This window comes from Pseudomonas edaphica, from assembly GCF_965277385.1.
Lineage (GTDB): Bacteria > Pseudomonadota > Gammaproteobacteria > Pseudomonadales > Pseudomonadaceae > Aquipseudomonas > Aquipseudomonas edaphica.
In genome coordinates this window covers 1255523-1311813 of record NZ_OZ255725.1, presented here as the reverse complement: position 1 = coordinate 1311813, position 56291 = coordinate 1255523, and the positions used below count along the sequence as shown (strand labels likewise).

50 protein-coding genes and 1 pseudogene (2 of these 51 running past the window's edge) are annotated in these 56291 nt (G+C 60.1%); 31 read left to right on the top strand and 20 right to left on the bottom strand.

The window, feature by feature from the left end; translation table 11 throughout:
* The 6 genes from ACQY47_RS05680 to gcl form a co-directional block, all read right to left on the bottom strand.
* Nucleotides 1-786, bottom strand: the 5' portion of a protein-coding gene (locus ACQY47_RS05680) for an urea transporter (RefSeq protein ID WP_428556402.1). Its footprint begins 87 nt before the window's first position; the window shows 786 of its 873 coding nt (coding positions 1-786); it begins with the start codon at nucleotides 784-786; its stop codon lies beyond the left edge, outside the window.
* 138 nt (nucleotides 787-924) lie between these two features.
* Nucleotides 925-2340, bottom strand: coding sequence for a pyruvate kinase (pyk, locus tag ACQY47_RS05675; RefSeq protein WP_236446631.1), 1416 nt, complete (start codon nucleotides 2338-2340; stop codon nucleotides 925-927).
* A complete protein-coding gene (locus ACQY47_RS05670; protein WP_017136237.1) occupies nucleotides 2330-3610 on the bottom strand; it encodes a glycerate kinase type-2 family protein in 1281 nt (426 codons plus the stop codon). The genes pyk and ACQY47_RS05670 overlap by 11 nt, the downstream gene beginning before the upstream one ends.
* Before the next feature lie 168 nt (nucleotides 3611-3778).
* On the bottom strand, nucleotides 3779-4669 hold the full coding sequence (locus ACQY47_RS05665) for a 2-hydroxy-3-oxopropionate reductase (protein ID WP_428556398.1): 891 nt from the start codon (nucleotides 4667-4669) through the stop codon (nucleotides 3779-3781).
* Between the two features lie 180 nt (nucleotides 4670-4849).
* Entirely contained in the window at nucleotides 4850-5632 is a 783-nt protein-coding gene (gene hyi / locus ACQY47_RS05660) for a hydroxypyruvate isomerase (protein WP_017136239.1), read from the bottom strand.
* A gap of 10 nt (nucleotides 5633-5642) precedes the next feature.
* Complete coding sequence (gene gcl, locus ACQY47_RS05655) at nucleotides 5643-7418, bottom strand: glyoxylate carboligase (protein WP_099549032.1); 1776 nt, start codon at nucleotides 7416-7418, stop codon at nucleotides 5643-5645.
* Between the two features lie 256 nt (nucleotides 7419-7674).
* Between gcl and ACQY47_RS05650 the strand changes: the two genes are divergently transcribed.
* Entirely contained in the window at nucleotides 7675-8115 is a 441-nt protein-coding gene (locus ACQY47_RS05650) for a GlcG/HbpS family heme-binding protein (protein WP_428556393.1), read from the top strand.
* Between the two features lie 127 nt (nucleotides 8116-8242).
* On the opposite strand, the gene ACQY47_RS05645 is transcribed toward ACQY47_RS05650, so the two are convergent.
* Nucleotides 8243-8701, bottom strand: a complete 459-nt coding sequence (locus tag ACQY47_RS05645) for an REP-associated tyrosine transposase (protein ID WP_099549031.1) — start codon at nucleotides 8699-8701, stop codon at nucleotides 8243-8245.
* Between the two features lie 210 nt (nucleotides 8702-8911).
* A complete protein-coding gene (locus tag ACQY47_RS05640; protein ID WP_428556390.1) occupies nucleotides 8912-9517 on the bottom strand; it encodes a TetR/AcrR family transcriptional regulator in 606 nt (201 codons plus the stop codon).
* A gap of 133 nt (nucleotides 9518-9650) precedes the next feature.
* Between ACQY47_RS05640 and ACQY47_RS05635 the strand changes: the two genes are divergently transcribed.
* Both ACQY47_RS05635 and ACQY47_RS05630 read left to right on the top strand, forming a co-directional pair.
* Nucleotides 9651-10556, top strand: a complete 906-nt coding sequence (locus ACQY47_RS05635) for a DUF808 domain-containing protein (RefSeq protein ID WP_428556387.1) — start codon at nucleotides 9651-9653, stop codon at nucleotides 10554-10556.
* Between the two features lie 65 nt (nucleotides 10557-10621).
* Nucleotides 10622-12613: an FUSC family protein gene (locus tag ACQY47_RS05630; RefSeq protein ID WP_428556384.1), complete on the top strand. Its 1992-nt coding sequence runs from the start codon at nucleotides 10622-10624 to the stop codon at nucleotides 12611-12613.
* 35 nt (nucleotides 12614-12648) lie between these two features.
* On the opposite strand, the gene ACQY47_RS05625 is transcribed toward ACQY47_RS05630, so the two are convergent.
* Both ACQY47_RS05625 and ACQY47_RS05620 read right to left on the bottom strand, forming a co-directional pair.
* On the bottom strand, nucleotides 12649-13437 hold the full coding sequence (locus tag ACQY47_RS05625; protein WP_017136246.1) for an MlaA family lipoprotein: 789 nt from the start codon (nucleotides 13435-13437) through the stop codon (nucleotides 12649-12651).
* Nucleotides 13430-14728, bottom strand: coding sequence for a serine protein kinase PrkA (locus ACQY47_RS05620; protein ID WP_017136247.1), 1299 nt, complete (start codon nucleotides 14726-14728; stop codon nucleotides 13430-13432). Before ACQY47_RS05620 ends, ACQY47_RS05625 begins: the two co-directional genes overlap by 8 nt.
* Nucleotides 14729-14963: 235 nt before the next feature.
* Here ACQY47_RS05620 and ACQY47_RS05615 point away from each other — a divergent pair, with 235 nt between their 5' ends.
* On the top strand, nucleotides 14964-15332 hold the full coding sequence (locus ACQY47_RS05615; RefSeq protein ID WP_099549028.1) for a hypothetical protein: 369 nt from the start codon (nucleotides 14964-14966) through the stop codon (nucleotides 15330-15332).
* A gap of 113 nt (nucleotides 15333-15445) precedes the next feature.
* Here the strand turns inward: ACQY47_RS05615 and ACQY47_RS05610 are convergent, their stop codons facing one another.
* Nucleotides 15446-16999 carry a glycosyl hydrolase family 17 protein gene (locus tag ACQY47_RS05610; protein WP_186617343.1) on the bottom strand — a complete coding sequence of 518 codons (1554 nt, stop codon included), beginning with the start codon at nucleotides 16997-16999 and terminating at the stop codon, nucleotides 15446-15448.
* Between the two features lie 332 nt (nucleotides 17000-17331).
* Here ACQY47_RS05610 and ACQY47_RS05605 point away from each other — a divergent pair, with 332 nt between their 5' ends.
* The 3 genes from ACQY47_RS05605 (at nucleotide 17332) to ACQY47_RS05595 (ending at nucleotide 20381) form a co-directional block, all read left to right on the top strand.
* Nucleotides 17332-18183, top strand: a complete 852-nt coding sequence (locus tag ACQY47_RS05605) for a glycine betaine ABC transporter substrate-binding protein (protein WP_017136250.1) — start codon at nucleotides 17332-17334, stop codon at nucleotides 18181-18183.
* A 231-nt stretch (nucleotides 18184-18414) separates the two neighbouring features.
* Nucleotides 18415-18726, top strand: coding sequence for a DUF485 domain-containing protein (locus ACQY47_RS05600; RefSeq protein WP_017134441.1), 312 nt, complete (start codon nucleotides 18415-18417; stop codon nucleotides 18724-18726).
* Complete coding sequence (locus ACQY47_RS05595) at nucleotides 18723-20381, top strand: cation acetate symporter (RefSeq protein ID WP_017134442.1); 1659 nt, start codon at nucleotides 18723-18725, stop codon at nucleotides 20379-20381. Before ACQY47_RS05600 ends, ACQY47_RS05595 begins: the two co-directional genes overlap by 4 nt.
* A 271-nt stretch (nucleotides 20382-20652) precedes the next feature.
* Here ACQY47_RS05595 and gltA read toward each other — a convergent pair whose 3' ends face one another.
* Nucleotides 20653-21942: a citrate synthase gene (gene gltA / locus ACQY47_RS05590; RefSeq protein ID WP_017134443.1), complete on the bottom strand. Its 1290-nt coding sequence runs from the start codon at nucleotides 21940-21942 to the stop codon at nucleotides 20653-20655.
* A 364-nt stretch (nucleotides 21943-22306) separates the two neighbouring features.
* Between gltA and sdhC the strand changes: the two genes are divergently transcribed.
* The 11 genes from sdhC (at nucleotide 22307) to ACQY47_RS05535 (ending at nucleotide 36403) form a co-directional block, all read left to right on the top strand.
* On the top strand, nucleotides 22307-22681 hold the full coding sequence (sdhC, locus tag ACQY47_RS05585; protein WP_016979564.1) for a succinate dehydrogenase, cytochrome b556 subunit: 375 nt from the start codon (nucleotides 22307-22309) through the stop codon (nucleotides 22679-22681).
* Nucleotides 22675-23043, top strand: coding sequence for a succinate dehydrogenase, hydrophobic membrane anchor protein (gene sdhD / locus ACQY47_RS05580; RefSeq protein WP_003172805.1), 369 nt, complete (start codon nucleotides 22675-22677; stop codon nucleotides 23041-23043). Before sdhC ends, sdhD begins: the two co-directional genes overlap by 7 nt.
* A gap of 3 nt (nucleotides 23044-23046) precedes the next feature.
* Nucleotides 23047-24819 carry a succinate dehydrogenase flavoprotein subunit gene (sdhA, locus tag ACQY47_RS05575; RefSeq protein ID WP_017134444.1) on the top strand — a complete coding sequence of 591 codons (1773 nt, stop codon included), beginning with the start codon at nucleotides 23047-23049 and terminating at the stop codon, nucleotides 24817-24819.
* An 11-nt stretch (nucleotides 24820-24830) separates the two neighbouring features.
* A complete protein-coding gene (locus tag ACQY47_RS05570; protein WP_003172807.1) occupies nucleotides 24831-25535 on the top strand; it encodes a succinate dehydrogenase iron-sulfur subunit in 705 nt (234 codons plus the stop codon).
* A gap of 261 nt (nucleotides 25536-25796) precedes the next feature.
* Complete coding sequence (locus tag ACQY47_RS05565) at nucleotides 25797-28628, top strand: 2-oxoglutarate dehydrogenase E1 component (RefSeq protein WP_017134445.1); 2832 nt, start codon at nucleotides 25797-25799, stop codon at nucleotides 28626-28628.
* 44 nt (nucleotides 28629-28672) lie between these two features.
* The gene (gene odhB, locus ACQY47_RS05560) at nucleotides 28673-29896 is read left to right on the top strand and encodes a 2-oxoglutarate dehydrogenase complex dihydrolipoyllysine-residue succinyltransferase (protein WP_017134446.1); all 1224 of its coding nucleotides are present in this window, start codon (nucleotides 28673-28675) and stop codon (nucleotides 29894-29896) included.
* Between the two features lie 99 nt (nucleotides 29897-29995).
* Nucleotides 29996-31432: a dihydrolipoyl dehydrogenase gene (gene lpdA / locus ACQY47_RS05555; protein ID WP_017134447.1), complete on the top strand. Its 1437-nt coding sequence runs from the start codon at nucleotides 29996-29998 to the stop codon at nucleotides 31430-31432.
* Between the two features lie 204 nt (nucleotides 31433-31636).
* On the top strand, nucleotides 31637-32803 hold the full coding sequence (gene sucC / locus ACQY47_RS05550; RefSeq protein ID WP_003210567.1) for an ADP-forming succinate--CoA ligase subunit beta: 1167 nt from the start codon (nucleotides 31637-31639) through the stop codon (nucleotides 32801-32803).
* Nucleotides 32803-33684 (top strand): succinate--CoA ligase subunit alpha, encoded by an 882-nt coding sequence (sucD, locus tag ACQY47_RS05545; protein ID WP_003210566.1) that lies wholly within the window; start codon nucleotides 32803-32805, stop codon nucleotides 33682-33684. The genes sucC and sucD overlap by 1 nt, the downstream gene beginning before the upstream one ends.
* A gap of 431 nt (nucleotides 33685-34115) precedes the next feature.
* Nucleotides 34116-35429: a branched-chain amino acid transport system II carrier protein gene (gene brnQ, locus ACQY47_RS05540; protein ID WP_056859730.1), complete on the top strand. Its 1314-nt coding sequence runs from the start codon at nucleotides 34116-34118 to the stop codon at nucleotides 35427-35429.
* 233 nt (nucleotides 35430-35662) lie between these two features.
* The gene (locus ACQY47_RS05535; protein WP_017134479.1) at nucleotides 35663-36403 is read left to right on the top strand and encodes a DUF599 domain-containing protein; all 741 of its coding nucleotides are present in this window, start codon (nucleotides 35663-35665) and stop codon (nucleotides 36401-36403) included.
* Between the two features lie 96 nt (nucleotides 36404-36499).
* Here the strand turns inward: ACQY47_RS05535 and ACQY47_RS05530 are convergent, their stop codons facing one another.
* Nucleotides 36500-36757 carry a hypothetical protein gene (locus ACQY47_RS05530; protein WP_017134478.1) on the bottom strand — a complete coding sequence of 86 codons (258 nt, stop codon included), beginning with the start codon at nucleotides 36755-36757 and terminating at the stop codon, nucleotides 36500-36502.
* 158 nt (nucleotides 36758-36915) lie between these two features.
* Here ACQY47_RS05530 and ACQY47_RS05525 point away from each other — a divergent pair, with 158 nt between their 5' ends.
* The 4 genes from ACQY47_RS05525 to ACQY47_RS05510 all read left to right on the top strand — a co-directional run bounded on the left by ACQY47_RS05525 (nucleotide 36916) and on the right by ACQY47_RS05510 (nucleotide 40630).
* Complete coding sequence (locus ACQY47_RS05525) at nucleotides 36916-37392, top strand: PaaI family thioesterase (RefSeq protein WP_017134477.1); 477 nt, start codon at nucleotides 36916-36918, stop codon at nucleotides 37390-37392.
* Nucleotides 37389-37841: a PaaI family thioesterase gene (locus ACQY47_RS05520; RefSeq protein ID WP_017134476.1), complete on the top strand. Its 453-nt coding sequence runs from the start codon at nucleotides 37389-37391 to the stop codon at nucleotides 37839-37841. The genes ACQY47_RS05525 and ACQY47_RS05520 overlap by 4 nt, the downstream gene beginning before the upstream one ends.
* A gap of 89 nt (nucleotides 37842-37930) precedes the next feature.
* The gene (gene htpG / locus ACQY47_RS05515) at nucleotides 37931-39835 is read left to right on the top strand and encodes a molecular chaperone HtpG (protein ID WP_099549107.1); all 1905 of its coding nucleotides are present in this window, start codon (nucleotides 37931-37933) and stop codon (nucleotides 39833-39835) included.
* 66 nt (nucleotides 39836-39901) lie between these two features.
* Entirely contained in the window at nucleotides 39902-40630 is a 729-nt protein-coding gene (locus ACQY47_RS05510) for a dienelactone hydrolase family protein (RefSeq protein WP_017134474.1), read from the top strand.
* A 99-nt stretch (nucleotides 40631-40729) separates the two neighbouring features.
* On the opposite strand, the gene ACQY47_RS05505 is transcribed toward ACQY47_RS05510, so the two are convergent.
* Nucleotides 40730-41596: a pirin family protein gene (locus tag ACQY47_RS05505; protein WP_099549022.1), complete on the bottom strand. Its 867-nt coding sequence runs from the start codon at nucleotides 41594-41596 to the stop codon at nucleotides 40730-40732.
* Nucleotides 41597-41660: 64 nt separating this feature from the next.
* On the bottom strand, nucleotides 41661-42077 hold the full coding sequence (locus ACQY47_RS05500) for an OsmC family protein (RefSeq protein ID WP_017134472.1): 417 nt from the start codon (nucleotides 42075-42077) through the stop codon (nucleotides 41661-41663).
* Nucleotides 42078-42282: 205 nt separating this feature from the next.
* Between ACQY47_RS05500 and ACQY47_RS05495 the strand changes: the two are divergent.
* Both ACQY47_RS05495 and ACQY47_RS05490 read left to right on the top strand, forming a co-directional pair.
* A pseudogene (locus tag ACQY47_RS05495) lies at nucleotides 42283-43053 on the top strand (MCP four helix bundle domain-containing protein); the annotation flags it as partial.
* Nucleotides 43045-43908 (top strand): methyl-accepting chemotaxis protein, encoded by an 864-nt coding sequence (locus ACQY47_RS05490; RefSeq protein ID WP_371318486.1) that lies wholly within the window; start codon nucleotides 43045-43047, stop codon nucleotides 43906-43908. The pseudogene ACQY47_RS05495 and the gene ACQY47_RS05490, both read left to right, overlap by 9 nt.
* A gap of 176 nt (nucleotides 43909-44084) precedes the next feature.
* Here the strand turns inward: ACQY47_RS05490 and fabB are convergent, their stop codons facing one another.
* The 5 genes from fabB to ACQY47_RS05465 form a co-directional block, all read right to left on the bottom strand.
* The gene (gene fabB, locus ACQY47_RS05485; protein ID WP_017134470.1) at nucleotides 44085-45305 is read right to left on the bottom strand and encodes a beta-ketoacyl-ACP synthase I; all 1221 of its coding nucleotides are present in this window, start codon (nucleotides 45303-45305) and stop codon (nucleotides 44085-44087) included.
* Between the two features lie 11 nt (nucleotides 45306-45316).
* Nucleotides 45317-45832, bottom strand: a complete 516-nt coding sequence (gene fabA, locus ACQY47_RS05480) for a 3-hydroxyacyl-[acyl-carrier-protein] dehydratase FabA (protein WP_003210552.1) — start codon at nucleotides 45830-45832, stop codon at nucleotides 45317-45319.
* Between the two features lie 249 nt (nucleotides 45833-46081).
* Nucleotides 46082-47983 (bottom strand): ATP-binding protein, encoded by a 1902-nt coding sequence (locus tag ACQY47_RS05475; protein ID WP_017134469.1) that lies wholly within the window; start codon nucleotides 47981-47983, stop codon nucleotides 46082-46084.
* Entirely contained in the window at nucleotides 47980-48909 is a 930-nt protein-coding gene (locus tag ACQY47_RS05470; RefSeq protein ID WP_428556360.1) for an ABC transporter substrate-binding protein, read from the bottom strand. The genes ACQY47_RS05475 and ACQY47_RS05470 overlap by 4 nt, the downstream gene beginning before the upstream one ends.
* A gap of 1 nt (nucleotide 48910) precedes the next feature.
* A complete protein-coding gene (locus ACQY47_RS05465; RefSeq protein ID WP_428556357.1) occupies nucleotides 48911-51031 on the bottom strand; it encodes a TonB-dependent receptor plug domain-containing protein in 2121 nt (706 codons plus the stop codon).
* 193 nt (nucleotides 51032-51224) lie between these two features.
* Between ACQY47_RS05465 and ACQY47_RS05460 the strand changes: the two genes are divergently transcribed.
* From ACQY47_RS05460 to ACQY47_RS05430, 7 genes are all read left to right on the top strand, one after another.
* Nucleotides 51225-52250, top strand: a complete 1026-nt coding sequence (locus ACQY47_RS05460) for an NAD(P)H-dependent glycerol-3-phosphate dehydrogenase (protein ID WP_099549019.1) — start codon at nucleotides 51225-51227, stop codon at nucleotides 52248-52250.
* 11 nt (nucleotides 52251-52261) lie between these two features.
* Entirely contained in the window at nucleotides 52262-52609 is a 348-nt protein-coding gene (locus ACQY47_RS05455) for a DUF4389 domain-containing protein (protein ID WP_017134465.1), read from the top strand.
* On the top strand, nucleotides 52606-53055 hold the full coding sequence (gene sixA, locus ACQY47_RS05450) for a phosphohistidine phosphatase SixA (RefSeq protein WP_428556353.1): 450 nt from the start codon (nucleotides 52606-52608) through the stop codon (nucleotides 53053-53055). The genes ACQY47_RS05455 and sixA overlap by 4 nt, the downstream gene beginning before the upstream one ends.
* 86 nt (nucleotides 53056-53141) lie before the next feature.
* A complete protein-coding gene (locus ACQY47_RS05445; protein ID WP_428556350.1) occupies nucleotides 53142-54791 on the top strand; it encodes an AMP-binding protein in 1650 nt (549 codons plus the stop codon).
* A gap of 30 nt (nucleotides 54792-54821) precedes the next feature.
* A complete protein-coding gene (locus tag ACQY47_RS05440) occupies nucleotides 54822-55265 on the top strand; it encodes a hotdog fold thioesterase (RefSeq protein ID WP_138449178.1) in 444 nt (147 codons plus the stop codon).
* Nucleotides 55266-55362: 97 nt separating this feature from the next.
* Complete coding sequence (locus tag ACQY47_RS05435; protein ID WP_099549015.1) at nucleotides 55363-56166, top strand: alpha/beta fold hydrolase; 804 nt, start codon at nucleotides 55363-55365, stop codon at nucleotides 56164-56166.
* A protein-coding gene (locus ACQY47_RS05430) for an alpha/beta hydrolase (protein WP_177033492.1) crosses the window boundary here: on the top strand, nucleotides 56163-56291 show its start. It continues 726 nt past the right edge of the window; the window shows 129 of its 855 coding nt (coding positions 1-129); its start codon is at nucleotides 56163-56165; its stop codon lies beyond the right edge, outside the window. The genes ACQY47_RS05435 and ACQY47_RS05430 overlap by 4 nt, the downstream gene beginning before the upstream one ends.

Here is a 56291-nt window from a genome sequence, read left to right as displayed (position 1 = left end):
AGTCAACGCGGGCAGGTGCAGGGTGGCAAAACCGGGTGTGAGGATAATCGCCAGCAGGATGCCCAGCAGTGGCAGCCACGGCTGGCGTCGTGACTGGCTCAAGGCCAGTGCCGCCAGCGCCGGGTTGTAGCTGTGCAGGCCGAGGAGGGCGCTGGCGGGCTCGTCGAGCAGTAGAGCGACCAGCACGCCAGCAGTAGCACCGACCAAGGCCCACAGGGCGGCGCGACGGTTGGCCAACAACAGGCCGACGGCAATCAAGACTCCCGCCAGTGGTTGGTCCAGCAGCATGACTTGCGCAAGGCCAATAAAGGGCGCGCTGACAATCGCAAAGAAGTTGGGCTCGACCAAGGCAAACGTAGGCTGAGGCGCGCTGCCGATCAACAGCCAACCCAGGCCGACAAAGGGCGCGGTGTACGCGGACAAGTCATCCGGGTGATGGGTATGTTTCAACCATAGCCGCGTTAGCATCGCACTCAGGCCGCCGCACGCCAGGATCAACGGCGGCAACAACGCAGACCAGGCGAAGTGCTGGCTGATCAACACACCCAGCAGCACGCCGTTGTAGCTATACAGGCCGGCCTGGCGCTCTGCCTTGGGATAACCCCGGCGCTGGGCCGTGAGCAAACCGGCGAGGCCGCCCAGCAACGCTCCGCCGAGCAAGGCCGGGGCGCCGATCAGGATGGCCAACAGGCACAGCAGGCCGCACAACGGCTGGCGCTGCAGGAATATCTGGCTGAAGCCGTTGAGCAGCGCTTCGGCCCAGTCGGGGCAGGTTGGGTTGTGCATGGTGGTTAGTCAGTGAGACCGAGTTGCCCTTATCGCAGGCAAGCCAGCTCCCACAGTTGGCTGTGTTCACACATAAAGAGGTGTGAACCCAATCAACTGTGGGAGCCGGGCTTGCCCGCGATGAGGCCCTTACAGACGCTAAATCAACGTCTCGATACGCAACGAATTGGTCGACCCCGGCTGCCCAAACGGCACGCCCGCGGTAATCACCAGGGTGTCCCCGCGCTGCGCCATGCCCTGCGCCTGGGCAATCTCCAGCGCCGTCGAGCACACCTCGTCCACCTGGCGCAGCCGGTCATTGACCACCGAATGCACGCCCCAGGCCACACTCAGCCGCCGCGCCGTGGACAGGTTCGGCGTGAGGTTGAGGATTGGCGCCACCGGCCGTTCCCGCGCCGCGCGCAGGCTGGAACTGCCGGACTCGCTGTAGTTCACCAGCACCGCCACTGGCAGGATGCTGCTGATGCGCCGGATCGCGCAGCTGATGGCGTCCGACACCGTGGCATCCGCCTTGGGCCGGCTCACATCCAGTTGCGTCTGGTAATCCGGGCCGTTTTCCACTTGGCGGATGATCTTGCTCATCATCTGTACGGCTTCGAGCGGGTATTCGCCCGAGGCGGTTTCGGCCGAGAGCATCACCGCGTCCGCGCCTTCGGCCACGGCGTTGGCCACGTCGGTCACTTCGGCGCGGGTCGGTGCCGGTGAGAAGCGCATGGATTCGAGCATCTGCGTGGCCACCACCACCGGCTTACCCAATTGGCGGCAGGTGCTGATGATGTCTTTCTGGATCTGCGGCACGCTCTCGGCGGGCACTTCCACACCCAGGTCGCCTCTTGCCACCATGATCGCGTCGCTCAGTTCGGCGATCTCCTGCAAGCGCAGCACGGCTGAGGGTTTTTCGATCTTGGCCATCAGGAAGGCTTTGTCGCCGATCAGTTCGCGGGCTTCGCGGATATCTTCCGGACGTTGCACAAACGACAGCGCCACCCAATCCACGCCCAGCTCCAGGCCGAAGCTCAGGTCGCGGCGGTCCTTGGCGGTCAGCGGGCTGAGTTCCAGCAGCGCTTGCGGCACATTCACGCCTTTACGGTCGGACAGCTCGCCGCCATTGAGCACGGTGGTGTCGATGGCGTCGGCATGTTTGGTGATCACGCGCAGGCGCAATTTGCCGTCGTCCAGCAGCAGGTCCATGCCCGGCTCCAGCGCCGCGATAATCTCGGGATGGGGCAGGTTGACCCGGCGCTGATCGCCCGGGGTCGGGTCCAGGTCCAGGCGCAGCGCCTGGCCGCGCACCAGTTGCACTTTGCCCTCGGCAAAGCGCCCGACCCGCAGCTTCGGCCCTTGCAGGTCCATGAGGATGCCCAGCGGGTAATTGAGCTGGCGCTCCACCTGGCGAATCCACTGGTAGCGCTGGGCGTGGTCGGCATGCTCGCCGTGGCTGAAGTTCAGCCGGAAGATATTCACCCCGGCTTCCACCAGCTCGCGGATGTCATCGATGCCGTCAGTGGCCGGGCCGAGGGTGGCGAGGATTTTGACTTTCTTGTCAGGCGTCATGTTTGGCAGTCTCAAGAATCAGGATGGCGCGCAAGTCATTGACATTGGTGCGGGTCGGCTCGGTGACGATCAAACCGTCGAGCGCGGCGAAGTAGCCATAGCCATTGTTGTTGTCCAGCTCGTCGCTGGCGCTAAGGCCCAGGGCTTCGGCGCGGCGGTAGCTGCACGGGGTCATGATTGCGCCGGCGTTGTCTTCGGAGCCGTCGATGCCGTCGGTGTCACCGGCCAGTGCGTAGACGCCGGGCAGGCCTTTGAGGCTGTCGGTCAGGCTCAGCAGGAATTCGGCATTGCGCCCGCCACGGCCATTGCCGCGCACGGTAACGGTGGTTTCACCGCCCGAGAGAATCACGCACGGCGCCGCCAAGGGCTGGCCATGCTGCACGATCTGCCGGGCGATACCGGCGTGTACCTTGGCCACGTCGCGTGCTTCACCTTCGAGGTCACCGAGGATCAACGGGCTGAACCCGGCCTGGCGAACTTTCACCGCTACCGCTTCCAGCGATTGCTGCGGGCGGGCGATCAATTGGAAGTGGCTGCGCGCGAGTACCGGGTCGCCGGGTTTGACGGTTTCCGAGGCGGGGTTCTGCAACCAGCTGCGCACCGATGCCGACGCCTCAATGTTGTAGCGCTTGAGAATCGCCAGAGCCTGCTGCGAGGTGCTCGGGTCGCCGACGGTGGGGCCGGAGGCGATCACTGTGGCCTGGTCGCCCGGCACATCCGAGATGGCGTAGGTGTACACCGTCGCCGGCCATGCGGCCTTGGCCAACCGGCCGCCCTTGATGGCCGAGAGGTGCTTGCGCACGCAATTCATCTCGCCAATGGTCGCGCCGGATTTGAGCAGGGCTTTGTTGATGGTTTGTTTGTCGGCCAGGGTGATGCCTTCGGCGGGCAGGGCCAGCAAGGCCGAACCACCGCCGGAGAGCAGGAAGATCACGCGGTCGTCTTCGGTGAGGTTGCTGATCAGTTCCAGCACACGCTTGGCGACGGCCAGGCCGGCCGCATCGGGCACCGGGTGTGCGGCCTCGACCACTTCGATTTTCTTGCACGGTGCGCCGTGGCCGTAACGGGTGACCACCAGGCCCGAGACTTCGCCCTGCCAGCAGTTTTCGACCACCAGCGCCATGGCGGCCGCGGCTTTGCCGGCGCCGATCACGATTACACGGCCGCTGCGGTCGGCGGGCAGATAAGGTTCAAGGACTTGTCGGGGGTGGGCGGCGTCGATGGCTGTGGCAAACAGCTCGCGAAGCAGGTGTTGCGGATCGACCGACATAAGCGGGCTCCCGGGGGATTCTTGTTATTAGAGTTAAGACTTGAAACGGGATCAAAATGTGGGAGCTGGCTTGCCTGCGATAGCGGTGTACCAGGCAATGAATGTCTAACTGAAAGACCGCTATCGCAGGCAAGCCAGCTCCCACATTGGCTTGCATTTCAAATTGGATTACTTATCGCGAATCGAAAAATTCGCCATATGCTCCAACCCTTTGATCAGCGCCGAGTGGTCCCAATTGCCGCCACCAATCGCCGTGCAGGTGCTGAACACCTGCTGCGTGCCAGCCGTGTTCGGCAGGTTGATCCCCAGCTCCTTGGCCCCGGCCAGCGCCAGGTTGAGGTCTTTCTGGTGCAGGTTGATGCGGAAGCCCGGATCAAAGGTGCCCTTGATCATGCGCTCGCCATGCACTTCCAGGATCTTCGACGAAGCAAACCCGCCCATCAGCGCTTCGCGCACCTTGGCCGGGTCGGCGCCGTTCTTCGCTGCGAACAGCAGTGCTTCGGCCACTGCCTGGATGTTCAGCGCGACGATGATCTGATTCGCCACCTTGGCGGTCTGGCCATCACCGTTGCCGCCGACCAGGGTGATGTTCTTGCCCATGGCCTGGAACAGCGGCAGGGCGCGTTCGAACGTCTGCGGCTCGCCACCGATCATGATGCTCAAGGTGCCAGCCTTGGCGCCGACTTCACCGCCGGAGACCGGCGCGTCGAGGTATTGCGCGCCGGTTGCATTGATCTTGGCGGCAAAGGCTTTGGTGGCGGTGGGGGAGATCGAACTCATGTCGATCACTACTTTGTTGGGTGACAGGCCGGCGGCAACACCGTCGGCGCGGAACAGCACATCGTCCACCTGTGGGGTGTCGGGCACCATCACGATTATGAACTCGGCTTCCTGGGCGACTTGCTGCGGGTTGGCCAAGGCCACCGCGCCGGCCGCGATCAGGGCTTCGGGCGCCTTGCCGTGATGCTCGGACAGGAACAGTTGGTGGCCGGCCTTTTGCAGGTTGGCGGCCATGGGTTGGCCCATGATGCCGGTGCCGATAAATCCGATTTTAGCCATGATCAACATCCTCTTTTTATTCTAGGTGCAGGGCGGACACGGTCCACCAAACACTGAAGATCCAAATGTGGGAGCTGGCTTGCCTGCGATGGCATCACCCGGTTTTGCCCGATACACCGCAGTGTCTGCATCGCAGGCAAGCCAGCTCCCACATTCTGTTGTGTTGTTGTGTTGTGTCAGTTAGATGGCGTTATGGGTCTTGAGCCAACCCAGTCCCGCTTCGGTGGTGGTCAGCGGCTTGTACTCACAGCCGACCCAACCGGTGTAACCAATCCGATCCAGATGCTCGAACAGGAAGCGATAGTTGATCTCCCCGGTCCCCGGCTCGTTACGCCCAGGGTTGTCGGCCAACTGGATGTGGTTGATCTCACCCAGGTGCGCCGCCATGGTCCGGGCCAGGTCGCCTTCCATGATTTGCATGTGGTAGATGTCGTATTGCAGGAACAGGTTGGCGCTGCCCACCTGCTCGCGAATCGACAGGGCCTGCGCCGTGTTGTTCAGGTAGAAACCCGGGATGTCGCGGGTGTTGATCATCTCCATCACCAGCTTGATGCCCGCCGCTTGCAGCTTGTCGGCGGCGTACTTGAGGTTGGCGACAAAGGTCTTTTCCACGGTTTCATCATCCACACCGGCGGGGCGAATCCCGGCCAGGCAGTTGATCTGGGTGTTGCCCAGCACCTGGGCGTAGGCGATGGCCAGCTTGACCCCGGCACGGAACTCCTCGACCCGGTCCGGGTGGCACGCCAAACCGCGCTCGCCCTTGGCCCAGTCACCGGCCGGCAGGTTGAACAGCACTTGGGTCAGGCCGTTGGCATCCAGCTGCGCCTTGATCTCGGCGGAGCTGAACTCGTACGGGAACAGGTATTCCACACCCTGGAAGCCGGCGTCGGCGGCCGCTTTGAAACGGGCGAGAAAGTCCTGCTCGGTAAACAGCATGGACAGGTTGGCGGCAAAACGCGGCATAGGGTTCTCCTTAATCGAGCAGGGAAATGGCAGTCGGCGCGTCGTTGCCGACCAGGGCCAGATCTTCGAATTCGTTGACGGCGTTGATCTCGGTGCCCATGGATATATTGGTCACGCGTTCCAGAATAATCTCAACAATCACCGGAACCTTGAATTCTTCGATCATTTCCTGCGCCTTGCGCAACGCCGGCTGGATCTGGCCCGGCTCGAATACGCGCAGCGCCTTGCAACCCAGGCCTTCGGCGACAGCGACGTGGTCGACGCCATACCCGTTGAGTTCCGGGGCGTTGAGGTTGTCGAAGGACAGCTGCACGCAGTAGTCCATTTCAAACCCGCGCTGGGCCTGGCGAATCAGGCCCAGGTAGGAGTTGTTCACCACCACGTGGATGTACGGCAGCTTGAACTGCGCGCCCACCGCCAGCTCTTCGATCATGAACTGGAAGTCATAGTCGCCCGACAACGCCACCACTTTGCGGCTCGGGTCGGCCTTGACCACGCCGAGTGCCGCCGGAATGGTCCAGCCCAAGGGGCCGGCCTGGCCGCAGTTGATCCAGTGACGTGGCTTGTACACGTGCAGGAATTGCGCGCCGGCAATCTGCGACAGGCCGATGGTGCTGACGTAACAGGTGTCTTTGCCGAACACCTGGTTCATCTCTTCGTACACGCGTTGCGGCTTGACCGGCACGTTGTCGAAGTGGGTCTTGCGGTGCAGGGTGGCCTTGCGCTGCTGGCAGTCATGCAGCCAGGCGCTGCGATCCTTGAGCTTGCCGGCGGCTTTCCACTCGCGGGCCACTTCAATGAACATCGTCAGCGCAGAACCGGCGTCGGACACTATGCCCAGGTCCGGCGTGAACACGCGGCCAATCTGCGTCGGTTCGATGTCGACGTGAATGAACGTGCGGCCTTCGGTGTATACCTCCACCGAACCGGTGTGGCGGTTGGCCCAGCGGTTGCCGATGCCCAGCACCACGTCCGACTTGAGCATCGTTGCGTTGCCATAACGGTGCGAGGTTTGCAGGCCGACCATGCCCACCATCAGCGGGTGATCGTCCGGGATCGTGCCCCAGCCCATCAGGGTCGGGATCACCGGGATGCCGGTGAGTTCAGCAAATTCAACCAGCAACTCGCTGGCGTCGGCATTGATTACGCCGCCACCGCTGACCAGCAAGGGGCGTTCGGCCGCATCCAGCAGCGCCAGGGCTTTTTCCACCTGGATGCGCGTAGCCAAGGGCTTGGCCAGCGGCAGTGGCTGGTAGGCGTCGATATCGAATTCGATCTCGGCCATCTGCACGTCGAACGGCAGGTCGATCAGCACCGGGCCAGGGCGGCCGGAGCGCATTTCATAAAAGGCTTTCTGGAACGCGTAGGGCACTTGGCCGGGCTCCAGAACAGTGGTCGCCCACTTGGTCACCGGCTTGACGATGCTGGTGATATCCACGGCCTGGAAGTCTTCCTTGTGCATCCGTGCACGTGGGGCCTGGCCGGTGATGCACAGAATCGGGATCGAGTCGGCCGAGGCGCTGTACAGGCCGGTGACCATGTCGGTGCCCGCCGGGCCGGAAGTACCGATGCACACGCCGATATTGCCGGCCTTGGTGCGGGTGTAGCCCTCGGCCATGTGCGAGGCGCCTTCAACGTGGCGAGCAAGGACGTGATCGATGCCACCGACCTTCTGCAAGGCCGAATACAGCGGGTTGATCGCGGCGCCCGGGATACCGAAGGCGGTGTCCACGCCTTCACGGCGCATTACCAGGACGGCGGCTTCGATTGCTCTCATTTTGCTCATGGTTTTGGTGCCTCTTGCGTTTTGTAATTGTATACAAGTGGTGTCTGGACAAAGTGTATTCACGGCGAGCGGCGAAGGTCAATGCATTTTGCAAAGTGGCCATGGCGTTCGTCGGAAGCACTTTTTTCGACGTGTGGAGCCTTTGTGTGAAAATATTGTATACAAAAATAAATGTCATTGTGTTCTATTTGTTTGATCGAGCATCTGATCAAACAGACCTCCACCGCATTCCCAATAACAAAAGAAGGACGGCACCATGAGCGCTTTAACCTTGAAACTTGCCACCCAACTGGCCAGTCAGGCCCTCACCGCAGGCCGCACGATCTCGGCTGCGCCGCTGACCATCGCGGTGCTCGACAGCGGCGGCCACTTGATCACCCTGCAACGCGAAGACGGCGCCAGCCTGCTGCGCCCACAAATCGCCATCGGCAAGGCCTGGGGCGCGATTGCACTGGGCAAGGGCTCGCGCCTGCTGGCGCTGGACGCACAGCAGCGCCCGGCGTTTATCGCCGCGTTGAACAGCCTGGGGCAGGGCAGCGTGGTGCCGGCACCGGGTGGTGTGTTGATACGGAATCAGGACGGGCTGGTGCTGGGGGCGATCGGGGTCAGCGGAGATACCTCGGATATTGATGAGCAATGCGCGATTACGGCGATCGAGGGGGTGGGGTTGTTGGCGGATGCGGGGGTTTCTGCTTGATTCTGTGGTGACTGTAAGGGCCTCTTCGCGAGCAAGCCCGCTCCCACACTTGGCTGCATTCCAAAGGTGGAACTCGGTCAAGTGTGGGAGCGGGCTTGCTCGCGAAGGCGGCGACCCGGTCTTGGCTTTAAACCCAAATCGCATCCCACAACGGATAGTCGCCAATCCGCTCTACCAACCCTGCTCGCAGTGGATTGGCCACCACATACCTGGCCATTTTTACCAAATCATCCTCCCTGCGCAGTGCCCGATCATGAAAACCGGTTTGCCAAAGCCGGCCCTTGCGCCCGGTTGCACCATTCACCGATCGCGTACTTTTGGATTTCACCTGACACATCAAATCCCCCAACGAGCCTTTTTGCAGTTCGATCAGCCAGTGGAAATGGTCTGGCATCACCACCCAAGCCAATGAATTAGCCAGGCCTTGGTATTGGGCCAGTCTGAACTGCCAGACCACCAGGCGGCCGAGGTGAAAGTCGCCGAATAGTGGGACTCGCTCCTGGGTGTTGGTGGTGATCAGGTAGACGCGGTTCGGTTCGCTGAACCGCCCGATGCGCAGGCGGTGTGAAGTCGCTAGATCAGGCATTCCATGGCCTCTCTTCAGATGGGTTCTGAGAGGCTAGATCTCGGTGGCTGATGCTGATCGGCAGGCTTTTGGCAGGATGTGTCTGGATGGGCGCTTTCGCGAGCAAGCCCGCTCCCACATGGGGTCTGCGGTGTTAATACAATTTATGTCTCGCGCGGATCAAAATGTGGGAGCGGGCTTGCTCGCGAATAGCACCGGCACCTCGGCCCATCAACCCAACTCACACCCCTTCAACACCAACCGAATAATCGTTTGCGCCGCCGCCTCATAATCCGCCTCATCCAGCTTGGCTTTGCCGGTCACCGCCGATATCTGCCAGTCAAAATCGGCATACGTCTGCGTCGCCGCCCAGATGCTGAACATCAGGTGGTTGGGGTCTATGGCGGCGATCAGGCCGCGATCTACCCAGCTTTGGATGCAGTTGATGTTGTGTTTGGCCTGGGCGTTGAGCTGCTCGATCTGCTCGGGGCTCAGGTGCGGGGCGCCGTGCATGATTTCGCTGGCAAACACCTTGGACGCAAACGGCAAATCGCGGGAGATGCGGATTTTCGAGCGGATGTAGTTGCTCAGCACCACCGCCGGCTCGCCCTCGGGGTTGAACGGTGTGGAGGCGGCCAGGATCGGCTCGATAATGCTTTCGAGCACCTCGCGGTAGAGGTTGTCCTTGGACCTGAAGTAGTAATAGACGTTGGGCTTGGGCAGCCCGGCCTTGGCGGCGATGTCGCTGGTTTTGGTCGCGGCGAAGCCCTTGTCGGCAAACTCCTCGCTGGCCGCCCGCAGGATCTTTTCTTTATTGCGCTCGCGAATGGTGCTCATAAACCAGGAGTTTCCTTGCCAGATCGGCGGTTGTGCATGGTAGCACCGGCTATCCGCGAGCCTCAAGAATGCGCCCGTAAAGCTTTGCGCCGCGCTATGCTCGGCGTTTCTCATTCTTATGGAAGCCCGATTGATGGCAGGAAGCAGCTTGTTGGTATTGATCGACGATATCGCCGCCGTACTCGATGACGTTGCGCTGATGACCAAAATGGCCGCCAAGAAGACCGCCGGCGTGCTGGGCGATGACTTGGCACTCAACGCCCAGCAGGTTTCCGGCGTGCGCGCCGAGCGGGAAATCCCTGTGGTGTGGGCGGTGGCCAAGGGGTCGTTTGTCAACAAACTGATCCTGGTGCCGGCGGCATTGCTGATCAGCGCCTTTGCGCCGTGGGCGGTCACGCCACTGTTGATGCTCGGCGGCGCCTATTTGTGTTTTGAAGGCTTTGAGAAGCTTGCGCACACCTTCTTGCATAAACGCACCGAAGAACAGGCTCACCTGGTTGAAGCCGTGGCTGATCCGGCGACTGACTTGGTGGCATTTGAGAAGGACAAGATCAAAGGTGCAATTCGCACCGATTTCATCCTCTCGGCGGAAATCATCGCCATCACCCTGGGTACCGTTGCGGATGCGCCTTTGATGCAGCAAGTGATAGTGCTGTCGGGCATCGCCATTGTCATGACCATTGGCGTGTACGGGCTGGTGGCCGGTATCGTCAAGCTCGATGACCTGGGTCTGTGGCTGACGCAAAAGCCCGGCCAGGCGGCTCGCAGTATCGGTGGGGCGATCTTGCGCGCCGCGCCTTACATGATGAAAAGCCTGTCGGTGATCGGCACAGCGGCGATGTTCATGGTCGGCGGCGGCATACTCACCCATGGCGTGCCGGTGGTGCATCACTGGATCGAGACGCTCAGCCAGAGTGTCGGCGCGGTGGCGTGGTTGATGCCTACGTTGCTCAACGCAGTGGCCGGGATTATTGCCGGGGCGCTGGTGCTGGCCGTGGTTTCACTGGTAGGCAAAGTGTGGCGCGTGCTGAAACGCTAGATTGGCATTTGGCGGGTATATAGATACTATGCTAATCATTAGCTAGCTATCTATGTGTTCGCTGAATGAAGCTTTCCACGTTTCAACTGCCTGACTTCTGGCAAGCCACCCTGGCGCCCTCGCGGGACGATCTGCTGTTTGCGTTGCGCAACATGATCGCCGGCGGGGTCGCGTTGTATCTGGCCTTTTGCTTGGACTTGCAGCAGCCGCAATGGGCGCTGACCACGGTATTTATCGTCGGCCAGTCCACCAGCGGCATGGTCTTGGCCAAGGGTGCCTATCGGTTACTGGGCACGTTTGTGGGCGCGGCGGCTTCGGTGGTGATGATTGCTGTCTTCGGCCAAGCGCCTTTGTTGTTTCTACTGTGCATGGCGTTGTGGTTGGCGTTTTGCACCACAGGCGCGTCGTTGCTGCGCAATCACGCCTCTTATGGGTTTGTGCTGGCGGGCTACACCACGGCGATTATCGCGCTGCCTGCGACTGCGGCGCCGCTTGGGGTTTTCGATGAGGCGGTAGCCCGTTGCCAGGAAATCAGCCTGGGGATTCTCTGCGCGTCTATCGCCAGCACGATTTTATGGCCGCGCCGGGTTGAGCAGACGCTGGCGGTTCAAGGCCGTGCGGCCTGGCAGGCGGGCCTGCGCGCCGCGGCGTCGGAGCTGCTGGGCACCGATCAGCGCAAGGGGTTGCTCGAAGCACTGGGCCGTTTGGTTGCAGTTGATGCCCAGCGTGACCATGCCTGGTTCGAAGGCCCCAAGGGCCGGCGCAGATCCCAGGCGCTGCGGGTGCTGAGCCGGGACTTGCTGGGACTCTTGCGCGCGGCCCGCGGCGTGGCACGGCAGCGACTGATGCTGGAAGATGCGACCCGCGTGGCGCCTTGGGTGGACGAGGTGGCCGCGACGCTACAGCAAGAGCGGCCCGATGCGCTGCCTGCACTCTCGCAGCGCCTGAGGTTGGCGCTGGGTGATCCACGTTTGAGCGCGGAGGCGCGCTTTTGCCTGGTGCAATTGGCCGAGGTGCTGCGCTTGATTGACGTGGGCACAGTGACCCTGGCGGCCGTCGAAGCCGGCACGGTGCCACCCGGTGCGCCAGGCGCCCTGTCCTGGCATCGGGATATCGAGCAAGGCGTGCTCGGTGGGCTGCGCAGTGCCTTGGCGTTTCTGGCCGTTGCGGCATTCTGGATTTTTACCGACTGGCCGTCGGGCCTGGGTGCAGTGTCGATCAGCGGCGTGGTCTTGAGCCTGTTTGCCGCGCGGGAAAACCCTTCTGCGTCGGGCCTCAATTTTCTCAAGGGCATTGCACTGTCGATCCCGATAGCCGGCTTTGTGCGCTTTGCCTTGTTGCCCGGGTTTGATGCTTTCGCGCTGTTATGCGTGGCATTAGGCGTGCCGTTGTTTTTTGCCTCGTTGTGCATGAGCCGGGTAAAGCTGGCCGCCACAGCCTCGGCGTTTTGCATCTTTTTCGTCAACAACGTCGGGCCGAGTAACCTGATGAGCTACGACATTGCCGCCTTCCTCAACAAGGCCATCGCGACCTTGGTGGGCGTCGGGATTGCGGTGCTGGTGTTTCGCCTGATCCAGCTCAACCCTGGCAAGCGACACTACCGGCGTATGTTCAAGGCTTCGTTGTTCGATTTGGCGCAGTTGACTTCGCGCCCTCTGGAGCAAGCCGAGAGCTGGTTTGGCGGGCGCATGGCCGATCGCTTGATTCGCCTGTCACGCTACAGCCAAACCTTGCCCGCCGAGCGTCGTACCCATTGGGATAATGGCCTGCTCGGGTTGGACCTGGGTGATGAGTTGCTGGAGTTGCGTGCAAGCCTTGCGGGCAGCCAGGGCGCGTTGGCTGGCGTGCGTGATGATTACCTGCGGCAGTTGGCGGTGATACTCAGGCACGCGGGGCCAGGCTTGGCAACGGCGGGGATGTTGGATGGGCCAAGTGCTGCACTGCTTCAAGCACTTGAGCAGCCGTCGGGGTTGACGGAGCAGGATCGGGAGATGGCCAGGGCGGCGGTGCTGCAGTTGCGGTTTACCTGGCGCAAGTGGTGTCAGCGAGGCATATAGCAGCAGGAGCTGGCGAACCAGCTCCTGCAGGGAGGTTACTCGGCGATCTGCAACTTGCGCGACTCGGTGTAGATATACCGCACCTTTTCATACTCAAACGGCGAGTTCATCTGACCGTAGCGGAAGCTGGTCTGGTAGCGCTTGTCGACGGCGCGCAAAGCCCAGATTTCCGGGTGGTTTTCGCTGACCTTGGAGACGTTGAGGAAGTTGATCTCGGTCTCGGCGCCGTAGTCGACGATCAGGCCGGTAGTGTCACGCAGGTTCGAGGGGCCGAAGATCGGCAGCACCAGGTAGGCGCCGCCAGGGACGCCGTAGAAGCCCAGGGTCTGGCCGAAGTCTTCGCTCTGGCGTGGCAGGCCCATGGCGGTAGCCGGGTCCCACAGGCCGGCGATGCCGATGGTGGTGTTGAGCAGCAGGCGCCCGGTGGTTTCCAGGGAGCGGTGGCCCTTGAGTTGCAACAGGCTGTTCACCAGGTTGGGCACATCGCCCAGGTTGTTGAAGAAGTTGCTCACACCGGTACGCAGGAAGCTGGGAGTGACGTAGGTGTAGCCGTTGACCACCGGCAGGAACACCCATTGGTCGAAGCGGTAGTTGAAGTGGTACACGCGGCGGTTCCACGACTCCAGCGGGTCATAGACGTTAAGTGCCGTCAGTGATGAACGCTCGAATTCACGCTGGTCCAGGCCCGGGTTGAACTTGAGTTTGGTCAGCGGTTCCTTGAAGCCGTCGGCGCCGACTTTGACCGGCTCGTGGGCCTTGCTGTTGTCGGCATTGGCCACGCCTGCGCACATCAAGGCGGCAAGCAGCAGAAGATATTTAGCCACGGAAGAACTCCAGCATGGCGTCGGCGTTGACGCGGTAATTGAGGTTGCCGCAGTGGCCGCCCAACGGGTAGACGGTCAAGCGATCGCCGAAGGTTTTACGCAGGAAACCCAGGTCGCCAGGGCCGAGGATCAAGTCGTCGGCGTTGTGCATCACGGCAATTTTCGGGCTGTCGTGCAGGTAGTCCTTGAGGGCATACAGGCTGACCTGATCGATCAGTTGCAGCAGGCTGCCGCCGTCGGAGCGCGCGCGCCACATCGGGATCACTTGTTCGGTGAGGTAGCAGTCGAAGTCGCATTGCAGCGCACGCTTGAGGAACGGCGTGAGGCTGGTGCCTTCGGTGATCGGGTATTTCGGCGGGATGATCAGGCCGCGACGGTTGATCAGGTCCGAGGTGAAGGCAATGTCGGCCGCCGAGAAGCGGAACGAGGTGCCGATCAGCATCGCCATCTGTTCGTTGGTCAAGTGCTGCTTGGACTGCTGGAAGTCGTAGAGCAGGGCATCGTTGAGGTCGATGTAGCCTTTTTGCTGGAAGTAACGGGTCAGCTTGCTCAGCACCAGCTCATAAAACGTGGTGGTGTTGTTGATGCCCTTGACCTCGGTCTGTACCAGCTTGTCGAGGTTGGTGATCGAGGTGTAGAGGTTGACCGGCGGGTTGAGCAGCAGCACTTTCTTGAAGTTGAAGCTGCGGCGGGTCTCGTCGAGCTTGCTCACAAATGCCGCGTCCAAAGCGCCCAGGCTGTAGCCGGAGAGGTAGTAGTCGGTCACCGGCAGCGTGGAGTTCTGCGCGCGCACCGCCTGCATCACGCGGTACATGTCTTCGGCGTCTTCCTGGGTAATGCCGGGAGTGGCGAAGCGCGAAGCCGCGGCGATGAAGTCGAAGCTGGTGGGCGAGGACAACTGGACCACGTGGTAGCCAGCTTTGTAATAGAGCTTTTTGAGGTATTCGTTGATGCTGCTGTCATACCGCGCACCGGTGCCGGAAATCAGGAAAATCAGCGGTGCGGCGTGGTCTTGCTTGGCGATGCGGTAGGTGAGTTTCTTCACCGCCCAGAAGTTGTCCGGCAGGCTGAACTGGCGCTCAGGGCGCATGGTCAGGCTGTAGTCGGACTGGTTGATCTCGTCGTCGCTCGGCAATTGCGGGCGCAGATTCGGCGGAGTGGTGGCGATAGTCGCTTCGAACGGGTTGGTCAAAGGGTAGCCATAGCTGGCTGGGTCGATATCGACGGCCAGTGCTGACGCACTCAAAAATAGGCTGCCCAGCAAGGCAGCGCAGCGCAAGGAACGGAGCATGACTTAATCCCTAAGAGGAAACGTGCTGAATGAAGTTCGCAGGCTATGACCACCGCGTTGCCACCGAAGTGCCAGCCCTCGGCACTAAAAGTCGGAAAAAACCACGGAATCGGGGTAATAGTAGCCAGAAGATACACGTTGCCATGCATTGATGAACACTAATTGTGTGTATGCGCCTTGCTAACGGCTGCCGGCGCATTAAGCTGAGCGCCGTTTTTGCCTATCGGAGTACCCCATGTCCCGTCGTTTGCCACTGATCCTGCTGCTTATTGCCCTGCCGTTATGGTTGGCCGCCAGTTATGGCGCCCGTTACGGGTTTATGGAAGACGGCCAGTGGGTGGGGGTCTGCGTTGACGAGGCCAGCCGCTGGGAATGCCAGTTGCGCTCGAACCTGGGGCTGATGATTCACTTCAAGGTATTGGGCTGGGCCGCATTGGTCACGTCGGTGCTGGCGTTTTTTGTGCCGGGGCGAGCGGGCTGGGGTTTGGCGGTGTTGGGGATGGTGTTCGGGTTGCCGGCACTGGCGTTGTATAACACCACGTTTGCGGTGTTTGCGGTGGTGATTGCGGGGTTGCGGTTGGTTAGGAAGCCTCGGGGCGTCTGATAGAGCCTCATCGCAGCGGTGCGACGATTCGACAAGCCAGTTCCCACATTAGATTGGGTGCATCCCATGGAATGCGGTCGAATGTGGGAGCTGGCTTGCCTGCGATAGCATTTTTAAGCTTTGCGCACCCGCAAGCAACGCCACAACGCTACAACCATCAACCCGCTGACCACCGCCCAACCCCACGCCTGCTGGTTCAGCAAGCCTTCGCGATACAGCTGCGGCGCAATGCCGGCGCCAATAATGAAGGCCAGCAGCGCAATCTCCCGACGCGGGCCGGTGACCGGGCGAACCAGGTAAACCAGTGCCGGCAATACCAGTGCCGCACTTGGGAAGCTGCGATAGCGCGGGTCAAACACCAGCGCCAGCATCATCACTGCACCGGCGAACCCGGCAATTGCCACCAGCCAACCTGCGCGTTGCTCCAGCCAAGTGAAGGCGCGTTCCCGCCAAGCTTCCCGAGCGCTTAAAGCCAGCGCGGCATGGGCCAGTACCAACAGGTTCAACACCACCAGTAAGCCCGCCCACACCCATTCATCGTTGAAACGTGCTGTGACACGGGTCAGCTCGGCCCAGGTGCCAATGGAGCAGGCGGCCACTACGCCGAGTAATGGCAGCATGAATGCGGCACGCGCGCTGCGCACCCGGCCGCCCAGTGCCAGAGTGCCCAGCAGAATCAGGCCGCCGATGCCCAGCCACAGCGGCCAATACGGCACGTTACTCACCGGCCCGGCAAGGATGCCCTTGTCCTGGCGGTCGGCGTCAAACAAGCCCCAGTAACCACCGACTGCACCTTCGCTGGCGCGTTTCCACGGCTGGTCAAACGCTTCGATCAGGTTGTAGCGCCAGCCATTGGCCTCGGCCATGGCCACAAAACCACGCATGAACTTGGCCTCGTTGACCCGGCTCGGCACCGCGGTTTCGCGCTGGCGGCCTTCGCTGGGCCAGCCGGTCTCGCCGATCAGCACATCTTTAGGGGCGAATTTGTTGCCAAAGGTCTGGCGCACATCCCCCACATGCTTGAGGGCCTGGTCGATGCCCGACGGGTCATCTTCCCAGTAGGGCAGCAGGTGAATGGTCAGGAAATCCACCGCCGGGGCGATTTCCGGGTGTTGCAGCCAGAACTCCCACACATCGGCATAAGTGACCGGCTGCTTGATCTGGCTTTTGACCTGATGGATCAGCGTCACCAACTGCTTGGCGGTGACTTCCTTGCGCAGCAGGGCCTCGTTACCGACGATCACCGAAGTGACCACATCGGGGTTGGCATTGGCAGCAGCAATCAGTTCTTTGATTTCTTTTTCGGTGGCCACCGGGTCACTGCTGACCCAAGCGCCGGCCATCACCTTCAAACCATGCTTGCGCGCCATGCCAGGCAGTGCTTCCAGGCCGGTCATGGAATAAGTGCGGATGCATTCAAAACGGGTGGCCAGCAGCGCCAGGTCGGCGTCCATGCGCTCAGGGCGCAGTTTGAACGGCTGGTCGAACGGCGACTGGTCCTTGTCGAACGGCGTGTAGGACGCGCATTGCATCTTGTGGCTGGCACTGGCCACATCCGGCAACACCACCGGTCGGCCAAGGCCGTACCAATAGCCGACGAGGGCAAGCACGCCGAGGATCAAGGCGCAGAAATAGGGCAGGGCAGGGAAGCGGGCAGTCGCGGGCATGGTCAGCTTATCTGGGGGAGCAAAGGCGCGCATCTTACCCGGATTTGGCCCGTCCCAGTGGGGCTGCATAATTTAGACATGCAAAGTTCGGGCGGGAAATTGACGCCAAGTCCTAGGAACTGTCCTGCTGGCGATGTGATGTCGTTTCTTGCTTACCCGAGGTCGCTGACAGAGCAGGTCCAAGGCCCCGGCAGGTTGATGATCGAAGTGTCAGCACTCCACTGGCGGCGCACCACCGTGATCGACGCGCGTGAAGGGGGCGCGATGCACCCTATAACAACAGGTTGACGTCGCTCGGCATCCGCCGAGCGCAGCACTTTCGGGGAAGTATTATGAAGATGCGACGACTCTTGGGCGCAGCTGCCACTCTGGTAGTTGCGATGGGCTCCACACTGGCCAGCGCCGACAGCAAAACCCTGAGCATCGGCTATGTAGATGGTTGGTCCGACAGCGTTGCCACGACCCATGTGGCAGCCGAGGTGATCAGGGAAAAACTCGGTTACGACGTGAAACTGCAAGCGGTCGCCACCGGGATCATGTGGCAGGGCGTAGCTACCGGCAAACTCGACGCCATGCTCTCCGCCTGGCTGCCCGTGACTCACGGTGAATACTGGACCAAGAACAAGGACAAGGTGGTCGACTACGGCCCCAACTTCAAGGATGCGAAGATCGGCCTGATCGTGCCGGAGTACGTTAAAGCCAAGTCCATCGAAGACCTCAAGACCGACACCACCTTCAAGAACAAGATCGTCGGCATCGACGCCGGTTCAGGCGTGATGCTCAAGACCGACGAAGCCATCAAGGCCTATGGCCTGGACTACAAACTGCAAGCCAGTTCGGGCGCTGCGATGATCGCCGAGCTGACCCGTGCCGAAGACAAGCAGGAATCCATTGCGGTGACCGGCTGGGTGCCACACTGGATGTTCGCCAAGTGGAAACTGCGCTTTCTGGACGACCCAAAAGGGATTTATGGTGCTGCTGAGACCGTCAACAGCATCGGCAGCAAGGGCCTGGAGAAGAAAGCGCCGGAAGTCGCCGCTTTCCTGAAGAAATTCCAGTGGGCCTCCAAGGACGAAATCGGCGAAGTGATGCTGGCAATTCAAGAGGGCGCCAAGCCTGATGCTGCGGCCAAGGATTGGGTCGCCAAGCACCCTGAACGTGTCGCCGAGTGGACCGCAAAATAAAGCACTAACCCTTGTGGGAGCGGGCTTGCCCGCGATGGCAGCGTATAAGTCACAGATGTTTTGACTGATACACCGCCATCGCGGGCAAGCCCGCTCCCACATTAGCCTCGCACGCCCGTAAACCCTCGCTACACTCCCTCTACTACTAAGGTCGTCTGGAACCTGTTCCGCAGCCGCATACAGTGGATATGTTCCAAAATAATAAAAAGCTGTGCTGCGAGGATAAAAACAATGAACGACAGCATTTACCTCTCGATTCAAAACAGCCCGCGTTTCAAGGAGCTGGTCAGAAAAAGGGAAAGGTTCGCCTGGATTCTCTCGGCGATCATGCTAGGGCTTTACTCCGCTTTCATCCTGTTGATTGCCTACGGGCCACAAATACTGGGGGCCAAACTCAGCCCCGGCTCATCCATCACCTGGGGCATCCCCATCGGGGTCGGCCTGATTGTCTCGGCCTTTGTCCTCACCGGCATCTATGTACGACGCGCCAACGGCGAATTCGACGACCTGAACAATGCGATTCTCAAGGAGGCTGCGCAATGATCCGTCGTCTATTGGCTGTACTTGGCGCTTCGGTCTTTGCGCCCGCCGTTTGGGCGGCGGATGCATTGACCGGTGAAGTGCACAAACAACCGCTGAACGTTGCAGCGATCCTGATGTTCGTGGTCTTCGTCGGCGCGACGTTGTGCATCACCTACTGGGCGTCCAAACGCAACAAGTCGGCGGCCGACTACTATGCGGCTGGCGGCAAGATCACCGGTTTCCAGAACGGCCTGGCGATTGCCGGCGACTACATGTCGGCGGCGTCCTTCCTGGGGATTTCCGCGCTGGTGTTCACCTCCGGCTACGATGGCCTGATCTACTCGATCGGCTTCCTGGTGGGCTGGCCGATCATTCTGTTCCTGATCGCCGAGCGCCTGCGTAACCTGGGCAAGTACACCTTTGCCGACGTGGCGTCCTATCGCCTGGGGCAAACCCAGATCCGCAGTCTGTCGGCCTGTGGCTCGCTGGTGGTGGTGGCGTTCTACCTGATCGCGCAAATGGTAGGGGCGGGCAAGCTGATTCAGCTGCTGTTCGGTTTGGACTACCACGTAGCGGTGATCCTGGTGGGTATCCTGATGTGCATGTATGTGCTGTTTGGCGGCATGCTGGCAACCACTTGGGTGCAAATCATCAAGGCGGTGCTGTTGCTGTCCGGTGCTTCGTTCATGGCGTTGATGGTGATGAAGCACGTCAACTTCGACTTCAACATGCTGTTTTCCGAGGCGATCAAGGTTCACCCTAAAGGTGAGGCGATCATGAGTCCCGGCGGCTTGGTGAAAGATCCGATTTCGGCATTCTCGCTGGGCCTGGCGCTGATGTTCGGTACGGCCGGCCTGCCGCACATCCTGATGCGCTTCTTCACCGTCAGTGACGCCAAGGAAGCGCGTAAGAGCGTGCTGTATGCCACCGGTTTCATCGGCTACTTCTATATCCTGACGTTTATCATCGGCTTTGGCGCGATCCTGCTGGTGAGCACCAACCCGGCGTTCAAGGATGCTGCAGGTGCCTTGCTCGGCGGTAACAACATGGCGGCGGTGCACCTGGCCAACGCGGTGGGTGGCAGCATTTTCCTCGGCTTCATCTCGGCCGTGGCGTTTGCCACCATCCTGGCAGTGGTTGCCGGTTTGACCCTGGCCGGTGCTTCGGCGGTGTCCCATGACCTGTACGCCAGTGTGATCAAGAAGGGCAAGGCCAACGAGAAAGATGAGATTCGCGTGTCGAAGATCACCACCGTGGCGTTGGGCGTGTTGGCGATCGGCCTGGGTATCCTGTTCGAAAGCCAGAACATCGCGTTCATGGTCGGCCTGGCGTTCTCGATTGCTGCCAGCTGTAACTTCCCGGTGCTGCTGCTTTCCATGTACTGGAAAAACCTCACCACCCGTGGCGCCATGATTGGCGGCTGGCTGGGCTTGATCAGTGCCGTTGGCCTGATGATCCTTGGCCCGACCATCTGGGTGTCGATCCTGCACCATGAAAAAGCGATCTTCCCTTACGAATACCCGGCGCTGTTCTCGATGATCATTGCGTTCGTCGGCATCTGGTTCTTCTCCATCACTGACAAGTCGGCGGCGGCAGAAAAAGAGCGTGCGCTGTACTTCCCGCAGTTTGTGCGTTCGCAGACTGGCCTGGGGGCGAGTGGGGCGGTAAACCACTAAGATTTGTAACGGCTACAAAAAAATGCCCCGGTCGTGAGATCGGGGCATTTTTTTGCTTTTATTGGTAACGGATTTCACAAAACAGTTTCTCAACGCTTGCATCAATAAAGTGCCTGTATGTCGATCGTTCCCATGCTCTGCGTGGGAATACAGCCATGGATGCTCTGCGTCCCGGTTGGCGCTGGCCTCAGGTCTTGCGCTCAATTCCTGCACAAATAAAAACGGCCTCCTTGTGAAAGGAGGCCGTTTTTAAGACCAAATAGTTAGATGCTTACTTGCGATCTTCCAGTTTGGTGATATCACGCGACTCGTAGCCGGTGTACAGCTGGCGCGGACGGCCAATCTTGTACGGGCTGGAGAGCATTTCTTTCCAGTGCGAGATCCAGCCGACAGTGCGTGCCAAGGCGAAGATCACGGTGAACATGCTGGTTGGAATGCCGATCGCCTTGAGGATGATCCCCGAGTAGAAGTCGACGTTCGGGTACAGCGAGCGTTCGATGAAGTAAGGGTCGGTCAGGGCGATCTCTTCCAGGCGCATGGCCAGTTCGAGTTGCGGATCGTTCTTGATGCCCAGCTCCTTCAACACTTCGTCGCAGGTCTGTTTCATCACGGTGGCACGCGGGTCACGGTTCTTGTAGACGCGGTGACCGAAGCCCATCAGTTTGAACGGATCTTCCTTGTCCTTGGCCTTGGCGATGAACTTGTCGATGTTGGACACATCGCCGATTTCATCGAGCATGGTCAGCACGGCTTCGTTCGCACCGCCGTGGGCAGGGCCCCACAATGCGGCAATGCCGGCGGCGATACAGGCGAACGGGTTGGCACCCGAAGAACCCGCCAGACGTACGGTGGAGGTGGAGGCGTTTTGCTCGTGGTCGGCGTGGAGGATGAAAATCTTGTCCATCGCCTTGGCCAGCACCGGGCTGATCGGTTTGATCTCGCACGGGGTGTTGAACATCATGTGCAGGAAGTTTTCCGCGTACGTCAGGTCGTTGCGCGGGTACATCATGGGTTGACCCATGGAGTACTTGTAAACCATTGCGGCCAGGGTTGGCATCTTGGCAACCAGGCGGATCGCGGAAATTTCGCGATGCTGCGGGTTATTGATGTCCAGGGAGTCGTGATAGAAGGCCGACAGGGCGCCGACTACACCGCACATGACGGCCATCGGGTGGGCGTCGCGACGGAAGCCGTTGAAGAAGGTCTTCAACTGCTCGTGAACCATGGTGTGGTTCTTCACGGTGCTGACGAACTGGGCTTTCTGCTCAGCTGTTGGCAATTCGCCATTTAGCAGCAGGTAGCAGGTTTCCAGGTAGTCCGACTGTTCAGCAAGCTGTTCGATCGGGTAGCCGCGGTGCAGCAAAATACCATTGTCACCATCGATGTAGGTGATCTTCGACTCGCAAGAGGCGGTCGACATGAAGCCTGGGTCGAATGTGAAACGGCCCGTGGCCGTCAGGCCCCGTACGTCGATAACATCGGGACCAACGGTGCCGGTTAAAATGGGCAGCTCGACGGGGGCTGCGCCCTCGATGATCAACTGCGCTTTTTTGTCAGCCATGTGGCCTCCTATTTATGCTTCAAATCATCAGACAGACCCCCCACGCAGGGCCCGCACCACTATATTGATATAAATCCAGATGTCAATTTGCCTAAAGTCTTGCTCCAGAAGGCTTTAACCATACTTTTTCGTCGAAATTGACTGCCATTTACGCCTTTTATACCGCCAGCGCAATCCGCTATTAGGGTGAGGAGTGCGCGTTGTCATTAGTAACCTAACTGTCTATACTCGGCCACCGACCGCCAAGGGCTTTTGGGCTTGCTTTCATTGGGGGTCGCACTCCCTGGGTGGTGCTTACCTGACCAGTGCACTCCCCAACAACTTTGCCCTGATTGTTAGGGGCTCTTCAGTGTGAAAAAAAGCCGTGAATAGCCAACGACCTGTAAACCTAGACCTAAGGACCATCAAACTCCCCATCACCGGCGTTACGTCGTTCCTGCACCGTGTTTCCGGCATCATCCTGTTCCTGGGCTTGGGCATCATGCTTTATGCATTGAGCAAATCCCTGGGTTCCGAGGAAGGATACGCCGAGGTGAAGGCATGCTTGACCAGCCCGCTGGCCAAGTTCGTAGCATGGGGCCTCCTGTCCGCTCTGCTGTATCACCTGGTAGCCGGTGTGCGCCACTTGATCATGGATGCGGGTATCGGTGAGACGCTGGAAGGCGGCCGCCTGGGCTCGAAAATCATCATCGCCATTTCCGTGGTGCTGATCGTTCTGGCAGGAGTTTGGATATGGTAACCAGCGTTACGAACCTTTCGCGTTCGGGCCTCTATGACTGGATGGCACAGCGTGTGTCTGCGGTCGTTCTCGCGGCTTATTTCATTTTCCTGATCGGATACCTCGTCGCAAACCCGGGCATCGGCTATGAGCAATGGCATGGCCTGTTTTCCCACAATGCGATGCGAATCTTCAGTCTGCTGGCCCTTGTAGCCCTGGGCGCTCACGCCTGGGTCGGCATGTGGACCATCGCGACCGACTACCTGACGCCGATGGCGCTGGGCAAGTCCGCGACTGCAGTACGTTTTCTCTTCCAGGCAGTCTGCGGCGTTGCGATGTTCGCGTACTTCGTCTGGGGTGTGCAGATTCTTTGGGGTATCTGATTCATGGCTAACATTCCAACTATTTCCTTCGACGCCATCATTATTGGTGGCGGCGGTGCCGGCATGCGCGCAGCGCTGCAGCTGGCCCAGGGCGGTCACAAGACTGCCGTGATCACCAAGGTGTTCCCGACCCGTTCCCACACCGTATCGGCCCAGGGTGGCATCACCTGCGCCATCGCTTCCGCCGACCCGAACGATGACTGGCGCTGGCACATGTACGATACCGTCAAGGGTTCCGACTACATCGGTGACCAGGACGCTATCGAATACATGTGTCAGGAAGGCCCGGCCGCCGTGTTCGAGCTGGACCACATGGGTCTGCCGTTCTCGCGTACCGAGCAAGGTCGTATCTACCAGCGTCCATTCGGCGGCCAGTCGAAGGATTACGGTAAAGGCGGGCAGGCTGCCCGTACGTGCGCCGCTTCCGACCGTACCGGTCACGCGCTGTTGCACACCTTGTATCAGGGCAACCTGAAAGCCGGTACCACGTTCCTGAACGAGTACTACGCGGTTGACCTGGTGAAGAACGCCGACGGCGCCTTCGTCGGTGTGATCGCCATCTGCATCGAAACCGGTGAAACCACCTACATCCGCGCCAAGGCTACTGTGCTGGCAACCGGCGGCGCAGGTCGTATCTACGCGTCGACCACCAATGCCCTGATCAACACCGGTGACGGCGTCGGCATGGCTCTGCGTGCTGGCGTGCCGGTACAAGACATTGAAATGTGGCAGTTCCACCCGACCGGCATCGCCGGCGCCGGCGTACTGGTTACAGAAGGTTGCCGTGGTGAAGGTGGTTACCTGATCAACAAGCACGGCGAGCGTTTCATGGAGCGTTATGCTCCGAACGCCAAAGACCTTGCGGGTCGTGACGTTGTGGCCCGTTCGATGGTTAAGGAAATCATCGCCGGTAACGGCTGTGGCCCGAACGGCGACCACGTACTGCTGAAACTCGATCACCTCGGTGAAGAAGTCCTGCACAGCCGCCTGCCAGGTATCTGCGAATTGTCCAAGACTTTTGCGCACGTTGACCCGGTAGTTGCTCCGGTGCCGGTTGTTCCGACTTGCCACTATATGATGGGCGGCGTGCCGACCAACATTCATGGCCAGGCGATCACCCAGAACGCCGAAGGCGTGGACGAGATCATCCACGGTCTGTTCGCCGTAGGCGAAGTGGCTTGCGTATCGGTACACGGTGCCAACCGTCTGGGCGGCAACTCGCTGCTCGACCTGGTGGTATTCGGTCGTGCTGCCGGCCTGCACCTGGAAAAAGCCCTGACCGACGGCATCGAATACGATGACGCCACCGACGCCAACATCGAGGCCGCCCTGGCGCGCCTGAACGCTCTGAACGAGCGTACCGATGGCGAAGACGTGGCTACCCTGCGTCGCGAGCTGCAAAGCTGCATGCAGAACTACTTCGGTGTATTCCGTACCGGCGAATACATGCAGAAGGGTATTGCCCAGCTGGCCGACCTGCGCACGCGCATCGCCAACGTCAAGATCAACGATAAGAGCCAGGCGTTCAACACGGCTCGTATCGAAGCCCTTGAGCTGCAAAACCTGCTGGAAGTGGCCGAAGCCACTGCGATCGCCGCCGAGGTTCGTAAAGAATCCCGTGGTGCCCACGCCCGTGAAGACTTTGAAGATCGCGACGACGAAAACTGGTTGTGCCACACCCTGTACTTCCCGGGTGACAAGCGCGTGACCAAGCGTGCCGTGAACTTCTCGCCGAAGACGGTGCCGACGTTTGAACCGAAGATTCGGACTTACTAAGGGTGGCTGCCATGTTGAAAGTCAGTGTTTACCGCTACAACCCTGATCAGGACGCCGCGCCGTTCATGCAGGAATTTCAGGTCGATACCGGTGGTAAAGACCTGATGGTGCTGGATGTACTGGCACTGATCAAAGAGCAGGACGAAGGTTTCTCCTATCGTCGCTCTTGCCGTGAGGGCGTTTGTGGCTCCGACGGCATGAACATCAACGGCAAAAACGGCCTGGCGTGCATCACGCCGCTGTCGGCTGTTGTTAAAGGTAACAAGCTGATCGTTCGTCCTCTGCCAGGTTTGCCGGTTATCCGTGACCTGGTGGTCGATATGAGCATCTTCTACAAGCAATACGAGAAAGTTAAGCCGTTCCTGCAGAACGACACGCCGGCTCCGGCCATCGAACGTCTGCAGTCCCCTGAAGAGCGTGAAAAGCTCGACGGTCTGTACGAGTGCATCCTGTGCGCTTGCTGCTCGACCTCGTGCCCGTCCTTCTGGTGGAACCCGGACAAGTTCCTGGGTCCAGCTGCCCTGCTGCAAGCGTACCGCTTCCTGGCAGACAGCCGTGACACCAAGACGTCCGAGCGTCTGGCTTCACTGGATGACCCGTTCAGCGTATTCCGCTGCCGCGGGATCATGAACTGCGTCAACGTATGTCCCAAAGGCCTGAACCCGACTAAGGCCATTGGTCACATCCGTAACATGCTGCTGCAAAGCGGCGTGTAAGCGACGTTGTAGCAAAGCAGGACCGTTGTGCCCGTAAATGCTACGGCGCAGGCTTCAACCGGCGCCGTAGTTTTAACTTGAGCAGCGACTTACAAAGCCGCAGCTCTTATTTTGAAGAAATGAGACAAGCAGGGGCATTCGGGTTGGTACCCGAACTATCAGCGTGATCCTAAGTGGCTTGTTTTGGTCGCTGCACTTGGCCTTTTGCAAGCAAACTCGGTGTTTTCGCCGGTGGTGTCCCCAAATCGAGGGTGACCAAGCATGCAAGAAAGCGTGATGCAGCGCATGTGGAACAGCGGCTATCTTTCAGGTGGTAACGCTGCCTATGTGGAAGAGCTTTATGAGCTCTACCTGCACGACCCTAACGCTGTGCCAGAAGAATGGCGCACCAAATTTCAGACGTTGTCTTCAGACGGCAACGCTGCCACCGATGTATCGCACGCAACAATTCGCGATCAATTTGTGCTGCTGGCAAAGAACCAGCGCCGCGCCCAACCGGTTTCCGCCGGTAGCGTGAGCAGCGAGCATGAGAAGAAGCAAGTTGAAGTATTGCGACTGATCCAGGCTTACCGGATGCGTGGCCACCAGGCGGCCCAGCTTGACCCGCTGGGGCTCTGGAAGCGTCCTGCACCTGCTGACCTGTCGATCAATCATTACGGCTTGACCAATGCCGATCTTGATACGACCTTCCGTGCCGGCGACCTGTTCATCGGCAAAGAGGAAGCGAGCCTACGCGAAATTCACGAAGCGTTGCAGCAGACATATTGCCGCACCATCGGCGCTGAGTTTACGCACATCACCGATTCCGAGCAGCGCCACTGGTTCCAGCATCGCCTGGAGGGTGTGCGTGGCCGTCCGGTTTTGTCCGCCGACGTGCGCAGCCACTTGCTGGAGCGCGTGACCGCGGCCGAAGGTCTCGAGAAATACCTGGGTACCAAATACCCGGGCACCAAGCGTTTCGGCCTGGAAGGCGGCGAAAGCCTGATTCCAATGCTCGACGAGCTGATCCAGCGTTCCGGTTCCTACGGCACCAAGGAAATCGTGATCGGCATGGCTCACCGTGGTCGCCTGAACGTGTTGGTCAACACCTTCGGCAAGAACCCGCGTGAACTGTTCGACGAGTTCGAAGGCAAGAAGAAGGTCGAACTGGGTTCCGGTGACGTCAAGTATCACCAGGGCTTCTCGTCCAACGTAATGACTACCGGCGGTGAAGTTCACCTGGCCATGGCCTTTAACCCGTCCCACCTGGAAATCGTTTCTCCGGTGGTCGAGGGTTCGGTGCGTGCTCGCCAGGATCGTCGTAACGATTCCACCGGTGAGAAGGTCCTGCCGATTTCCATCCACGGTGACGCGGCATTCGCCGGTCAAGGCGTGGTCCTGGAAACGTTCCAGATGTCGCAGACTCGCGGCTTCAAGACCGGCGGTACGGTTCACATCGTCATCAACAACCAAGTCGGTTTCACCATCAGCAACCCGCTGGACGCGCGCTCTACCGAGTACGCGACCGACGTTGCCAAGATGATCCAGGCGCCGATCCTCCATGTGAATGGTGATGATCCGGAAGCCGTGTTGTTCGTGACCCAGCTCGCCATCGACTACCGCATGCAGTTCAAGCGTGACGTGGTCATCGACCTGGTTTGCTACCGCCGTCGCGGTCACAACGAAGCGGATGAGCCGAGCGGCACCCAGCCGTTGATGTACCAGCAGATCACCAAGCAGCGCACCACCCGTGAACTGTACGCCGACAGCCTGATTACGGCCGGCGTGGTTGACGATGCGCGTGTTCAGGCGAAAGTCGACGAATACCGCAACGCGCTGGACAACGGCCTGCATGTAGTGAAAAGCCTGGTTAAAGAACCGAACAAAGAGCTGTTCGTGGACTGGCGCCCGTACCTGGGCCACGCCTGGACGGCGCGTCACGACACCTCGTTCGACCTCAAGACCCTGCAGGAACTGTCCGCCAAGCTGCTGGAAATTCCAGATGGCTTCGTGGTGCAGCGCCAGGTTGCGAAGATCTACGAAGACCGTCAGAAGATGCAAGCCGGCGGCCTGCCGATCAACTGGGGTTACGCCGAAACCATGGCGTACGCTACCCTGGCGTTCGAAGGTCACCCGATCCGCATGACCGGCCAGGACATCGGCCGTGGTACGTTCTCGCACCGTCACGCGGTACTGCACAACCAGAAAGACGCGACCACCTACGTACCGCTGCAACACCTGTACGAAGGCCAGCCACGTTTCGACCTGTACGACTCGTTCCTGTCCGAAGAGGCCGTACTGGCGTTCGAATACGGCTACTCCACCACCACGCCAAATGCGCTGGTGATCTGGGAAGCCCAGTTCGGCGACTTCGCCAACGGTGCCCAGGTGGTTATCGACCAGTTCATCACCAGCGGTGAGCACAAGTGGGGCCGTCTGTGCGGTCTGACCATGTTGCTGCCACACGGTTATGAAGGTCAGGGTCCGGAGCACTCCTCGGCCCGTCTGGAGCGTTACCTGCAGCTGTGCGCCGAGCACAACATCCAGGTGTGCGTGCCGACTACCCCGGCCCAGATCTACCACTTGCTGCGTCGTCAGGTGATCCGCCCGCTGCGCAAGCCGCTGGTAGTGCTGACCCCGAAATCGCTGTTGCGTCACAAATTGGCCATCTCGACCCTGGAAGATCTGGCCGACGGTTCGTTCCAGACCGTGATTCCAGAAATCGACACCCTGGACGCTGCCAAGGTCACTCGCCTGGTCCTGTGCAGCGGCAAGGTTTACTACGACTTGCTGGAAAAACGCCGTGCCGAAGGCCGCGAAGACATCGCCATCGTGCGTATCGAGCAGCTTTACCCGTTCCCGGAAGACGACCTGATGGAGGCCATCGCGCCTTACACCAACCTCACCCACGCGGTGTGGTGCCAGGAAGAACCGATGAACCAGGGCGCGTGGTACAGCAGCCAGCATCATTTGCGTCGCAGTATCGGTAACCACAAAACAGGCCTGGGCCTGGAGTACGCCGGTCGTGATGCTTCTGCTGCACCTGCGTGTGGTTATGCGTCGATGCACGCCGAGCAGCAGGAAAAACTGCTGCAAGATGCTTTCACTGTTTAACGCCTTCGCGCTGACTGAAACCGAATTTTAAGGACCCACAGATAATGGCTATCGAAATCAAAGCCCCGTCATTCCCGGAATCGGTTGCCGATGGCACCGTTGCCACCTGGCACAAGAAACCAGGCGACGCTGTAAAGCGTGACGACCTGATCGTCGACATCGAGACCGACAAAGTCGTTCTGGAAGTGTTGGCCGAAGCTGACGGCGTGCTGGGCGCGATCGTGGCTGAAGAGGGCGCTACCGTCCTGTCGAACCAGATCCTGGGCTCGATCGAAGCGGGCGGCGCTGCTGCTCCTGCTCCGGCCGCCGCTGCTGCTCCAGCTGCCGCACCTGCCGCTGCCGCTCCGGCTGCAGGTGGTGAAGACCCGATCGCTGCACCGGCTGCGCGTCAGCTGGCTGAAGAAAACGGCATCAACCTGGCGTCCCTCAAGGGCACCGGCAAAGACGGCCGCGTAACCAAGGAAGACGTGGTTGCTGCTGTCGAAGCCAAGAAAAACGCTCCGGCTGCTGCACCGGCCAAGGCTGCAGCACCTGCTGCCGCTGCGCCTGTGTTCGCTGCTGGCGACCGTACCGAGAAGCGCGTACCGATGACCCGCGTGCGTGCCACCGTGGCCAAGCGTCTGGTTGAAGCGCAGTCGAACATGGCGATGCTGACCACCTTCAACGAAGTCGACATGACTGAAGTCATGGCCCTGCGTTCGAAGTACAAGGATCTGTTCGAGAAGTCCCACAATGGCGTGCGCCTGGGCTTCATGTCGTTCTTCGTGAAAGCGGCCACCGAAGCGCTGAAACGCTTCCCGGCAGTCAACGCTTCCATCGACGGCAGCGACATCGTTTACCACGGCTATGCAGACGTCGGCGTTGCCGTGTCCAGCGACCGTGGCCTGGTAGTACCGGTTCTGCGTAACGCCGAGCTGATGAGCCTGGCTGAAATCGAAGGCGGCATCGCCGGCTTCGGCAAGAAAGCCCGTGACGGCAAGCTGACCATCGACGAGATGACCGGCGGTACCTTCACCATCACCAACGGTGGTACCTTCGGTTCGATGATGTCGACCCCGATCGTCAACCCGCCGCAAGCTGCGATCCTGGGCATGCACAACATCATCCAGCGTCCGATGGCCATCAACGGCCAAGTCGTGATCCGCCCGATGATGTACCTGGCGCTGTCGTACGATCACCGCCTGATCGATGGTAAAGAAGCCGTGACTTTCCTGGTAACCATCAAGAACCTGCTGGAAGACCCGGCTCGTCTGCTGCTGGACATCTAAAGACGCAGCTGCAAGTTGCGAGCTACAAGCTGTAGGAAAAAGCAGCTTGGCTTGCAGCTTGTCGCTTGAAGCTTGTCGCTGAATAGAGGATCTATTTTCATGACACAGAAATTTGACGTTGTAGTGATTGGTGCCGGTCCTGGCGGCTACGTTGCCGCGATCAAGGCCGCACAACTGGGCCTCTCGACTGCTTGCATCGAAAAATACACCGACAAGGAAGGCAAACTGGCGCTGGGCGGTACTTGCCTGAACGTTGGTTGCATTCCTTCCAAGGCGCTGCTGGACAGCTCCTGGAAATTCCACGAAGCCCAAGACGGTTTCGCGATCCACGGCATCAACCATGCTGGCGTGACCATGGACGTGCCAGCAATGGTCGGCCGTAAAGCCAACATCGTTAAAGGCCTGACTTCCGGCGTTGCCACCCTGTTCAAGGCCAACGGCGTCACTTCCCTGCAAGGCCACGGCAAGCTGCTGGCCGGCAAGAAAGTTGAAATCACCAAGCCGGACGGCTCGGTTGAAGTCATCGAAGCCGAAAACGTGATCCTGGCACCAGGTTCGCGTCCAATCGACATTCCGCCTGCTCCTGTTGACCAGAACGTGATCGTTGATTCGACCGGCGCCCTGGAATTCCAAGCGGTTCCCAAGCGTCTGGGCGTGATCGGCGCTGGCGTAATCGGCCTGGAACTGGGTTCGGTATGGTCGCGCCTGGGTTCTGAAGTGACTGTGCTGGAAGCCCTGGACACGTTCCTGCTGGCTGCCGACACTGCAGTGTCCAAAGAAGCGCTGAAAACCCTGACCAAGCAAGGTCTGGATATCAAGCTGGGCGCCCGTGTTACCGGTTCCAAGGTCAACGGCGAAGAAGTCGTTGTGACCTACACCGATAAAGAAGGCGAGCAGACCATCACCTTCGACAAGCTGATCGTAGCCGTGGGTCGCCGTCCAGTGACCACCGACCTGCTGGCTTCCGACAGCGGCGTGAACATCGACGAGCGTGGTTTCATCCACGTTGACGATCATTGCGCTACTACCGTGCCAGGCGTGTATGCCATCGGCGACGTGGTTCGCGGCATGATGCTGGCGCACAAGGCTTCCGAAGAAGGCATCATGGTTGTCGAGCGCATCAAGGGTCATAAAACCCAGATGAACTACGACCTGATCCCATCGGTTATCTACACCCACCCGGAAATTGCATGGGTCGGCAAGAACGAACAGCAGTTGAAAGCTGAAGGCGTTGAAGTTAACGTCGGCACCTTCCCGTTTGCCGCTTCTGGCCGTGCCATGGCAGCTAACGACACCGGTGGTTTTGTCAAAGTCATCGCTGATGCCAAGACTGACCGCGTATTGGGCGTCCACGTGATTGGCCCGAGCGCTGCAGAACTGGTTCAGCAGGGCGCGATCGGTATGGAATTCGGCACCAGTGCCGAAGACCTGGGCATGATGGTCTTCTCCCATCCGACCCTGTCCGAAGCGTTGCACGAAGCAGCGTTGGCAGTGAATGGCGGCGCCATCCACATCGCCAACCGCAAGAAGCGCTAAGCGAGATAATAAGAAACCACGGCGGAGTTGCCCGTCGTGAGCCTTGCGCGCAAGACTCACCGCGGAATATCCGCTGGACGCAGCCTTGCACAGTTTTACGGGTCTTAAGCCTCGCAAATTGTGCAAGCAGCAGTCACAGGTGGTGCGGCACTCATAATGAGCGCAGCGCCGAATGCGCAGTACCTAACGAAGACGGTAAAAAGCATGAATCTTCACGAGTATCAGGGTAAGCAGCTGTTCGCTGAATACGGCCTGCCAGTATCCAAGGGTTACGCAGTAGACACCCCGGAAGCAGCAGCAGAAGCTTGCGACAAAATCGGTGGTACCGAATGGGTTGTCAAAGCCCAGGTCCACGCCGGTGGTCGCGGTAAAGCGGGCGGCGTCAAGCTGGTTCGCAGCAAAGAAGACGCCAAGGCCTTCGCACAGCAGTGGCTGGGCAAGCGTCTGGTGACTTACCAGACTGATGCCAATGGCCAACCAGTCACCAAGATCCTGGTTGAATCGTGCACTGATATCGCTAAAGAGCTGTACCTGGGCGCTGTCGTTGACCGTTCGAGCCGTCGCATCGTGTTCATGGCTTCCACCGAAGGTGGCGTGGACATTGAGAAGATCGCCGAAGAAACCCCAGAAAAAATTCTGAAAGCCACTATCGATCCACTGGTTGGCGCTCAGCCATTCCAGGGTCGCGAGCTGGCTTTCCAGCTGGGCCTGGAAGGCAAGCAAGTTGCCCAGTTCGCCAAGATCTTCGTAGGTCTGGCCAAACTGTTCCAGGATCACGATCTGGCCCTGCTGGAAGTGAACCCGCTGGTGATCAAGGCTGACGGCGATCTGCACTGCCTCGACGCCAAGATCAACATCGACGCCAACGCCATGTACCGTCAGCCTAAGCTGAAGACTTTCCACGATCCGTCGCAAGACGATCCGCGCGAAGCGCACGCTGCCAAGTTCGAACTGAACTACGTAGCCCTGGAAGGTAACATCGGTTGCATGGTCAACGGTGCTGGCCTGGCCATGGGTACCATGGACATCGTCAACCTGCATGGCGGCAAACCAGCCAACTTCCTCGACGTGGGCGGTGGTGCTACCAAAGAACGCGTTACCGAAGCGTTCAAGATCATCCTGTCCGACTCCAACGTCGCAGCAGTATTGGTCAACATCTTCGGCGGCATCGTTCGTTGCGACATGATTGCCGAAGGCATCATCGGTGCAGTGAAAGAAGTTGGCGTTAAAATCCCGGTTGTTGTTCGCCTTGAAGGTAACAACGCTGAACTGGGCGCTAAAGTACTGGCAGAAAGCGGTTTGAACATCATCGCGGCTACCAGCCTGACCGACGCTGCTCAACAAGTTGTCAAAGCTGCGGAGGGCAAATAATGAGCGTCCTGATCAATAAAGACACCAAAGTTATCTGCCAGGGTATTACCGGTTCGCAAGGTAGTTTCCACACCCAGCAAGCCATCGAATACGGCACCAAGATGGTTGGCGGCGTAACTCCGGGCAAAGGCGGCACCGAGCACCTGGGCCTGCCAGTGTTCAACACCGTGAAAGATGCTGTAGCTGCCACAGGCGCCACCGCCAGTGTGATCTACGTTCCAGCTCCTTTCTGCAAGGACTCGATCCTGGAAGCAGCCTTTGGCGGCATCAAGCTGATCGTTTGCATCACCGAAGGCATTCCTACCCTGGACATGCTGGACGCTAAAGTTAAGTGCGACGAGCTGGGCGTAGTCCTGATCGGCCCTAACTGCCCAGGCGTGATCACCCCAGGCGAATGCAAGATCGGCATCATGCCTGGTCACATTCACTTGCCAGGTAAAGTCGGTATCGTTTCGCGTTCCGGCACCCTGACTTACGAAGCTGTCAAGCAGACTACTGACGCCGGTTTCGGTCAGTCGACTTGCGTCGGCATCGGCGGTGACCCGATCCCAGGTTCGAACTTCATCGACATCCTGAAGCTGTTCCAGGAAGACCCGAAGACCGAAGCGATCGTGATGATCGGTGAGATCGGCGGTTCGGCTGAAGAAGAAGCGGCTGCCTACATCAAGGCACACGTGACCAAGCCGGTTGTTTCCTACATCGCTGGTGTGACTGCCCCTGCAGGCAAGCGCATGGGCCATGCTGGCGCAATCATCTCTGGCGGCAAGGGCACAGCAGACGAGAAGTTTGCTGCCCTGGAAGACGCAGGCGTTAAAACCGTGCGTTCGCTGGCAGACATCGGCAAGGCTTTGTCCGAGCTGACCGGTTGGGCTGTCAAGTAAGCCTCGCGCTTAGCTGACGCTTCACCACACAAAGGCCACCTTCGGGTGGCCTTTGTGCATTCTGGATTTGCCTATTTTTTGGCAGATTTACTCGGTCAAATGTGGGAGCTGGCTTGCCTGCGATAGCAGTGTGTCAGCCAACACATTTGGCACAGACAGATCGCTATCGCAGGCAAGCCAGCTCCCACAGGGACGGCACTGCCAAATTAAGTATGAAAACGCGACATTTGGATGTCGCTTATCGGACAGTCCGCCCCGCAACAGTGCGTTTGTCGGCTTATTTCTGTACTCTAGCCGCCTCTTTATGCGTCCGCCTCCCAAAAGGAAGCCGCGCGCTAGACCGGTCGGTCCCCATCAGGGCCGGCAGCAGTTCCCTCATCCACAGGGAATCCCTCTCTAAATTCCGATTCAGTAGTGTGGTATTTCCTGAAATGAAAGTGTTGAAAAGCCAGGACATCCTGGCGTTAGGCTTTATGACTTTTGCCCTGTTCGTGGGCGCTGGCAACATCATCTTCCCGCCTATCGTTGGTTTGCAGTCCGGGCCTCACGTCTGGATGGCAGCGCTGGGCTTCCTGATCACCGCAGTTGGCTTGCCGGTGGTCACCGTGATCGCGCTGGCCAAGGTCGGCGGCGGCATGGACGCATTGAGCAGCCCGATCGGCAAGATCGCCGGTGGCCTGCTGGCGGCGGCGGCGTACCTGGCGGTAGGTCCGCTGTTCGCCACCCCGCGCACCGCGACCGTTTCGTTTGAAGTGGGCCTGGCGCCGCTGACCGGCGAAAGCCCGCTGGCGCTGTTCCTCTACAGCTCGGTGTACTTCCTGCTGGTGTTCTTCATTTCCCTGTACCCAGGGCGTCTGCTGGACACGGTAGGGCGTTTTCTCGCACCGTTGAAGATCATCGCACTGGCTGTGCTGGGCATCGCTGCGTTTGCCTTGCCGGCCGGAGATGTCGGTGTCGCCACCCCGGAATACGTCGCTGCACCGTTCTCCCAGGGCTTTATCAATGGCTACTTGACCATGGATACCCTCGGCGCGCTGGTGTTCGGTATCGTCATCGTCAACGCGATTCGTTCCCGTGGTGTTGAGTCGCCAAAGCTGATCACTCGCTATGCGATCATCGCCGGGCTGATTGCCGGCGTGGGCCTGGCGCTGGTGTACATCAGCCTGTTCCGCCTGGGTTCGGGCAGCCACGCGGTGGCGGCCGGTGCCAGCAATGGCGCGGCAGTGCTGCACGCCTACGTGCAACACACCTTCGGCTCCCTGGGCAGTGGCTTCCTCGCTGTGCTGATCTCCCTGGCGTGCCTGGTCACTGCCGTGGGCCTGACCTGTGCTTGCGCCGAGTACTTCAGCAAGGTCCTGCCACTGTCCTACAAGACGCTGGTGGTGATCCTGGCGCTGTTCTCGCTGTTCGTGTCCAACCTGGGCCTGACCAAGCTGATTGCCTTCTCGATCCCGGTACTCACCGCGATCTACCCGCCGTGCATCGTGCTGGTGGCCCTGAGCTTCTGCAAAGACTTCTGGCAGGAGCAGGGCCGTATTGTTGGCCCGGTGATGCTGGTGTCGTTCATCTTTGGTTGCATCGACGCGCTTAAAGGCGCTGGCTTGGCCGATTGGATGCCTGCACAATTGGCGCACCTGCCGCTGAGTGAGCAAGGCCTGGCATGGCTGGTGCCGTCGGTGATGACGCTCGGCGTGGCGGTAGTGGTTGACCGTATGCTCGGCAAGCGTAGCGAAGCCATCGCCTAAGCCGCGGTTTCACGCTGTACTGAAATGCCCCGTATCAATCGATACGGGGCATTTTTTATGCCTGCAAGACCACAACGCTCTAAAGTTGGAGTTCGGTCAATGTGGGAGCTGGCTTGCCTGCGATGGCGTCGGTTCAGTCACTGCTGTGTCGCCTGATCCACCGCCATCGCAGGCAAGCCAGCTCCCACATTTTTAACCGTGTTTGTCTTTAATCATCGTATACAAGGCCCTGCATGTCGTTCATCGAAACCAATCAAATCCACCTGCTGGCCGCCTTCTGGTTCGCCCTGTGCTGGGGTGGCTACACCCGCTATGCCAGTTGGAAAGCCCGAGACACCGCCTGCCTGGCCAGCGTGCTGCACCTGTATCGCGAAGACTGGATGCGCCGTATGCTGCTGCGCGATAACCGGATTGCCGACGCCAGTGTGATCGGCAACCTGGAGCGCAATGCCTCGTTCTTCGCCTCCAGCACGTTGATTATTCTCGCCGGTATTCTCACCGTGCTGGGCGCGTCCGAGCGTGCGGTATCGTTGCTGGCGGACATCCCCATGGTGCAGCAGGCGTCACAGGGCATGTCGGAAATCAAGCTGCTGTGCCTGGCGCTGGTGTTCGTCTACGCGTTCTTCACCTTCAGTTGGTGCATGCGCCAATACAACTTTGCCGCCGTGCTGGTGGGCTCGGCGCCGATGATCGGTGAGCGGCAGGTGTCGGAGCAGGAGCGCAAGGCATTTGCCCTGCGGGCGGCGCGGGTGATTTCGATGGCGGCCAACCAGTTCAACTTTGGCCTGCGCTCGTATTACTTCGGCATGACCATGCTGGCCTGGTTTGTCAGCCCCTGGTTGTTCATGTTGATGAGCAGCGGGGTGGTACTGGTGCTGTATCGCCGCGAGTTTCATTCCGACGTACTGCAGGTGATGGTTTATACGCCGACCGATATGCCGGTGGCGGAGCCGGCTAAAGAAACCGTGTCTTGATGAGTGGCACCCAGGGTTAATCAAATTCTATAAATCGCAGGCAAAGTAAAGCCCGCTATGTAAGCGGGCTTTCTTTTTGCAGCAAATGCCAGGCTATTAGTTCTTGGCAGGTTCTGCAGGTGCAGCAGGTGCAGCTTCTTTCGCGGCGGCTTCGTTCGATTCAGCCTGAGCTTTGGCAGCATCGGCGTTTTCTTTCGCAGCGTCGTTCACTTTATCCTGTGCTTTCGCCATGTCCTTCTGAGCTTGCTCAGAATGCGCGGCGGCATCTTGGGCTTTGTCTTCGGATTTCTTATCGCAGGCAGCGAGACCGAGGGCAGCGGCCAACATCATGGAAATAGCTAAAGTCTTGCGCATGGGGTGTTTCTCCTTATTGAAGATATCTACTGGCCTTTCGAGCTTGGACGGCCAGCATTAGTTCCTTTTGTTTCAAAGATATATAAAACACCGTCACCCAGGAACTTTTGCGCCCACACCCGCACCGTGAAAACCCACACTAATAAGAGTCTGCACACATGACCGAAAATCCCTTGTTAGAGCGTGCCACACGCTTTGTTTTGGCCCTGCGCCATTGCCAGGTGCTGGGCATCATCGTGCATGCCGCCAGCGAGGAGGGCATGACGCTGGCCCTGCCTTACGGTCCGCATATCGTCGGTGACCCTCAGACCGGCGTGATTCACGGCGGCGCGCTGACCTCACTGATGGACACCGCCTGCGGCATGGCCACGCTGTGCGTGCTGCCGGAGTTCGAGGTGTGCCCGACCCTGGATTTGCGCGTCGACTACATGCATCCCGCCGAGCCGCACAAGCCGGTGTATGGCTTTGCACAATGCTACCGGGTGACCACCGACGTGATCTTTACCCGTGGCTTTGCCTACCAGGATGATCCTCAGCAACCCATCGCCCATGTGGTGGGCACCTTCATGCGCATGGGCAAGCGCCTCAAAGGCACGCAAGGACTCGGCAATTCGATCAAGGGAGACCAGGCATGACGCATCGATTCAAGACCCGCCTCGAACAGGCCCATGAGCGCGGCGACTATGAGGCGTTGCTCAACCTGGTGCCCTACGCCAAGCTGATCGGCATCGAATGCTCAAGGTTGGGGGATGAGCTGCTGTTTCGCCTGCCGGCCAACAAGGACAATATTGGTAACCCGATATTGCCAGCGCTGCACGGCGGTGTGATCGCAGGCTTTATGGAGCTGTCGGCAGCGTTACATTTGCTGGTATTTACCGGTGCGCCAGGTTTGCCGAAAATCATCGATTTTTCCCTGGATTACCTGCGTGCCGGGCAGTTTCGCGACACCTACGCCAAATGCCAGGTGTGGCGCCAAGGCCGCCGGGTGGCGAATGTGGCGATCACCGCCTGGCAAAGCACCGCCGCTGAGCCGATTGCCACCGCTCGCGCACATTTCAAAATTGAGGAATTGGTGCGCCCTTGAAATCCTGGTCTTAGCCCCCAACTTTGATGACAACCCGCCGCCAACCCTTTCGGGCGCGGCCACTGCCATCCAATTGGAGTTTGATGACCATGAGTGTGGAAACTCAAAAGGAAACCCTGGGCTTCCAGACCGAGGTGAAGCAACTGCTGCACCTCATGATCCATTCGCTGTATTCCAACAAGGAAATCTTCCTTCGCGAATTGATCTCGAACGCCTCTGACGCTGTCGACAAATTACGTTTCGAAGCCCTCTCCAAGCCTGAGTTGCTGGAAGGTGGCGCCGAACTGAAAATCCGTGTGAGCTTCGACAAGGACGCCAAGACCGTCACCCTCGAAGACAACGGCATCGGCATGAGCCGCGAAGACGCGATTACCCATCTGGGTACCATCGCCAAATCCGGCACCGCAGACTTCATGAAGAACCTGTCGGGCGACCAGAAGAAAGATTCGCACCTGATCGGCCAGTTCGGCGTGGGCTTCTACTCGGCCTTCATCGTTGCCGACAAGGTTGAAGTATTCAGCCGCCGCGCCGGCCTTGACGCCAGCGAAGGCGTGCACTGGGCCTCCAAAGGTGAGGGCGAGTTCGAAATCGCCACTGTCGACAAGGCTGACCGTGGCACGCGTATCGTGCTGCACCTCAAAGCCGCTGAAGATGAATTCGCCGACGGCTACCGCCTGCGCAATATCATCAAGAAATACTCCGACCACATCGCTTTGCCGATCGAACTGCCGAAAGAACAAGCGGCTGTCGAGGGCGAAGAGAAACCTGCCCAGGAATGGGAAGTGGTCAACCGTGCCAGCGCCTTGTGGACCCGCCCTCGTACCGAAGTCAAAGACGAGGAGTACCAGGAGTTCTATAAACACATCGCTCACGACTACGAGAACCCGCTGAGCTGGAGCCACAACAAGGTCGAAGGCAAGCTGGAATACAGCTCGCTGCTTTATGTACCTGCCCGTGCCCCATTCGATCTGTACCAGCGTGAGGCGCCAAAAGGCCTGAAACTGTACGTGCAGCGCGTGTTCGTGATGGACCAGGCGGAATCGTTCCTGCCGCTGTACCTGCGCTTCATCAAAGGTGTGGTCGACTCCAACGACCTGTCGCTGAACGTGTCGCGGGAAATCCTGCAGAAAGACCCGATCATCGACTCCATGAAGTCGGCGCTGACCAAGCGCGTGCTCGACATGCTGGAAAAACTGGCGAAGAACGAGCCTGAGCAATACAAGGGCTTCTGGAAAAACTTCGGCCAGGTCATGAAAGAAGGCCCGGCAGAAGATTTCGCCAACAAGGAAAAAATCGCCGGCCTGCTGCGTTTTGCCTCGACTCAGGGTGACGACGGCGAGCAGATCGTGTCGCTGGCCGAGTACCTGGCACGCGCCAAGGAAGGTCAGGACAAGATCTACTACCTGACCGGCGAAACCTACGCCCAGGTCAAGAACAGCCCGCACCTGGAAGTCTTCCGCAAGAAAGGCATCGAAGTGCTGCTGTTGACCGACCGTATCGACGAGTGGCTGATGAGCTACCTCAGCGAGTTCGACGGCAAGACCTTCGTCGACGTGGCCCGTGGTGACCTGGACCTGGGTAACCTGGACTCCGAAGAAGAGAAGAAGGAAGCCGAAGAGGTCGCCAAGGCCAAAGAAGGCCTGGTTGAGCGGATCAAGACTGCCTTGGGCGATGCCGTCAGCGAAGTGCGGGTTTCCCACCGTCTGACCGACTCTCCGGCGATTCTGGCCATCGGTGAGCAGGACCTGGGCATGCAGATGCGTCAGATCCTCGAAGCCAGCGGGCAGAAAGTCCCGGATTCCAAGCCGATCTTCGAATTCAACCCGGCTCACCCGCTGATCGAGAAACTCGATGGCGAGCAGAGTGAAGAGCGTTTTGGCGACCTGTCGCACATCCTCTTCGACCAGGCAGCCCTGGCTGCCGGTGACAGCCTTAAAGATCCGGCCGCGTATGTGCGCCGGCTGAACAAGCTGTTGGTTGAACTGTCGGTTTAACACCGTTGTAGAAAAACCCGCTTCGGCGGGTTTTTTCGTTCTAACGCACCTCAACTGGAGTAAATGATGAGCCAAGTCACTGTACGTTCCGTGGTCTATCAGATTGATGGCCAGTCTTATGAAAGCCGCCTGGCGTTCGATGCCAGCCACAAGGGCCCGCTGCCGGGCCTGCTGATGGCGCCGAACTGGATGGGGGTGAGTGCGGGTGCCGAGGAAATCGCCAAGAGCGTGGCCAGCAAAGGCTACGTGGTACTGATCGCCGACCTGTACGGGCAAACCGTGCGCCCGACGAATGGCGATGAAGCCGGCGCTGCGATGATGCCGTTGAAGAACGATAACCCGGCGCTGCTCAAGCGCATGCAGGCGGCCTTTGAGCAACTGCAAAGCCAAACCGAAGCGGCCGTTGATACCTCGAAGCTGGCGACCTTCGGTTTCTGCTTTGGTGGTTTCTGCTCGCTGGAGCTGGCACGTACCGGTGCGCCGTTGAAGGCTGCTGTGTCGTTCCACGGCACGATCGACACACAAAACCCGGCAGGTGCCAAGCACGTCAAGGGTTCGGTGCTGGTGCTGCACGGCGCGTCCGATCCGTTGGTGCCGAAAGAGCAACTGCCGGCGTTTGAGCAAGAAATGAACGCCGCCGGTGTGGATTGGCAACTGCTGAGCTACGGCGGCGCGGTGCATTCCTTTACTGACCCGCACGCCAATGTGCCGGGCAAGATGATGTACGACGCCAAGACGGCCAAGCGTGCGTTCCAGTCGATGCATAACTTGCTGGATGAAGTGTTCAAGGGCTAAACCTTTAGCGCCTGTTCCGGCATCATCGCAGGCAAGCCAGCTCCCACACCTTGAACTGTGAAAACAGTCGACAGGTGGGAGCTGGCTTGCCTGCGATAGCTATCTGACAGGCAACTCAATCCTTTCAGACTCACCCGGCACCGTCGGCCAATCCCCGGCCGCCCAGCGCTGCCTGGCCTGTTCAATCACCGCCGGATCGCTCGCGACAAAATTCCAATTGATCCGGCGTGGCCCATCCAGCGGCGCGCCGCCGAACACCACCACGTGGCAATCGCTTTCGGCAAACAAGGTCATTTCCTGCCCGCTCGGCAATACCACCAGGCTATGCGCCTCCACTGCCTCACCGTCCAACTGCACCTCGCCGTCCAGCACATACACCGCGCGCTCCTCATGCTCATCCGGGATCAGCAGCGTCGTGGCCGTGTGCATCTGCACCTCGGCATATAACGTAGGCGACAGCACCGGCACCGGCGATTTAAGGCAGAAGCCCGCGCCTGCGATCAGGCGAATCTGCACGCCCAGGTTATCGCTCACCGGCAGGCTTGCCGCCGGGTGATGGCTGTAGTGGCCCGGCCCGGTTTCATGGTCCTTGGGCGAGGCCAGCCACACCTGCAGGCCGTGCAGGCTGAAACCACTGGCCTTGAGGGCTTCGGGCGTGCGCTCGACGTGGGCAATTGCGCTGCCGGCGGTCATCCAGCTGACGTCACCGGCTTGCACTACCTGGTCCGAGCCCAGGCTGTCCTTGTGTTGCAGGGCGCCTTCGAACAGGTAGGTGAGGGTGGACAGCCCGATATGCGGGTGCTGGCGGATATTCATGCCGGTGCCGGGTGCATAGCGGGTCGACAACATATGGTCGAAAAACACAAAAGGCCCGACGCTGCGGCATTCGCGTGACGGCAGCGGTCGCAGGATCGGCTGGCCTTCGACGTCTTCGGCGCGCGGGCGGATCACGGTGAGGGTGGTCATGGGGCGTCCCTGTCTGAGCGGGTTAGGTGCTACTGAGCATAACCCGCTCGACGGGAGGTTGGGGCTACTGGCTGAAAGCGCCTTCGGACAGTTTGGTTTCGATGGTGACGTCGGCGGTGGTCATCAGCTTGTGTACCGGGCACTTATCGGCGACGCGATGCAGTTCATCGCGCTGCTCATCGCTGAGTACGCCCTTGAGCGTCAGCTTGACGTTGAGCGTGTACTTACCTTTTTGCTCCTCTGAGCTGTCGTGGGTAACTTCCACGGTGACGCCGGTGAGCGGGATGTCTTTTTTCTGCGCGTAGAGCTTGACGGTCAGCGCCTTGCACGAGGCCAGGGCGGCGTCGAAATAATCGTGGGGCGAGGGCGCCGAATCATCACCGCCCAGGCTCTTGGGCAGGTCGGTGAACAGTTCGTGGTTGTTGATGTTCACGCTGTGGCGAAAGTTGTCGTGGTTAAGCGTATTGACGGTAACAGGCATGGCAAACCTCACGAGGGCAGTAAAAGGTCATGCAGTTATAGAGCATGCTGGCACTTCAGTGTTCCGTGTTTTTTCCAATGGCTGCCCGCGCGATTGCCAAGCGCGTTGATATCGCGTTTTCGTCTTACGCAAACGCGACAAAGGGCCGATACCTTTCAGGAGACCTGCTGCAGGTGGATGCAGCGCATTCGGAAGGAATCCAGGCATGAGTATCCGTAGTTTGAATATCGCCCCGCGCGCAGGCTTAGGCTTTGGCGTGCTGGCATTGATGGTGTTTGCCCTGGGCGGCTTCGCCCTGCTGCAGATGGCCAATATGCGCCAGCAGTCCGATCAGGTGGAGAACAACTGGCTGCCCAGCGTGATGGCGGTGGGGGAGATGAGCCAGGACCTGTTGCGGGTGCGTGCCCTCACCCTGCGTTTGGTGGTCAACCGTGACCCGCAGGCGCTGGCGCAGAACGAACAGAAGCTCACCGACCTGAAAAACGGCCTGCACCATGCGCAGACGCTCTACGAAGCGTTGATCGTACTGCCCGAAGAGCGTGTACTGTTTGATCGTTTCAAAAACCAGGAGCAGCAATACCTGCAACGTCAGGAGCAGGTGATGGCGTTTTCCAAGGCCAACCAGCTGGAGGATGCGGTCAGGATCGTCAATGGGGAGATGAATCAACTGGCCGATGAGATGGCCGCGACCCTGCACGACCTGGTCGCCTTGAACAAGGCCAGTGCCAACCAGGCCGCGAACCTCGCGCAGAGCGTGTTCACCCAATCGCGCACATGGGTGGTTGGCATGATAGTGCTCACAGCATTGATCACCATTGGCCTGGCGGTATGGCTGACCCGCAGCATCGTGCTGCCGTTGGCGCAGTCGCTGAAGGTTGCCCAGGGCGTGGCAGGCGGCGACCTCACTGGTGAGATCAACGTAACCGGCAACGATGAACCCGCGCGCTTGCAGCAGGCGCTCAAGGGCATGCAGGAGAACCTGCGCGACACCATTCGACGGATTGCCGAGTCTTCGAACCAATTGGCCTCGGCTTCTGAAGAACTCAGTTGTGTGACTGAAGATGCGACCCGTGGTTTGCACCAGCAGAACCAGGAAATTGAACAGGCGGCCACGGCGGTCAACCAGATGACCGCGGCGGTGGAGGAGGTGGCGAGCAATGCGGTGGCCACGTCACAGGCGTCCCGCGAGTCTGACCGCATTGCCCAGCGTGGGCGCGAGCAGGTGCATCAGACCGTGGTGTCGATTGAAGCGCTGGCCGATGACGTCACATCCAACGCGACCCAGGTTGAGGACTTGGCGCAGAAGGTCTATGGCATCAGCAAGGTGTTGGATGTGATTCGCTCGATTGCCGAGCAGACCAACTTGCTGGCGCTGAATGCCGCGATCGAAGCGGCGCGCGCGGGCGATGCCGGGCGTGGGTTTGCGGTGGTGGCCGATGAAGTGCGGGCACTTGCCCATCGCACGCAGCAGTCGACTCAGGAAATAGAATTGATGATAAGCGGGATTCAGCAAGGCACCGATCAAGCTGTCAGTTCGATGCAGCAGAGCAATACGCGGGCGCGCTCTACGTTGGATATCGCCAAGTCGGCGGGCACGGCGTTGGAGGAGATTGCGTCGGCCTTTACCTTGATCAACGAGCGCAACCTGGTGATTGCGAGTGCCTCGGAGCAGCAGGCAGCGGTGGCGCGGGAGGTGGATCGCAATTTGATGAATATTCGCGACCTGGCGCATCAGACGTCGACGGGCGCTAACCAGACCAGTGCGGCGAGCCAGGAGTTGTCGCGGTTGGCGGTGGACCTGAATACCATGGTGGCGCGGTTTTCGGTGTAGGGCTTGGGACCGAGGTGACGCTATCGCAGGCAAGCCAGCTCCCACATGTTGAATGGCGAACACCGTCATATGTGGGAGCTGGCTTGCCTGCGATGTAGGCGACTCGGTCTCATTCCATTGCCCACAAAAAAGCCCCGAACCAGTCGGGGCTTTTTCAGGTGATCAACCTGCGGGGCTTACTTGCCCTGCCAGCGTTTCAGTACCAGGGTGGCGTTGGTGCCACCGAAGCCGAAGCTGTTGCTCATCACGGTGTCGATTTTTGCGTTTTCAACGGTCTTGGTCAGGATCGGCATATCGGCGACGACCGGGTCTATCTCGTCGATGTTGGCCGAGCCGGCCATGAAGTTGCCTTCCATCATCAGCAGGCAGTAGATCGCTTCGTGAACGCCGGCTGCGCCCAGGGAGTGACCCGACAGGCTCTTGGTGGAGCTGATGGCCGGAGCCTTGTCACCGAATACCGCACGCACGCCTTCCATTTCCTTGGCATCGCCGACCGGAGTCGAAGTGCCGTGGGTGTTCAGGTAGTCGATTGGGGTGTCCACGGTGGACATGGCCATCTGCATGCAACGAATGGCACCTTCGCCGCTCGGCGCAACCATGTCGTAGCCGTCGGAAGTAGCGCCGTAGCCGACGATTTCCGCGTAGATTTTTGCACCACGGGCCAGAGCGTGTTCCAGCTCCTCGACCACCACCATGCCGCCACCGCCGGCGATGACGAAGCCGTCACGCTTGGCGTCGTAGGCGCGGGAGGCCTTTTCCGGGGTTTCGTTGTACTGGGTGGACAGCGCGCCCATGGCGTCGAACAGGAACGACTGGCTCCAATGTTCTTCTTCGCCGCCGCCGGCGAATACGATGTCCTGTTTGCCCAACTGGATCTGCTCGACCGCAGTACCGATGCAATGAGCACTGGTGGCGCAGGCGGAGGAGATCGAGTAGTTCACACCCTTGATCTGGAACGGGGTGGCCAGACAGGCCGAAACAGTGCTGCCCATGGTCCGCGTTACACGGTACGGGCCAACGCGCTTCACGCCTTTTTCGCGCAGGATGTCCAGCGCTTCCATCTGGTTGAGGGTCGATGCGCCGCCGGAGCCGGCGATCAGGCCGGTGCGTACGTTCGAAACCTGGTCTTCGCTCAGGCCGGAATCGGCAATGGCGTCTTTCATGGCCAGGTAAGCGTAAGCGGCAGCGTGGCCGACGAAGCGATAGATCTTGCGATCAATCAGTTCTTCGAGGGGCAGGTCAATGGAGCCGGAAACCTGGCTACGCAGACCCATTTCGGCATATTCCGGGTTGAAGCGGATGCCAGGGCGACTTGCACGCAGGTTAGCGGTGACGGTCTCTTTGTCATTGCCCAGGCAAGAAACAATGCCCAGACCAGTGATAACGACGCGGCGCATGCGGATAACCCTTAAAAGTTGTCAGTGGAAGTGAATACGCCGACCCGAAGGCCTTCGGCAGTATAGATCTCGCGACCGTCGACAGTCACCGAACCGTCGGCGATAGCGAGGTTCAGCTTGCCCTTGAGGACGCGCTTGATTTGAATGTTGTAGGTGACTTTCTTGGCAGTCGGCAGGACCTGGCCAAAGAACTTCACTTCGCCCGAACCCAGGGCGCGGCCGCGACCTGGCAGGCCTTGCCAGCCCAGGTAGAAACCGACCAGTTGCCACATGGCATCAAGGCCCAGGCAGCCCGGCATCACAGGGTCGCCTTCGAAATGGCAGGCGAAGAACCACAGGTCAGGGGTGATATCCAGCTCGGCGACCAATTCACCTTTGCCGTACTTGCCACCCTCTTCGCTGATATGGGTGATGCGATCCACCATCAGCATGTTCGGGGCGGGCAGTTGCGCGTTACCTGGGCCGAACAGCTCACCGCGACTGCAGCGCAGCAGGTCTTCCCGAGTAAAGGCGTTTTGTTTGGTCATGCGAGCTCCTCAATAATCCCATGCGGCAGGGCAGGGTAAATCTTCCCGGACCGAATGAAGCGTTCATGCCTCATACCGGCAGCCTACACATAGACTATTGCGTTGTAGTGAAAGTCACAGCGTCAAGGTACTCAATGTACACTTGTTCACTGAAATTTTAAACCGAGCCTGTTTATCGGCCCGTTTGGGTGCCTAAGACTGCCGCACTTTCGTCTCTCGCGCCAGTCGCAGTTGGTTGATGGCGCGGCGCTATTGCACCCAGCGCTGCAGTATTTGCTGCAAATCCGTGCGTTTGAACGGCTTGGCCAGGTAATCGTTCATTCCGGCTGCCAGACAGGCTTCGCGATCGCCCTGCAAGGCGTTGGCCGTCAACGCGATAATCGGCAGGTCGGCGCAGCCGGGCAGTTGGCGAATCCGGCGGGTGGCTTCGTAGCCGTCGATCAGCGGCAGGCGGCAATCCATCAGGATCGCGGTAAAAATCAGGCTCTCGGCGCTGCGGATTGCCTCGGCGCCGTCGGTGGCCAGGCTCACTTCAAAGCCCAGGCTGCGCAACATGGCCTCGACCACGGTGCGGTTGACCGGGTTGTCTTCCACCAGCAACACATGGCGGCCATCACCCGCGCTGGCCTTGCCCTCGGCGTCCAGGGCGATCGCCGGCAAGCTGTGCTGGTCGATGGCCAGTGGAATTTCCAGGGTAAATACCGAGCCACGGCCTTCCTGGCTTTGCGCGCGCAACGTGCCGCCCATTCGTTCGGCCAGCGTGCGAGCAATAGGCAGGCCCAGGCCGGTGCCGCCGTAACGTCTGGAAATGGAACTGTCAGCCTGCTGGAACGCATCGAACATCAGCTCCAGGCGTTCAGCGGAAATCCCGATGCCGCTGTCGCGCACCGTGCAGGTGAACCACACCAGTTCATGGTCGAGAGTTTGCCAATGGGGCTCGACGGTGACGCTGCCGTGCTCGGTGAATTTGAGCGCGTTACCGATCAGGTTCACCAGGATTTGGCGGATACGCGTCGGGTCACCCCTCACGCGCAAGGCGTCCATGCCCAGCGGAATCGGTAATTCCAGGCTCAACCCACGTTGCTGTGCGCTGTGCTGGAAGGCCTGGGCGCAACTGTTGATCAGGTCCGCCAGGTTGAAGGCGATATGTTCCAGCTCCAGCGCGGCGCGTTCGATACGTGAGAAATCGAGGATGTCGTTGATGACTTTAAGCAGGTGCTCGGTGGACTCCGAGGCCAGCGCCGCGTACTCGGTCTGCTCCTCGGTCATCTCGGTGGTTTCCAGCAGTTGCAGCATACCCAGCACGCCGTTCATGGGCGTGCGCAACTCGTGGCTCATCATCGCCAGGAAGTCCGACTTGGCGTTGTTGGCCCGTTCGGCTTCTTCGCGGGTCTGGATCAACTGGGCCATGGCCTGGTGCTGTTCGCGGCTGGCCTGGTTAAGGCCTTCGGCGAGGTTGTTGATGTGCCGCGACAAGTCGCCCAGCTCCGAGTCATCGACAATCGGCAGCGGTGTCTTGTAGTCGCCTTGCTGGATGGCTTTTACCGCGTGGCCCATGGCGCTGATCGGCTGCGACAGGCTCGCGGCCAGGCGCCGCGCGAGCAGGAAGGTAAACAGCAGGGCAAACAGTGCGAGGATGCCGGCCTTGAACAGAATCTCCTGCTGGCGCTGGCTGAAGGCGTCGTTGGACATGCCGACGATCACCCGGCCCAGGTAATCGGCACGCGGCGCCTTGGGTTCGTTGAGGTTGTCCTGGAAAAAGTCATTGCCCAGCTGGATATGCTGTAAGCGGATGGGCGCCTGGAACACTTTCACCGACAGCGAACGGTCGTGTTTTTCCGAAGGTTGTTCGACGTACACCAGGATGTTCTCAGTGCTGTCCTGAATCTCCAGGAAGCGCACATGCGGGGTGGCCAGCGTGGCACGCAGCAGGCTTTCGAGCACATCGTTGTTGCCGGAAATCACCCCGTACTCCGTGGCCGGGGCCAGTTGGTTGGCGATCAACTGGCCGGTGTGGTCGAGTTCCTGGCGCAGGTCCTGGATACGCACGAAGGTAAAGAAGCTGATCAACAGCAAGGTCAGCAACAGCGCCGGGCCCAGGGTGATGAGCTGGGTGCGGGTGTTGATGTCCCAACGACGGCGCAAGGTCATGGGCGTTTTTCTCCTTCGGCCAGGCGGGCGGCGACGGCGGTTTCGTCCACCTGTTCGATCCCCAGTGAGCGCGCGACCTGCGGGTTGCCCACGACTTTGAAGTGTTGCGGGTACAGGCTGCGTGGCCAGTTGGCTGGCGGATGATCCAGCAGCCGGTCGAGCACCGCCAGCCAGTCGGCCTGGTCGCTGTAGGTGCTGGCCAGGCTGCCGGCCTTGACGAACCCGGCGTTGGGCCCCACCAGCGGCAGTTGCTGGGCGTAGCTGCTGAGCAACAGGTTCTTCACGGTTTTCGGGTTGTACAACTGCGGGTCGTCGAGGCCGAGCAGCACGTCACTGTTTTTGAGCAGGTTTTGCAACGGGCGGCTGTCGTTAATGTTGTCCCAGCGTTGCGCCACGATTTCCAGGCCCATGGGCGCTGCATACTCGCGCAACTCCGGCAGCAGGAACTCACTGTCGCTGCCATAGAGCACACCGATGCGTTGGGCTTGCGGCAGGATGTTGGCGATCAGCTTGAGTTGGCGTGCCAGCGGCGGGTCGCTCCACAACAGGCTGATTTTTGCCGGGTGGGTGGTGCCCAGGCGCTGGCGTGCCTGCAAGCGGCTGATGCGCAACACCAGGGTCGGCGGGCCCTGGTCATCCTGCAGGCGCCAGTCGAGGCCGGGCAGGTCCAGCAGGATCAGGCGCGTGCCGGGCGGCAACTGGCTCGGCGCGGGCAAGTCTTTGAGCGGGACAAAGCTCACCTGGTCTTCGGGGCGTTGCTGGGCGAGGGCCAGGGTAAATGCCTGAACGCCGGCACCGTCTTCGGCGGCGGTCAACAGGATATCGGCGCTCCACGCCGGCGCGGTCAGCAACAGGCACACCAGCAGCAAGGCGCGGCGCCAGAGCCGAGAGATAAAGAAGGGGGTCATCCGTGACTGAGCGCCCATGTCAGAATTCCAGCTCCGCGCTGAAATACAGGACATGGCGACTGTCGTAGTTGTTATCGGCCCAGGTGGTGGGCTGGTTATCGAGGCGTTGTTGCAACATGCCGGCCAGCTCCACATTGGCTTTGCCCAGGGCAATGCGCTTGGCCACCCGCAGGTCGACCCGTTCGAAGCGATATTGGTTGAGCGCATCGTCGCCGTAGTAGAACAGCGCACTGGACCAGCCGTGGCCCCACTCGCGCAGCCAACCCGCCGAGCCGCTGTTGCGTGCGGTCTGCGCCTTGTCCAGCGGGTTGCTGGAAGCGGCGTCGACGTAAGCATAGGTCAGGCGCAGACGGTCGGTGTTGCTCATGCGCCAGTCGAACTGCGATTCGGCGCCGGTGAACCGTGCGCTGTTGGCGTTGCTGGCAATGTATTGGTTGTTGCGCAGCGGCGAGCTGATCATCTCGGTGATTTCGTCGTAGAACAGTTTCACGTCGACATTCAACCCGAAATCGGCAAAGAAGCCGTTGTAGCCCAGCTCTCGTGAACGCATCAACTCTTTATCGAGGTTGCCGGGGCCTCGCGTTACCACAAAATATTGCCCGGAGTTCTGCCCGTAGGTCGGGGAGCTCAAATTGGTGACGCGGTAGCTCCAGTTGACGTTGTTCTCGAACATGTCCGGCGAGCGAATCGCCTCGGAGTACACCGCCCGCAAGCCGTGGCGCGGGTTGATCAGGTAGTTGACCGCCACCCGTGGCGTCAGCGAGTTGCCGCTCAGGTGGGTGTCTTCGTACATGGCGCCGCCTTGCAGCAGCCAGTGTTCGCTGGCGCGCCATTCCAGGTGGCCGAACAAGCGCCAGGTGGTGTCGTCAAGGGTGCCGTTGAAGTAGGTGTCTGAGTCGGCGCGGTCGTAACGGTAGTTCATGCCGCTGACCAGGCGCAGGCTATCGGACAGGCTCAGGGTGTCCTGAATCTCCAGGTCGTAGCGGCTTTCGCGGGTGCTTTGGTCGATGTCGCCGCACACGCTTTGGTTCGCGCCGTTGCGCCACTGGTCGAGTACCTGGTTGCCCAGCGTTTGTTCGGCGGCACTGCCGGGTGGTGCAACGCCCTGGCTGTAGGTGTCCATGTGCCGCGCCAACCGTTCGGCATAGTTGGGGTTCAACTGCCACAACTGCGTCAGTTCCGGGCTGAACGAGACCTTGGCGTCACAGGCTTTCCAGACCTGCTGGCGGTCCCATTGCTGGGCCGAGCCTTGAATGTACAGGCTGTGTTCGGGGTTGAAGTCGAAGTTCCAGCGCAACGACCCGGCATAGTCCTTGGCGACGGCATCGGAATTGGTGCCGCCTTCGGTAATCCCGGCAAACACCGGCAGGTAGGTATAAGGACGCTGGTTGGTGCCTTCCTTGGCGTCAAATTGCCAATCGAGACTCTGTTGCGCATTCAGGGTCTGGCTCACCGCCAGGCTGAAGCGGTTGAGGCGGCGGCCGTCACGACGGTCGGCACCGACGGCGTCGCTGTCAAAGCCATCGTCCTGCTGGCCGGACAAGGACAGGCGCAAGTCACCGGTTTCCCAGCCCACACCCTGGCTGGCGTAATAGTCGTTGATGCCGCGTTGGCCACGGATGACTTTAATCCGCGAGCCGTGGCTGTTGGCCGGTGAGCGCGTGAGGATATTGACCACCGCCATCAGTGCGTTGGCGCCGTAGCTGACGGTGTTGGGGCCACGGAACACCTCGATGCGCTCGATATCTTCCATGGCCACCGGGATGTCGCTCCAGTCCACGGTGGCCAGGCCCGCGCGGTACACCGAGCGCCCGTCGATCAACACCTGCATGCGTCGCGCGTCGCTGGCGCTGGTGCCGTGGTAGTTCACCGCCGCCTGGTTGCCGGTGGTGTAGCCGACCATCATCCCCGGCACCAGCCGCAGCAGCTCGGCGATGTCGCGTGCGCCGCTGGCTTTGATCAGCTCGCTGTCGATCACCGTCATGCTGCCGGGCACGGCCGCGGCCGATTGCTTGAGGCGTGTGGCGGTCAACACTTGCGGCAGTGGTTGGCTGTCGAGAAACAGGTCATCCGCCAGCGCAGGTGTGCTGCACAGCAACATCAGCAACAGAGATGAGCGAGGAGGATGGCCCAGATGCACGGTGCAGCCTTGATAATTACGGATAGCCGCCCATGTTAACTGAGGTGGGGCCATTTGCCAGTCGTGGGACTTGCAATTACTTCACACAAGTGTGGCATTTTCCGACAAGCGCACGAATTGACGCGGGGGCTGGCCGCAAGCGGGTCGCCCCGTATAATGCCGCCATCGCCATGTAAGGATTAACGGATTGCATATGACTGAACAGCGCCCTATTGCGGTCCTGGGAGGCGGAAGTTTTGGTACCGCCGTGGCTAACCTGCTGGCTGAGAACGGCCACGCGGTGCGCCAGTGGATGCGTGATCCCGAGCAGGCCGAGGCCATCCGCGTGCATCGGGAAAACCCCCGTTACCTTAAAGGCATCAAGATTCATCCGGCGGTGGAGCCGGTCACCGACCTGTTGGCCACGCTGACCGACTGTGACCTGTGCTTTGTCGCGCTGCCTTCGAGCGCCTTGCGCTCGGTGTTGGCGCCCCACGCTGAACGCCTGGCCGGCAAGCTGCTGGTCAGCCTGACCAAAGGCATTGAGGCGCAGACCTTCAAGCTGATGAGCGAAATCCTCGCCGAGATCGCCCCGCAGGCGCGCATCGGCGTGCTGTCCGGGCCGAACCTGGCACGGGAAGTCGCCGAGCACGCGCTGACCGCCACGGTGGTGGCCAGTGAAGACGAAGCACTGTGCGAACGTGTGCAGGCCGTGCTGCATGGCCGTACCTTCCGCGTCTACGCCAGTGGCGACCGCTTTGGCGTCGAGCTGGGCGGGGCGCTGAAAAACGTCTACGCGATCATCGCCGGCATGGCCGTGGCGCTGGGCATGGGCGAGAACACCAAAAGCATGCTGATCACCCGCGCGCTGGCGGAGATGACCCGCTTTGCCGTGAACCAGGGCGCCAACCCGATGACCTTCCTCGGGCTGGCCGGCGTAGGTGACTTGATCGTCACCTGCTCGTCGCCCAAAAGCCGCAACTATCAAGTCGGCTTCGCCCTCGGCCAGGGCCTGAGCCTGGAAGACGCGGTCACGCGCCTGGGCGAAGTCGCCGAAGGCGTCAACACCCTCAAGGTGTTGAAGGCCAAGGCCCAGGAAGTCGGTGTGTACATGCCGCTGGTCGCCGGCCTGCATGCGATCCTGTTTGAAGGGCGCACCTTGGACCAGGTGATCGAGGTGCTGATGCGCGCCGAGCCCAAGACTGACGTCGACTTCATTTCCACCAGCGGTTTCAACTGAGGAACGCGCACATGAACGATCCTAAAGACACCCCAAAATACGAGTCCATCCTGCTGCGCGTCCTGTGGATGCTGGTGTTTGCCCTGGTGTGGCAAGTGGCGCAGTTCCTGCTCGGTGCGCTGGTGGTGGTGCAGCTGATTTATCGCCTGATCTACGGCGCGCCGAATCTGGGCCTGATGAATTTTGGCGACAGCCTCAGCCAGTTCCTGGCGCAGATCGGCCGTTTCGGCAGCTTTCACACCGAGCAGAAACCCTGGCCGTTCGCCGATTGGCCAACCCCGCGTGCACCCGAAGGCGAAGCCGCCCACAGCGTGCCGCCAGCGCCGCACCCGGTGCGTGATGAGGAGCCAAAGCTGTGAAGCTATGGATTTTGCGCCATGGTGAAGCCGAAGGGCATGCGCGCACCGACGCCGAGCGCAACCTCACCGAGCATGGCCGTGGTGAAGTGTTGCGCAGTGCTGCGCATCTGATTGGTCAGCCCATCAGTGCAATTATCGCCAGCCCTTATGTGCGGGCGCAGCAGACGGCGCATTTGGTGCGTGGTGCACTGGGGTTCGAGCCGCAGGTGCGCACGGTGCCGTGGTTGACGCCTGAGGGCAACCCGCAGCAAGTGCTGGAAAAGCTCGACACCGATGACAACGTGCTGCTGGTCAGCCACCAACCCTTGGTGGGCAGCCTGATCAGCTTTTTGCAGCATGGTCACCAGCGCCAGCCAGAGCCGATGCACACCGCCAGCCTGGCGGAGCTGGAAGGCGATTTTCCGCTGGCAGGGCTGATGAGCCTGGTCAGTGTGAAGCATCCGTAGGAAAAGCAATCGCGACTTTGTGTGCTATATAGTCAACCAAGCAAGTGCTTGGTTGGCTATCATCGGATCACAAAGGAGCGCGTCCCATGCCTGTCGCTTTTCGTTTGCCGTTGCAGGTCTTCTTCGAACGTGAAGCGCGACACCCGCGCAAACCCTTTCTGGTGCAACCCATCGGCGGCGGCGAGGTGCAGACGCTCACCTGGGGCGATGTCGGCCATCAGGCCCGTTGCGCCGCGCATTGGTTGCGCGCCCGGGAATTGCCCCAAGGCTCGCACATTGCCCTGATCTCGAAAAACTGTGCGCACTGGATCATTGCCGACCTGGCGATCTGGATGGCCGGGCATGTGTCGGTGCCGTTGTACCCCAACCTCACGGCCGAGTCCGTCAACCATGTGCTCACGCATTCCGAGGCGGCGCTGGTGCTGATCGGCAAGCTGGATGACTGGCCTGCGATGGCGCCCGGCATCCCGGCCGGGTTGCCGACCATCAGCTTGCCGTTGTGCCCGGCCGGCGACTTTGATTTCAGCTGGGCAGACCTGCAAGCCAATGCGCCGATCCAGGACAACCCCGCGCCGGATGCCGCAAGCCTGGCAACCATCGTCTACACCTCCGGCACGACCGGCCTGCCCAAAGGCGTGATGCAAACCTTTGGCGCCCTTGGATTTGCGGCCACGCGCGGCACAGAGATATTTGGCTTGGGCGAGGGCGACCGGCTGCTGTCGTACTTGCCGCTGTGCCATGTGGCGGAGCGCATGTTTGTCGAGCTGGCCTCAATCTATACCGGGCAAACTGTATTTTTCGCCGAAAACCTCGAGACTTTTCTGACCGACCTGCGCCGGGCGCGGCCCACAGCCTTGTTCGGCGTGCCGCGTATCTGGACCAAGTTCCAGATGGGCGTCTACGCCAAAATCCCGCAAAAACGCCTCGATACCCTGTTGCGTCTGCCTTTTATCGGCAAGCGCGTCGGGCACAAAGTGCTGGCCGGGCTGGGCCTGGATGCACTGCGCATCGCGCTGTCCGGCGCCGCCCCGGTGCCCGAGGCCCTGCTGCGCTGGTATCAACGCCTGGGCCTGGATGTGCTGGAGGTGTATGGCATGACCGAAAGCTGCGGCTATTCCCATGTATGCCGCCCTGGCCAACAAACGCTGGGTTGGATCGGCCTGCCGTGCCCTGGCGTCGAAGTGCGCATCGACTTGACGGGTGAAGTGCAGGTGCGCAGTGGTGCGACCATGCTCGGCTACTTCAAGGACCCGCAGAAAACCGCCGAAACCCTCACTGACGATGGCTTCCTGCGCACGGGCGACAAGGGTGAGCAGGACGCCGGTGGCCGCCTGCGCCTGACCGGGCGGCTCAAGGAGATCTTCAAGACCAGCAAGGGCAAATACGTGGCCCCGGCGCCGATCGAAAACCGCCTGGCTGAACACGCACGCATCGAACAGGTGTGCGTAGTCGGCGATGGCTTGCTGGCGCCGATGGGCCTATGCGTGTTGTCGGCTGGCAGCCAGGACCGGCAGGCACTGCGCAGCAGCCTGGAACGCTGGCTGGAACAGGTCAACGGCGCACTGGACAAGCATGAACGCTTGCGCCAACTGGTGGTGGTCAAAGACAACTGGGCGGTGGAAAACGGCTTTTTGACGCCGACCTTAAAGATAAAACGCAACGTGATCGAGTCGACTTACGGTGCACAATTTTCGGCTTGGAGCGAACGCAGTGAGCCGATTGTGTGGCAGGATTAGGACCGTAATAAAACCAATAAGGACGACTTCATGAGCTTGTGGCGCACCCAACCGAATATCGAGCAACTCAACGCCATCCAGAAAAACACCATCGGTGAACTGCTGGATATCCGTTTCGAAAGCTTCGACGACGAGTCGCTGACCGCGAGCATGGTGGTCGACCATCGCACCCACCAGCCGTACGGCCTGCTGCACGGTGGCGCGTCGGTGGTGCTGGCCGAAAGCGTCGGCTCCATGGCGGCTTACCTGTGCATTGATGCCAGCAAGTTCTATTGCGTGGGCCTTGAGGTCAACGCCAACCACTTGCGTGGTGTGCGCAGCGGGCGGGTGAGGGCGGTAGCACGGGCGATTCATATCGGCCGTACCACTCAGGTGTGGGACATTCGCTTGACCAGCGACGATGGCAAAGCCAGCTGTGTGTCGCGCCTGACCATGGCCGTGGTGCCGTTGGGCGAGAACCCGCCGGCACGATAGGCGTGGCGTGAGTGTCATCATTCCTGGCGGTTACAGTCATTGCTGTACGGCTTAAGGCTGGTGACAATTCACTTCTGTTCCCGTAGATGGATCCTGTATGTCGCAGCACGTGTTTTTTGCCCATGCCAATGGCTTTCCTTCGGCCACTTACGGCAAGTTGTTTGCCGCCCTGGCCCCGGAATACGCGGTGGCGCATTTGCCACAGCACGGTCACGACCCCAGGTTTCCGGTGGATGACAACTGGCAGAACCTGGTGGATGAGCTGATTCATCACCTGGAACAGCAACCGGAACCGGTGTGGGGCGTGGGCCATTCCTTGGGCGGCGTGCTGCACTTGCACGCGGCCATGCGCCGCCCGCAGCTGTACCGTGGTGTGGTGATGCTTGATTCGCCGGTGTTGACCCGCGCTGACCGCTGGGTAATTCGCGCTGCCAAACGTTTTGGCTTTATAGACCGCCTGACCCCGGCGGGGCGCACCTTGGGCCGGCGTGAAGAATTCAGCGACCTGGCCGCCGCACGCAGCTACTTCGCCGGCAAAACGCTGTTTCGCGGCTTCGACCCGGAATGCTTTGACGCGTACCTGCAACACGGCCTGCAACAGGTGGGCGATCGCCTGCGCTTGCGCTTTGACCCGGCCACCGAAATCAGTATCTACCGAGGCGTGCCCCATACCAGCCCAGGCCAGGTTCGCCAGCTGAAGGTGCCGCTGGCAGTGGTGCGCGGGCGTCAGAGCCGGGTGGTGATGCGTCACCATGCCAGTGGTGTCGATCGTCTGCCCATGGGTGAAATGCTCACCATGCCCGGCGGCCATATGTTCCCTCTCGAACGCCCTCAGGACACCGCGACGTTGATCAAGAACCTGTTTTCCCGCTGGGAAGCCCGTGAGCGCAGCTGCGCATGAGCAACCCCGTCGAAGAAGTGCGCCTGAGCCTGCCGCATATCGAATTGGCCGCGCATCTGTTCGGGCCTGAAGACGGCCTGCCGGTGATCGCCCTGCATGGTTGGCTGGACAACGCCAACAGCTTT

What these genes read in the sequence shown, in the direction of transcription:
- pyk (WP_236446631.1), bottom strand. Translation starts at nt 2,340, where the DNA reads ATGACGCCTGACAAGAAAGTCAAAATCCTCGCCACCCTCGGCCCGGCC.
- ACQY47_RS05670 (WP_017136237.1), bottom strand. Translation starts at nt 3,610, where the DNA reads ATGTCGGTCGATCCGCAACACCTGCTTCGCGAGCTGTTTGCCACAGCC.
- ACQY47_RS05665 (WP_428556398.1), bottom strand. Translation starts at nt 4,669, where the DNA reads ATGGCTAAAATCGGATTTATCGGCACCGGCATCATGGGCCAACCCATG.
- hyi (WP_017136239.1), bottom strand. Translation starts at nt 5,632, where the DNA reads ATGCCGCGTTTTGCCGCCAACCTGTCCATGCTGTTTACCGAGCAGGAC.
- gcl (WP_099549032.1), bottom strand. Translation starts at nt 7,418, where the DNA reads ATGAGCAAAATGAGAGCAATCGAAGCCGCCGTCCTGGTAATGCGCCGT.
- ACQY47_RS05650 (WP_428556393.1), top strand. Translation starts at nt 7,675, where the DNA reads ATGAGCGCTTTAACCTTGAAACTTGCCACCCAACTGGCCAGTCAGGCC.
- ACQY47_RS05645 (WP_099549031.1), bottom strand. Translation starts at nt 8,701, where the DNA reads ATGCCTGATCTAGCGACTTCACACCGCCTGCGCATCGGGCGGTTCAGC.
- ACQY47_RS05640 (WP_428556390.1), bottom strand. Translation starts at nt 9,517, where the DNA reads ATGAGCACCATTCGCGAGCGCAATAAAGAAAAGATCCTGCGGGCGGCC.
- ACQY47_RS05635 (WP_428556387.1), top strand. Translation starts at nt 9,651, where the DNA reads ATGGCAGGAAGCAGCTTGTTGGTATTGATCGACGATATCGCCGCCGTA.
- ACQY47_RS05630 (WP_428556384.1), top strand. Translation starts at nt 10,622, where the DNA reads ATGAAGCTTTCCACGTTTCAACTGCCTGACTTCTGGCAAGCCACCCTG.
- ACQY47_RS05620 (WP_017136247.1), bottom strand. Translation starts at nt 14,728, where the DNA reads ATGCTCCGTTCCTTGCGCTGCGCTGCCTTGCTGGGCAGCCTATTTTTG.
- ACQY47_RS05615 (WP_099549028.1), top strand. Translation starts at nt 14,964, where the DNA reads ATGTCCCGTCGTTTGCCACTGATCCTGCTGCTTATTGCCCTGCCGTTA.
- ACQY47_RS05610 (WP_186617343.1), bottom strand. Translation starts at nt 16,999, where the DNA reads ATGCCCGCGACTGCCCGCTTCCCTGCCCTGCCCTATTTCTGCGCCTTG.
- ACQY47_RS05605 (WP_017136250.1), top strand. Translation starts at nt 17,332, where the DNA reads ATGAAGATGCGACGACTCTTGGGCGCAGCTGCCACTCTGGTAGTTGCG.
- ACQY47_RS05600 (WP_017134441.1), top strand. Translation starts at nt 18,415, where the DNA reads ATGAACGACAGCATTTACCTCTCGATTCAAAACAGCCCGCGTTTCAAG.
- ACQY47_RS05595 (WP_017134442.1), top strand. Translation starts at nt 18,723, where the DNA reads ATGATCCGTCGTCTATTGGCTGTACTTGGCGCTTCGGTCTTTGCGCCC.
- gltA (WP_017134443.1), bottom strand. Translation starts at nt 21,942, where the DNA reads ATGGCTGACAAAAAAGCGCAGTTGATCATCGAGGGCGCAGCCCCCGTC.
- sdhD (WP_003172805.1), top strand. Translation starts at nt 22,675, where the DNA reads ATGGTAACCAGCGTTACGAACCTTTCGCGTTCGGGCCTCTATGACTGG.
- sdhA (WP_017134444.1), top strand. Translation starts at nt 23,047, where the DNA reads ATGGCTAACATTCCAACTATTTCCTTCGACGCCATCATTATTGGTGGC.
- ACQY47_RS05570 (WP_003172807.1), top strand. Translation starts at nt 24,831, where the DNA reads ATGTTGAAAGTCAGTGTTTACCGCTACAACCCTGATCAGGACGCCGCG.
- ACQY47_RS05565 (WP_017134445.1), top strand. Translation starts at nt 25,797, where the DNA reads ATGCAAGAAAGCGTGATGCAGCGCATGTGGAACAGCGGCTATCTTTCA.
- odhB (WP_017134446.1), top strand. Translation starts at nt 28,673, where the DNA reads ATGGCTATCGAAATCAAAGCCCCGTCATTCCCGGAATCGGTTGCCGAT.
- lpdA (WP_017134447.1), top strand. Translation starts at nt 29,996, where the DNA reads ATGACACAGAAATTTGACGTTGTAGTGATTGGTGCCGGTCCTGGCGGC.
- sucC (WP_003210567.1), top strand. Translation starts at nt 31,637, where the DNA reads ATGAATCTTCACGAGTATCAGGGTAAGCAGCTGTTCGCTGAATACGGC.
- sucD (WP_003210566.1), top strand. Translation starts at nt 32,803, where the DNA reads ATGAGCGTCCTGATCAATAAAGACACCAAAGTTATCTGCCAGGGTATT.
- brnQ (WP_056859730.1), top strand. Translation starts at nt 34,116, where the DNA reads ATGAAAGTGTTGAAAAGCCAGGACATCCTGGCGTTAGGCTTTATGACT.
- ACQY47_RS05535 (WP_017134479.1), top strand. Translation starts at nt 35,663, where the DNA reads ATGTCGTTCATCGAAACCAATCAAATCCACCTGCTGGCCGCCTTCTGG.
- ACQY47_RS05530 (WP_017134478.1), bottom strand. Translation starts at nt 36,757, where the DNA reads ATGCGCAAGACTTTAGCTATTTCCATGATGTTGGCCGCTGCCCTCGGT.
- ACQY47_RS05525 (WP_017134477.1), top strand. Translation starts at nt 36,916, where the DNA reads ATGACCGAAAATCCCTTGTTAGAGCGTGCCACACGCTTTGTTTTGGCC.
- ACQY47_RS05520 (WP_017134476.1), top strand. Translation starts at nt 37,389, where the DNA reads ATGACGCATCGATTCAAGACCCGCCTCGAACAGGCCCATGAGCGCGGC.
- htpG (WP_099549107.1), top strand. Translation starts at nt 37,931, where the DNA reads ATGAGTGTGGAAACTCAAAAGGAAACCCTGGGCTTCCAGACCGAGGTG.
- ACQY47_RS05510 (WP_017134474.1), top strand. Translation starts at nt 39,902, where the DNA reads ATGAGCCAAGTCACTGTACGTTCCGTGGTCTATCAGATTGATGGCCAG.
- ACQY47_RS05505 (WP_099549022.1), bottom strand. Translation starts at nt 41,596, where the DNA reads ATGACCACCCTCACCGTGATCCGCCCGCGCGCCGAAGACGTCGAAGGC.
- ACQY47_RS05500 (WP_017134472.1), bottom strand. Translation starts at nt 42,077, where the DNA reads ATGCCTGTTACCGTCAATACGCTTAACCACGACAACTTTCGCCACAGC.
- ACQY47_RS05490 (WP_371318486.1), top strand. Translation starts at nt 43,045, where the DNA reads ATGCAGGAGAACCTGCGCGACACCATTCGACGGATTGCCGAGTCTTCG.
- fabB (WP_017134470.1), bottom strand. Translation starts at nt 45,305, where the DNA reads ATGCGCCGCGTCGTTATCACTGGTCTGGGCATTGTTTCTTGCCTGGGC.
- fabA (WP_003210552.1), bottom strand. Translation starts at nt 45,832, where the DNA reads ATGACCAAACAAAACGCCTTTACTCGGGAAGACCTGCTGCGCTGCAGT.
- ACQY47_RS05475 (WP_017134469.1), bottom strand. Translation starts at nt 47,983, where the DNA reads ATGACCTTGCGCCGTCGTTGGGACATCAACACCCGCACCCAGCTCATC.
- ACQY47_RS05470 (WP_428556360.1), bottom strand. Translation starts at nt 48,909, where the DNA reads ATGGGCGCTCAGTCACGGATGACCCCCTTCTTTATCTCTCGGCTCTGG.
- ACQY47_RS05460 (WP_099549019.1), top strand. Translation starts at nt 51,225, where the DNA reads ATGACTGAACAGCGCCCTATTGCGGTCCTGGGAGGCGGAAGTTTTGGT.
- ACQY47_RS05455 (WP_017134465.1), top strand. Translation starts at nt 52,262, where the DNA reads ATGAACGATCCTAAAGACACCCCAAAATACGAGTCCATCCTGCTGCGC.
- ACQY47_RS05445 (WP_428556350.1), top strand. Translation starts at nt 53,142, where the DNA reads ATGCCTGTCGCTTTTCGTTTGCCGTTGCAGGTCTTCTTCGAACGTGAA.
- ACQY47_RS05440 (WP_138449178.1), top strand. Translation starts at nt 54,822, where the DNA reads ATGAGCTTGTGGCGCACCCAACCGAATATCGAGCAACTCAACGCCATC.
- ACQY47_RS05435 (WP_099549015.1), top strand. Translation starts at nt 55,363, where the DNA reads ATGTCGCAGCACGTGTTTTTTGCCCATGCCAATGGCTTTCCTTCGGCC.